Here is a 56777-nt window from a genome sequence, read left to right on the forward strand (position 1 = left end):
CAATGAACCCCACCCTCTGACCTACGTACGTGCCCTCGCCACCGAACTGCGAGCCCAAATCATCATCACCTTCGACCTCGACCAAGTCGACAACCAACCCCACCTGATCTGCGACCTCGGGTACCGCCTGGAAACCGTGTGCCCGCCCACGGTCTGGGCACCCTGCACGCCACTCGACAGAACCGAGGTAACGACCCGATGAGCACCTTGCACGCGCTCTGCACCGTATTGCTCACAGTCGCACTGTCCGGTTTCGCGGTGATCGCGATCGGCTGTATCTGGCCCACCGACCCTCCACTACTGTCCGCCGACACCCGCACCGCACCACACTCGACCCGGCACCCCGTCGAATCCGTTCCCGCCTCCATGTCGTGGACCTGCGCCTTGCCCGGCGTACCACTCGACCTCGACGACGCGTACAACGCCTTGCGACACCACCGCGCACACGACTGTCCTCGCAGGCGAATTGCCTACGCCACGCTCATCGCCCACGGCTGCCTCGTCCCGGATGCCCACCGCCCGAGTCGGCGGACGGTCGTGCCATGAAACAAGTGAGCGTAACCGGCGGCGCCGGTTTCCTCCGCGCTCACCTGTGCCGCGCACCGTTCGGCCGGCAACCCACAGCCCCCAATCCACACCCACAGCTGCACCCTCAGCGACCGATACGACTGGCCGAGCCCACGACCATGAGATAGAGAGACATCGTGAAAACCGATGCGGCGATAGCGCTGCGGCGCGATAGCGAGCCGAGGCCACTGAGTATCCGAAACCTGGAGATCGCGCAGAGGTTGCCTGCTCGCTGTGCCCGGCACGGTCGGCGCGCGATCGAATACATCGAAACCGAACTCCGATTGCACCAGGGCCACCGTGGACAGGTGGAGACCACATGGTGGTCGAGTTTCCGCTGGAGCCTGCTCGACTACCAGCCGACCATGCCGTCCACCTCGCTACAAGTCCGTGGCCGGTGGCCGATGTGCCGATTCTGTGTGGCCCAGCGTCGTTTTCTCGAATCCATCGCCTACGGCATCGGCCTGGCCGGCCCCGCTGCCTTCGTCATACTTTTCTTCGCCGCCCAGGCCGGTGCACTCCAGTCGGTACCGATGCCCTTGATACTGGCCTTCTTTCCCGGCTGGATGCCATGCGGTGTGGGACTCGCACTCAGCCTCCACAACCGAGGCAATCGCCCCGCCCGCGTCCTTCCGATGACCAGCGCATCGTCGATGACTATCCGAGCACATCGGCGATTCGCTGCCGCGGTCGCAACAGAAAAGCCGGAACAGCGGGAAACCCACTGGACCACCACTCCGGCCGGGACCGGTTCGGCTCCTGCGACTTCTCTCGATCCTGGGGAGATTTGATCGGCCGGTCGGCGGCCTCAGCCATCGAACTCGTCGATCTCCAGTCCCCAGTACACTTCCGTCCCCTCGCCGGAGGGAACTCCTCGTTCGCGCTCCACCGGCCTCACCATCGAGTCCGGTGTGGCGTAGCCATCCCGAACACCCGAGGAGGGCACGTTGTCGGCGAACGCATAAACGACGTCGCCTCGATTCATGAAGATCTGCACGTAGCCGTCGGAGCCTCCCGGCAGACCGACCCAATGGACATCTGTTCCGAGAGCATCATTCAACTCGCCACCGTCCTTCGACGCCGGAAAGCGGTACATCCGATCCCATGCGTCGAGTGGCAGATTCGCTCCGGCAATCACGTCACCGAGCCGGGCCGGCTCCGTGGACTCCCGGACCTGACGGAATGCAGCGTCAACTGCGACATCATCATGTATCACTTCCACACGGTCTCCGAGCACGAGACTGCAGCCGGTACCGAACGTCAGGACAGCAGCCGACAACACAGCGAACGGAAACAACTGCACTCGTACCCCACCTATCCACGCCATTTATCCGAGCCTCCCTCGGAGATGCGCGGCAACTCAGCCGGTTTCCTCGATCTCCAGGAACCAAACGGTCGTCGGCTCCCGAGTGAACTGATCGGGTTCAACTTCACTGACGGGCGTCACCGCCGACTCCGGCGTAGCGTATGCGTCCCGCCCCACACTGTGCCGTGGATACGTGTCCACATACGCACCCACCGCTTCCCCATTGTTCATAAACACCTGCACAGCAGAGTCAGAGTCGCCGGGCAGACCCCGCCAATTGACATCGGTGCCGAGCTTTGAATTCACTTCGTCACTGTCGACAGGCGAATGGAACGTATACATGCGGTCCCAGGAATCGAACGGTAGACCGGCAGAGTCAATCACATCACCCAATCGAGCCGGCATACGCGAGTCCAGAACCTGCTGAAATGCCGCGTTCACCGAGGAATCGTCCTCGATCACCTCGATGCGATCGAAACTGAACCCACACCCCGGCAGAGCCAATGCAGTTACGGCGGCCGCCGCGGCCGTACCTATCGCGACCCACCGATTACGACTCCGAACGCGCACTCGATTCACCGGCTCCTCGATTCGATATCTGGGCGAAGAGTCATCGTCGACCACAGGCGAATCCGGCAAGAACTCGGCCCTGTCGTGGAGCCGAGGCGGCCCGCCGGGTAAACGGGCGGCGACAACCGCCGAAGAAACCCTCGAGGCAGCGCCCGGCCGCCGCGGCGGCGGTACCGCACGCGGCGGTGTCCCACTTCGCGCCGACGGCTCGGCGGATGACCCTGGTCGCAATATAGATTGCACACAACTTAGTTGCGTGCATTTGGATTGCGTGGCACTATCGGGAACGTGGAAGAAGACCTGCTGCTGGACTCGCAAGTCTGCTTCGCGCTGTACTCGGCGGCGCGAGTAGCGTCCAACGCCTATCGGGACGGGCTCGGCGAGCTCGGGCTCACCTACACCCAGTACGTCACTTTGCTGGCGTTGTGGGAGGAGGACGAGGTCACCGTCTCGGCGCTCGGCAAACGGTTGCGGCTGGACAGCGGGACATTGTCGCCGCTGCTGCGGCGGCTGCAGACGCTCGGGATCGTCGAGAAACGGCGTGCGGATGCCGACGAGCGGCTGGTCACCATCCACCTCACCGAGGCAGGCCGGCGTTTGCAGCCGCGGGTTGCCGCGGTGCAGCGCCGAGTTCAGCTGAAGTTCCAGATGTCCCCCGAAGAAGCCGTTCTGCTGCGTGATCTCGCTACCCGGTTCTGCGAATCGCAGACCCGGGACGACAAACAGGAATGAGGAATTCGATGCCCGATATCGCCTACACCGCCGAAGCGATCTCCACCGGCGCCGGCCGCAACGGCCGGACCCGCACTCCGGACGGGCGGATCGACCTGCAACTGGCCATGCCCAAAGAAATGGGTGGCAGCGGTGACGGCGCCAACCCGGAGCAGTTGTTCGCCGCCGGTTACGCCGCCTGCTTCCACTCCGCACTGCAACTCGTGGCCCGCACGAAGAAGGTCGAAATCGGCGACTCCAGTGTCGGCGCCCGGGTCGGTATCGGCCCCAACGGCAGCGGCGGGTTCGGCCTGGCCGTCACCCTGGAGGTCGTCATCCCCACCCTCGACCATGCCGCCGCCCAGGAACTCGCCGACGCCGCCCACCAGGTGTGCCCCTACTCGAATGCGGTGCGCGGCAATATCGACGTCGATGTGGTCGTCACCGACGACTGAAGGGTCGCCCGGACCGGCGGAGCCCGATACCGTCGGGATCATGAGTTCCAACCATTGGACCGCGGCCGACCTGCCCGCGCTCGACGGCCGAACCGTCATCGTCACCGGCGCGAACAGCGGCGTGGGGTTCGGTACCGCCACCGCGTTCGCCCGCGCCGGGGCACATACCGTGCTCGCCGTCCGTGACCTCGACCGTGGGGCCGAGGCCGCGCGGCGGATCGGTGGCAGTAACGAGGTGCGCCGGCTCGACCTCGCCGATCTTTCGTCAGTGCGTGCGTTCGCCGACGCCTGGGACGGGGAGGTCGCGATCCTCGTGAACAACGCCGGGGTCGCGATGGTGCCCGAATCGCGGACGGCGGACGGGTTCGAAATGCAGTTCGGCACCAACCATCTCGGACATTTCGCGCTCACCAATCTACTGCTGCCGCATATCACCGACCGCGTGGTGACACTGTCTTCCGGTTTGCACCGCTCGGGCACCATCGACTTCGACGATCTCGATTTCGGGAAACGCGGATACAACCCGGTGAAGGCCTATGCCCGCACCAAACTCGCGAACCTGCTGTTCACCCTCGAGCTCGAACGCCGGCTGCGGCGGGCCGGTTCGGATATCCGGTCGACGGCAGCGCACCCCGGTTACGCGGCCACCGAACTCGGCACCCGGGACCGCAACAAGTACCTGGTCGGGATCGTGCACCTCGCGGGCCGGGTCCTTGCCCAGACACCGGAACAGGCCGCCCGCACCACCTTGTTCGCCGCCACCCAGGACCTTCCCGGAGCGAGCTATATCGGGCCGGACGGCCGCGGCGAACTTCACGGTTATCCCGCATTGGTCGGCCGTTCGGCCGGAGCGAGTGATGTGCGAACCGCGGAACGGCTGTGGGATGTCTCCGAAGAACTCACCGGGGTCTCGTTCGGACTGGGCTGAATCGACCACCGCACCCGGTGACGCGGTCCGACTGCGCCGCGGACCGCGTCATCGGCATACGCACTGCCGTACCCCTGGGAGTTCAGGTGATTCGGTCGAGCCTCACAGGTCGCCGGACATCCGGCCGTACACGATCAGCAGGATCACGTTCGCTACCGCTATTCCGATGGATGCCACCCACTGCCGCGGCCCATCCCTGCGCATTACCAGCACCGAAGCGGTGACTCCCGCGGTGCCCGCCGCGCAATAACCGATCCGCCATCCCATGTGCTCGGACGTCAGTCCCATCACCAGCGTGAACAACGAGAGCACGATGGACGCCACCAGTAGCTCATGGCGTAGCCATCCTTCGGAAAGCCTGGTGCCCAACGCTACAACCGCGGCAACCACCCGGTCGGTACGTCTAGAACGTCTTGTATCAGCCATGCACGCCCCTTCTCATGGGCGGGGCCGTAATTCGTCTGCCCCGCTGCGCAACGAACCCGAACTACCGAAAGCACCGATCGCAAACGCCGATTGTGATCGAACAACGGGCGTGAGCCGGGTCGTCCCACCTGAGACCGAACCGCCTCACAACCTACCGACCACACTCGCTGCCTGGGCCTTCTTCGAGTTCTTTCGTTCCGGGCGGTGACGCGTTACCGATGCGGCACATCAGGACCGGCCCTCGCAACGAACTGGTCCCGGCACTCGGCGCCGGTGCCCTGTTTGCTGCCGTGCACCGGCGTGCACCGGCGCGGCTCAGGGGGTGCAGGCCTGGGCGATGGAAACGCTGTTCTCGTAGAGGTGGTGGCGGGTGATCCGGCCGTTCTCGACGGTCAGCCGCAGGGCGAACGGGCCCTCGAAGGTTTTTCCGGTGGCGCGCACCCGGCCGGCGAGATGACCGAACAGGACCGCGTCCGTTCCGTCGACCAGGAAGGTGTCGATTTCGGCGCGGGCGTCCTCGGCGACCACATGTGCCATCAGTTCATCGAACTGGGCGGCGCATTCGGCGGCGGTGCGGCGCGGTTTGATCCAGGGCACCACGGGATTCGCTGCCAGCTGCCAATCGACCTCGTCGGCGAACAGCGCGGTGAGAGCCGCGGTATCGGCGGTGGAGCGGGCCGCGAGGAACTTCTCGACGGTGGCGCGGGTGGTGTCGGCAACGACGGTTTCGGTCATCGGGTTCTCCTGCTTTCGTTTGCTACACCCGATATTCGCAGCGCGCGGTGCGTGTGGCGATTACCTGAGAGGTAAAGCATTCCATGCAGAGCTGTGACGGTCAGGTCCAGCGCCCCGATCCGACGTAACCGCCCGGAGCTGGGGACCCGAGTCCTGGAGTGGACCGGATCGGTTACGTGGCCGCGTCAGCGCCGGGCGTCGAGGGCTTCGTGCAGGGTGGCGGCCCACTGGTGGATGATTTGTTTCCGGCGGGCGGAATCGTCGGTCAGGACATCGGCCAGGCCGAGGCCGCGGGCGAGGTCGAGGGTGGCCTGGACCAGGTGGTGGGTTACCGGGTCGGAATCGTCGACGCCGAGGGCTTCGACGGCGCGGCGGTGGGCGCCGCGGCCGAAACGGGCTTCCAAGGGGACTATTCGTTCGCGCAGTGCCGGGTCGGCGGCGGCGTGGGTCCACACCTGCAGGGCCGCTTTGAAGAGGGGGCTGGTGTAGGACTCGACCAGACCCGCGACGACCGCTTCGGTACGGGCCGGGCCGGGTTCGGTGACCGCCGCCTTCATCGCCTGATCCGTGCGGGTGTCGAACATGTAGGTGAGGGCGGCGGTGATCAGGTCTTCCCTGGTGGGGAAATGGTGTTGGGCGGCGCCGCGGGAGACCCCGGCGCGTTCGGCGACCACCGAGACCGTTGCGGCCGCCCAGCCCTTCTCGGCCAGACAGTCGATGGTCGCCTCGAGGAGCCGCTGCCGGGTGGCCCGGCTGCGGTCCTGTTTGGGTTCGTTCGGTGTCGCCATAACGGTCTATTCTGCCGAGCGCGATTCCGCTGCCCGGCCCGCGGAGTCGGCGGAGTCCGGTGGGGACGGATTCTGTCGTGCGGTGGCAGGCTCGGTCGGCGGCGCGCTCGGTTCGGCGGCCCACCGGGGTGGCCGGCGCTGGAGAAACGCCGTCATCCCTTCGATCACCTCCGGTGTACCGAAGAAACGGCCCGAGCGCTGCGCCAACTCCTCAGCACTGCGATCGAATTCGGCCAGCACCGCGGCGGTGGTGAGGCGTTTGCTCTCGGCGAGCCCCTGGGGCGAGCCCTGCCGGAGTTCGGCCAGCACACCCGTTACTGCCGCCGATGGATCATCGGCGGCGAGGGTGATGAGGCCGATACGTTCGGCGGTATCGGCATCGAACTTCTCGCCGGTCAGGAAGTAGCGGTCGGCGGCGCGGGCGATCAGCTTGGGCAACAGGGTCAGGGAGATGACGAAAGGTGCCAAACCGAGCCGGGCCTCGGTGAGCGCGAAACTGCTGCCGCGGCCCGCGACGGCGATATCGCAGGCCGCGAGCAACCCCATACCGCCGGCCCGGACATGTCCGTCCACCCGGGCAACCACCGGTTTCGGCAGTTCCAGGACCGTGCGCAGCACCCGGACCATCCACTGGGTGCGGATATCGGCCGCCGCGGCCGGGTCCGCATCCACCGCCTCCTTCAGGTCGGCGCCCGCACAGAAGGTGTTGCCGGTGTGGGTGAGCACCACACCGCGCACGGCCGCATCGCCGGCCGCGCGCTCGAACCCTTCCAGAAGCTGGGTCACCAGCGCGGAGGAGATGGCGTTGCGGTTGTGCGGGGAGTCGAGCGTGAGAGTCGCGAACCCGTCCTCGACGGCGTAGCGGACGACTCGATCGACACGATCGGTTCCAGTCACGGGAGCCTGCCTTTACGTTACGGGGTGGGAGGCCGGTAGCGACCCGGTGGGACGGATATCGCTCAGTAGGACTTCGGCAGTCCCAGCGAATGCTGGGCGACGAAGTTGAGGATCATTTCCCGGCTCACCGGGGCGATACGCGCGATCCGGGCCGCACCGAGCATGGCGGCCAGGCCGTATTCGTTGGTGAGCCCGGAACCGCCGTGGGTCTGGATGGCCTGATCCAGTGCTTTGATACTGGCTTCGGCGGCGGCATATTTCGCCATATTGGCGGCCTCGGCGGCGCCCATTTCGTCGCCCGCGTCGTAGAGGGTGGCGGCCTTGAGCATCATCAACCGGGCCAGTTCGACCTCGATCTTCACCTGGGCCAGCGGATGCGCGATTCCCTGGTGGGCACCTATCGGGGATTTCCATACGGTGCGTTCCTTGGCGTATTCGACGGCCCGGTCGATGGCGTAACGACCGATTCCGACGGCCATCGCCGCGCCCATGATGCGTTCCGGGTTCAGGCCCGCGAACAGCTGCATGAGGGCCGCGTCCTCCTTGCCGACGAGGGCGGTGGCGGGGAGCCGGACATCGTCGAGGAACAGGGTGAACTGGTGGTCCGGTTCGATGATGTCCATTTCCTGCGGGGTCTTTTCGAACCCGGGAGCGTCGGTGGGGACGATGAACAGCGCAGGCTTGAGCTTGCCGGTCTTGTGGTCGGAGGTGCGGGCCACGATCAGCACGGCCTCGGCCTGATCGACTCCGGAGATGAAGATTTTGCGACCGGTGAGCAGCCAATCGTCACCGTCACGGCGGGCAGTGGTGGTGATCTGATGCGAATTGGAGCCGGCGTCGGGTTCGGTGATACCGAAAACCATTTTGGCCGAACCGTCGGCGAGTTTCGGCAGCCATTCCGACTTCTGCGCGTCGGTGCCGTATTTGGTGATGATGGTGCCGCAGATGGCGGGCGAGACCACCATGAGCAACAGGCCGGCACCCTGCGCGGACAGTTCCTCCATCACCAGCGCCAGCTCGTACATACCGGCGCCGCCGCCACCGTATTCCTCCGGCAGGTTCACGCCGAGGAAACCGAGGCCGCCCGCCTCCTGCCAGAGTTCGTCGAGCGGCTCGTTGTTACGTGCCTTGGGCAGTACATAGTCGCGGTAACTGTATTTCGCGGCCAGCGCGGCTACGGCGGACCGCAGCTCTTTGCGTTCGTCGGTTTCGATGAAGCTCATTGCTACTCCTGGTTTCCGGGCTGTTCGTGGTTTTCGGCGGCGGGTTCCACCACGGCGAGTACGGCGCCGACATCGACCTGTTGACCGACCGCGACGTTGACCGCGCTGAGCACGCCGTCCGCCGGGGCGGCGATGGTGTGCTCCATCTTCATGGCCTCCAGCCACAGGATGGGCTGACCGGCGCGGACAGTGCTGCCGACCTCGGCACCGAGCCGGATCACACTGCCCGGCATGGGAGCGAGCAGCGATCCGGTGGCGACCTGGTCGGCCGGGTCGGTGAACCGGGGCAGCCGCCGCACCGTGACCGGGCCGAGAGCCGAATCCACGCAGACCAGATCGTCGTAGCGGGCGACGCTGAACTGCCGGCGCACCGGACCGTGCGCACCCGGTACGGCGAGAACCACCTGATCGGATGTGGCCGAGATCAGTTCGAGGCCGTCGAACCCGGCGACCGTCACACCGGTGCGGGTGAACCGGTAGTCGATCTCGTGGGTGCCGCTGGTCCGGCTCTCGTAGGACTTGCGCTGCGATTGCGAGGGCAGATTTCGCCAGCCGCTGGGCGCGCCCGCGACCACGGTGGCACGCGCCCGATTGGCGGCGGATTCGGCGAGCGCGGCGGCGACGATCGACAGTTTCTCGTCGTCCGGGCTCACCAAAGGCTCCGACAGGACGTCCAGACCGTGGGTGGCGAAGAAGGCGGTATCGGTATCACCGGCCAGGAAGGCGGGATGGCGCAGTACGCGGACCAGCAGGTCACGGTTGGTGACCAGGCCGTGGATCCGGGCCCGCTGCAACGCCCCGGCGAGCAGCCGGGCGGCTTCGTCGCGGGTGCGGCCATAGGAGATGACCTTCGCCAGCATCGGGTCGTAGTGGACGCCGACCACCGAACCGTCGGCGACACCGGAATCCAGACGGATACCGGGACGTTCGAGCAGATCGAACTCGGTTGCCACCGCGGGAATCTCGATGCGCTGTACCGTTCCGCTCTGCGGCTGCCAGTCCTGAGCCGGGTCCTCGGCATAGAGCCGGACCTCGATCGAATGACCTCGCATGCGGGGTGGTTGCGCCGGGAGCTGCCCGCCCTGGGCGATTTCCAGCTGGAGCTGGACCAGATCCATGCCGGTGGTGCATTCGGTGACCGGGTGTTCCACCTGCAACCTGGTGTTCATCTCGAGAAAGAAGAACTCACCGGATTCGTCGGCCAGGAATTCGACTGTTCCGGCACCGGTGTAACCGATGGCGTCGGCCGCTTGGCGAGCCGCTGCATACAGCCTGCCCCGCATACCGCCGACTGCCGGTATGCCCGCTACCGACCGGTTGCCGTCACTTGCGGCCGACGGACTGCCGCCGAAAGCGGCCGAGCCCGATTCGCCCGTGGGCGCGGAGTCCGCTGGACCGTCCTGCGCCGCGTCCGGCGAACGCCGCTCGGACACGTGTCCTCGCACCCCGACCGTCGAATTGCCGGGACGAGATCCGTGCGCATCACCGGCCCGTGCGGCGTCGATGCGCTCCACGAGCGGCGAGGGCGCCTCCTCGACGACCTTCTGGTGTCGGCGCTGGATCGAGCATTCACGCTCGCCGACCGCCCAGATCGTGCCATGCATATCGGCCATCACCTGGACCTCGATATGGCGGCCGGTTTCGAGGTAGCGCTCGCAGAAGACGGTCGGGTCGCCGAATGCGGATTCGGCTTCCCGGCGCGCGCCGGCGAGCTGCTCAGGAAGTTCGGCGAGGGTGCGCACCACGCGCATCCCGCGACCGCCACCACCGGCCGAGGCCTTGATCAGGACCGGCAGTTGGTCCGTGGTGACCTCGTCGGGGTCGAGTTCGGCCAGCACCGGCACTCCGGCGGCGTCCATCATCTTCTTGGCCGCGACCTTGGAACCCATCTCTTCGATGGCGGTGACGGGCGGCCCGATCCACACCAGCCCGGCCGCTTGCACCGCGCGCGCGAATTCCGCGTTCTCGGAGAGGAAACCGTAGCCGGGGTGGACGGCGTCGGCACCCGCGGCCTGCGCGGCGGCGATGATGAGGTCGGCGCGGAGATAGGTCTCGGCGGGAGTGTTTCCGGGCAGGCGGACCGCCGCATCGGCCTCGGCCACGTGCGGGGATTCCGCGTCGGCGTCGGAGTACACGGCGACGGTGCCGAGTCCCATCCGGCGGCAGGTCGCGAAGACCCGGCGGGCGATCTCGCCGCGGTTGGCCACCAGAACACTGGTGATGAGCTGTGGTTGCGTCACGACCGGCCTCACATTCGGAAGACGCCGAAGCCCTCGGCGCCCTGGACAGGTGCTGTGTGGATGGCCGACAGGGCCATACCGAGCACTGTGCGGGTATCACGCGGGTCGATGACCCCGTCGTCGTAGAGCCGCCCGGACATGAACATGGCCAGCGATTCGGCCTCGATCTGCGCTTCCACCATGGCGCGCATCCCGGCATCGGCTTCTTCGTCGAATGCCTGCCCGCGGGCCTCGGCGGAGGCGCGGCCGACAATGGAGATCACGCCGGCCAGTTGCGCTCCGCCCATCACCGCGGATTTCGCGCTGGGCCAGGCGAATACGAAACGGGGGTCGTAAGCACGGCCGCACATACCGTAGTGTCCGGCGCCGTAGGAGGAGCCCATGAGCACCGAGATATGCGGGACCTTCGAATTGGAGACCGCGTTGATCATCTGGGCGCCGTGTTTGATGATGCCCTTCTGCTCGTATTCCTTACCCACCATGTAGCCGGTGGTGTTGTGCAGGAACAGCAGCGGGGTGTTGGTCTTGTTTGCCAGCTGGATGAACTGGGTGGCCTTCTGCGATTCCTCGGAGAAGAGCACCCCGCGGGCATTGGCGAGAATGCCGACCGGATAGCCGTGCAATTCGGCCCAGCCGGTGACCAGGCTCGAACCGTAGAGCGGTTTGAATTCGTCGAAATCGGAGCCGTCGACGATACGGCCGATCACTTCGCGCGGGTCGAACGGGATCTTGAGATCGGGCGGGACGATACCGAGCAGATCCTCGGGATCGAAAAGCGGTTCCGGTGCCGAATCCCGCGGCGCCGGCCCCTGTTTCTGCCAGTTCAGCCGTTTGACGATCCGCCGACCGATCCGGATGGCGTCCTGCTCGTCGAGCGCGTAGTAATCGGCGAGACCGGAAACGCGGGCGTGCATATCGGCACCGCCCAGCGATTCGTCGTCGGATTCCTCGCCGGTGGCCATTTTCACCAGTGGCGGCCCGCCGAGGAACACCTTGGAGCGTTCCTTGATCATCACCACATGGTCGGACATACCGGGAATGTAGGCGCCGCCCGCGGTGGAATTACCGAAAACCAGTGCGATGGTCGGTATCCCGGCGGCGGAGGCCTGGGTGAGGTCGCGGAACATCCGGCCGCCCGGGACGAAAACCTCTTTTTGCGTAGGTAGATCGGCGCCACCGGATTCCACCAGCGAGATCACCGGTAGGCGGTTCTCGCGAATGATGTCGTTGACGCGCAGCGTTTTCCGGAGCGTCCACGGATTGGAGGTACCGCCGCGCACGGTGGGGTCGGGGGCGACGATCATACATTCGACGCCCTCCACGACGCCGATTCCGGCGACCGTACTCGCCCCGACCTGGAACTCACTGCCCCATGCGGCGAGTGGGCACAGTTCGAGGAACGGCGAATCCTCGTCGATGAGCAGTTCGATCCGTTCCCGGGCGGTCAGCTTGCCGCGTTTGCGGTGCCGGGCCAGTTTCTCCGGGCCGCCGCCGGCGACGACCTTCTCGAACTCTGCGGAGACCTCGGCGAGTTTGGCCGTCATGGCCTCGGCCGCCGCCGTGTACTCCGCAGTGGTGGTGTCGAGAGTGCTGCGCAGTGTCGTCATGCCTGATACCCCAATCGTTTCGCGGCCAGGCCGGTAAGGATTTCGGTGGTACCGCCACCGATCCCGAGAATCCGCATATCGCGGTACTGGCGTTCCACCTCGGATTCGCGCATATACCCCAGGCCGCCGAACAACTGCACGGCCTGGTTGGCGACCCATTCACCCGATTCGACGGCGGTGTTCTTGGCGAAACACACCTCGGCGATCAGATCGGTTTCCCCGGCGGCAGCACGAGCGGCCACATCTCGGGTGTAGACGCGGGCGATATCGACGCGGCGCGCCATCTCGGTGACGGTGTTCTGCACGGACTGGCGACTGATGAGCGGGCGGCCGAAGGTCTCCCGGTTACGCACCCAGTCCAGGGTGAGGTCCAGGCAGCGCTGCGCACTCGAGTACGCCTGCACGGCCAGGCCCACCCGCTCACTGACGAAGGCCGCCGCGATCTGCAGGAATCCGGAGTTCTCCGGGCCCACCAGATTCGCCACCGGCACTCGCACATCCTCGTACGACAGCTCGGCGGTATCCGAAGCGCGCCAGCCCATCTTGTCCAGTTTCCGGCCGACGGTGAATCCGGGTGTGCCCTTCTCCACCACCAGCAGCGATACCCCGGACGAGCCCGGGCCGCCGGTGCGCACCGCAGTCACCACGAAATCGGCGCGGCAACCGGAGGTGATATAGGTTTTGGCGCCGTTGACGATGTAGTGGTCGCCGTCGCGGCGCGCGCTGGTGGTGAGGTGACCGACATCGGAACCGCCCCCGGGTTCGGTGATGGCCAGGGAGCCGATCTTCTCGCCGGCCAGGGTCGGTTTCACCCAGCGGTCGATATGCCCGGTGTCACCCGCGGCGATCAGATGCGGAACAGCGATACCGCAGGTGAACAGCGAGGCGAAAAGTCCGCCGGAAACACCCGCGTAGTGCAGTTCCTCGCAGACGATCGCCCCGTCGATCCCGTCTCCGCCGGCGCCACCCACGGCCTCCGGGAACTGGATACCGAGCAGGCCCAGCGCCCCGGCCTTCTTGTGCAGGTCCCGCGGGATCTCGCCGTCATGTTCCCAATCGTCCAGATACGGCAGGATCTCGCGCTCGGCGAACGCGCGGACGGTGGCGCGCAATTCGCGGCGTTCGGGTGTATTCCAGACAGTGCTCACGACAGCAGCTCCAACGGTATATCGATATTGCGGGACCGCAGCCATTCGCCGAGGCCCTTGGCCTGCGGATCGAAACGGGCCTGATAGGCCACGCCTTCGCCGAGCAGACCGGTGATCAGGAAATTGAGCGCCCGTAGATTGGGCAGAACATGCCGGGTCACCTCGAGTCCGGCGGTTTCCGGCAACAGTTCACGCAGGCGGCCGACGGTGAGAGTGTGCACCAGCCAGCGCCATTGTTCGTCGGTGCGGACCCATACGCCGATATTGGCGTCACCGCCCTTGTCGCCGCTGCGGGCCATCGCGATACTGCCGAGCGGAACACGTTTCGTGGGTGTGGCCGGAAGCGGGTCGGGGAGTTCGGGTTCGGGCACCTCGGCGAGTTCCCGGGTTTCCGAGGGGGCACCCACCAGGACCCGGCAGCCGGTGGGCCGCACCGCGGTATGCGCAACCTCGGCGGCGTCGACGAAACCAGGTCGGTAGACACCGTAGGGCGAACCGTTACCGGGCGGGGTGGTGAAACTACAACCCGGATAACTGGCCAGCGCGAGTTCCACGGCGACGCTGGAGAAAGCGCGGCCCACCTTGTTCGGGTCGGGGTCGCGGACCACGCAGCGCAGCAGGGCGCTCGCCTGCTCCTCGGTCTCGGCATCGGGGCGGTCGAGCCGAGCGAGGGTCCAGTCGAGTTCGGCGGGACGCTGCGGTAGCCAGGCTTCCAGTTGCCGCTGCGCCAGTTCGGCTTTCGCCTCGATATCCAACCCGGTGAGGATGAATTCCATCTCGTTGCGGAAACCACCCAGCGTGTTCAGCGAGACCTTGAGCCGAGGCGGCGGTGGCTCGCCCTGCACTGCGCTGATCAGTACCCGGTCCGGTCCGTCCGCCGATAGCTCGACGGTATCGAGCCGGGTGGTGACATCGGGCCCGGCATAGCGCGCACCCTGGATCTCGTACATGAGCTGCGCGGCCACCGTATCCACCGTGACCGCACCGCCGCTGCCCGCATGTTTGGTGATCACGCTGCTGCCGTCCGCCCGGACCTCGGCGAGCGGGAAACCCGGCCGGCCCAGATCGGGCAGCTCGGTGAAGAACGCGAAGTTACCGCCGGTGGCCTGGGTGCCGCATTCGATCACGTGACCGGCCACCACCGCACCGGCGAGCCGATCGTAATCGGTGCGCTGCCAGCCGAAATGGGCGACCGCCGGGCCCACGACCACCGAGGCGTCGGTGACCCGGCCGGTGACCACCACATCCGCGCCGGCGGTGAGACAGTCGGCGATACCGAAAGCACCGAGGTAGGCGTTGGCGGTCAGCGGGGAGCCCAGGCCGAGTTCCGCGGCGCGGTCGAGAAGGTCGTCGCCTTCGACGAAACCGACCTGCACGTCGAGCCCGAGCCGGGCCGCCAGTTCGCTCACCTTTTCCGCCAGCCCGGCCGGGTTCAGGCCGCCGGCGTTCGTGACGATCTGCACCTTGCGTTCCAGCGCCAGGCCGAGGCAATCCTCGAGCTGGCGGAGGAAGGTTTTGGCATACCCCAGCCCGGAATCCTTCATCCGGTCGCGACCCAGGATCAGCATGGTGAGTTCGGCGAGATAGTCGCCGGTGAGCACGTCGAGCTGCCCGCCCTCGAGCATTTCGCGCATGGCTGTCAGCCGGTCGCCGTAGAACCCGGAACAGTTGCCGATCCGGATCACGTCCGGATTGTCGGCCAGAGCACTCATCAGCGGTTGCGCCTCCTACCGCTACGGGCGGAAAGCGCGCCCGGGATGTTCGTGTACGCGTTCAGCATCACAGGCGCCCGGAAAAAAATCAAGCACGCGTGCTTGTTAAATTCGACGGTCCGTGCCCCGCCACAGCAACCCGAGGCGACCAGGCACAATGGGTTGCCGTGTCCACCGATGTCGCCGCAGTACTGCTGTTCACCCTCGCCGGATTCCTGATCGGCGGCGCCTACTCCACCTGGAAGACCACCCGCCCGCTCGCGATCAGCCTCGGGGTGTGCGCCGTGGCCGCGGTGGTGGGGGCGGTGCTCTGGTTGCTGTGACAAGTCTTCTGCCCACGCCCGGCGGCAGGTAGAGCCGGGAAGTGGTCGACGGCACGGCCCATGCGGCAGTGCAATCGCTGCGGTGAGGTTTCCCGCGGGGGCCGACGGGGCAGTCATGGACGGGTGTCCCGGAACCACTCCGCCGCCCTCGGCGGCCAGTTGTTCCCGGCCCTGCCGATACGCCGGTCCTGCCCATCTGCGCCGGGCGGGACCGGCGTACCGACACAGTGGACGATCGAGAAGCTGCCCGGCGGCGGTAGATCGAGAGGGCTGCCCGGCGGTAAGCGAGATAAAGCCGACACCGTCCTACTGCACTCCCCGCGCAGCGTCCGGTCAGTCCACCAGCAGGGCGGACTTCAACTCTCGTGCTGCCGCCTCCGGATCATCGGCAGCCGTGATGGCCCGTACCACCACCACACGCTCCGCGCCCGCGGCCCGGACCTCCGGCAGCGTCGAGCCGTCGATACCGCCGATGGCGAACCACGGTCGCGCCGGCGCGGCGGCGGCGGTGTCCCGCACCAGTTCCGGACCCGCCGGTTCACGACCCGGTTTCGTGGGCGTCGCCCACACCGGGCCCGTGCAGAAGTAGTCGAGGTGTTCGTCGGCGGCGGCCAGACGAGCCTGTTCACGGTCGTGCGTGGAGCGGCCGATCACCACATCCGGGCCCAGGATCCGGCGGGCATACCAGGGCGGGAGATCCTGCTGCCCGAGATGCAGCACGTCGGCCGCTGCGGCCAGGGCGATATCCGCGCGGTCGTTCACCGCCAGCAATGCGCCGTGGCGGCGGGTGGCGGCCCGTAGTTCGGCGAGCGCCGCGAGTTCGCCCATGGCCTCGAGCGGACCGAACCGCCGCTCCCCGGGCGACCCCTTGTCGCGTAGCTGGATGATATCGACACCACCGGCCAGCGCCGCATCCGCGAACGCGGCCAGATCGCCCTTCTCCCGGCGGGCGTCGGTGCACAGGTACAGCCGGGCGGTCGCGAGACGATCACGCGGCGGAAGCTGTCGGCGAGCGGAGGACGGTTGCACAACTGCCACCGTAACCGCGCTAACGTGGAAATGTTGCAGGAGGTGGAACGTAGTGCGAACATCCGCGACCGTCGCCGTGGTCGGTGGCGGTGTGATCGGGCTCGGCGTGGCGTGGCGGGCCGCGGAAGCGGGCTGGTCGGTCACCCTCTTCGACCCAGCCGTCGGCAGCGGCGCCTCATGGGTTGCCGGCGGGATGCTCGCACCCCTGTCCGAAGGCTGGCCGGGTGAGGACGATGTGCTCGCGTTCGGCGCGGCGGCGCTGGCCCACTGGCCGGATTTCGCGGCCCGGCTGGCGGCGGTCACCGGGGTCGATGTCTTCGTGGCCCGGGAAACGCTGACCATCGCCCAGGACGGCGCGGACGCCGCCGATCTGCACACCATCGCCGACTGGGTGAACGGGCACGGGCACGATCTGCGGCTCCTGGACCGCGCCGGGGTGCGGGCGCTGGAACCCGCGCTGGCCCGCACCGTGCGGGCCGGGTTGCTGGCCGGCGCCGAACCCGCCATCGACAACCGGAGGCTGGTCACCGCGCTGCGCAAAGCCGCAGATGAAGCCGGTGTCACCGTCCGCCCGGAACGGGTGCACGACCTCGCCGAACTCGACCACGACCGGGTCGTGCTCGCCGCCGGCGCCGCATCGCCGGCGCTGTGGCCGGGGCTGCCGGTGCGGCCGGTGAAGGGCGAGATCCTGCGTCTGCGGCAGCGTCCGGGGACGCAACCACCACCCACCCGCGTGGTGCGGGCCCGGGTCCACGGGCGGCCTGTGTATTTCGTGCCGCGCGACGACGGCGTGGTAGTCGGTGCGACCCAGTACGAGGCCGGTTTCGATACCGCCGTCACCGTCGCCGGGGTTCGCGATCTCATCGCCGACGCCGAAACCGTGCTCCCCGGGATAGGTGAATACGAACTGACCGAGGCGAGCGCCGGCTCCCGGCCGGGCACACCGGACAATCTCCCACTGATCGGCCGGCTGTCCGACCGCGTGATCGCCGCCACCGGGCACGGCCGCAATGGCATGCTGACCAGTGCGCTCACGGCCGATGCTGTTCTCGCCGAACTCGGCGGACAACCGCTGACCGAAGTCGCGACGGCCGATCCGCACCGTTTCGGTGCGTCCACATCTTCAGGAGGTAATCGATGACAGTGTCATCAGCATCGGGGCCACCCGCGTCCGGGTCGCCGGTCCCGATCGGTGTCACGGTGAACGGGACCGATCACGAATTCGCCGCCCCGCTCACCGTCCGGGAACTACTGGAACGGCTGGAACTGCCGTGCCAGGGTGTGGCGCTCGCGGTGGACGGCGCAGTGTTCCCGAAATCACGCTGGGACGAACCGGTCGGGCGCGGCTGGGAGATCGATGTGCTGACGGCGGTCCAGGGTGGCTGACGAACCGTTACGGATCGCCGACCGCACCTTCGGCTCCCGGCTGATCATGGGCACCGGCGGGGCGGAGAACCTGGCGGTGCTGGAGGAGGCGCTGCTCGCCTCCGGAACCGAACTGACCACGGTCGCCATGCGCCGCGTCGATTCCGCCGGCGGTACCGGGGTGCTCGATCTGCTGAAACGCCTCGATATCGCCCCGCTGCCCAATACCGCGGGCTGCCGCACAGCAGCCGAAGCGGTACTCACCGCTCGGCTGGCGGCCGAGGCGCTGGATACGAACTGGGTCAAACTCGAGGTGATCGCCGACGAGCGCACCCTGCTACCCGACCCCATCGAACTCCTCGACGCGGCCGAACAGCTGGTCGATGCCGGGTTCACGGTACTGCCGTACACCAACGACGACCCCGCCCTGGCGCGGCGGCTCGAGGATGCGGGCTGTGCGGCGGTGATGCCGCTGGGCGCGCCGATCGGCACCGGCCTGGGAATCGGGAATCCGCACAATATCGAGATGATCGTGAGCCGCGCACAGGTGCCGGTGATCCTGGACGCCGGTATCGGCACTGCCAGCGATGCCGCGCTCGCCATGGAACTCGGCTGCTCCGCCGTCCTGCTCGCGACCGCCGTGACCCGGGCCAGGAAGCCCGCTCTGATGGCCGCCGCCATGGCGGATGCGGTGCGGGCCGGGTATCGAGCACGCGAGGCGGGCCGCATACCGAAACGGTTCTGGGCGCAGGCCTCGTCGCCCGGACTGTAGGACGGACACGGTCACCCGGGCCGGCCCCTCGGTTCACACCGATCCGGTGACGGTGAGCGGCCCACGTTCCGGCTGCACCGACTCCGGACCATCCCTGGTCGCTACGCATCACAGCGGGGGTACGGCTCGGGGCCGACTCATCCTCGAGGATGACCGCGAGTCACGACCATCGGGCGACGCGCGTGCTCCCGGTATAGGGCATGCTGGTCGGCATGATCGAAGTCCGGGGCTTGACCAAGCATTACGGGCAGACCGTCGCGGTCCAGGACCTGACCTTCACCGTGCAACCGGGGCAGGTCACCGGTTTCCTCGGACCGAACGGCGCCGGTAAATCCACCACCATGCGGATGATCCTGGGCCTGGACCGGCCCACCTCGGGTACCGCGTTGATCCACGGCAAACCGTATGCCGAACTGAAGCATCCGTTACGTGAGGTCGGCGCGCTGCTCGACGCGAAATGGGTCCATCCCAACCGCTCCGCCCGCGCCCATCTGGAATGGATGGCCGCCTCCAACGATCTGCCGAAATCACGGGTCGAGGAGGTACTGCGGCTGGTCGGCCTCTCGGAGGTGGCCGGTAAATCCGCGGGCGGGTTCTCGCTCGGGATGTCGCAGCGGCTGGGTCTGGCGGGGGCGCTGCTCGGCGACCCGAAGGTGCTGCTGTTCGACGAGCCGGTCAACGGTCTCGACCCGGAGGGGATCCTGTGGATCCGCCGGTTCATGCAGCGGCTCGCGGCCGAGGGGCGCACGGTTCTGGTGTCCAGCCATCTGCTGTCGGAGATGGCACAGACCGCCGATCATCTGGTGGTGATCGGGCGCGGCCGGCTCATCTCCGATTCCACGACCTCCGATTTCATCGAACGGGCGTCGGAGGCTTCGGTGCGGGTGCGCAGCCCGCAACTGGACGAACTGCGCAGCCTGCTCACCTCGCACGGGATGACGGTGAAGGAGAACGACGGCAATGCCGACGGCGCGGCGCTCATCGTGAACGGCGTGACCAGCGATGCCGTCGGGACACTGGCCGCCGAACACCAGATCACCCTCTTCGAACTCGCCCCGCAGCGCGGCTCCCTGGAGGAGGCGTTCATGCGGATGACCGGCGGGGACGTCCAGTATCACGGCGAGATCGGATCACCGGAGGATGCCACCGTGGTCATGGACAAACCGGCGGATTCGGAACCGCTGTTCACGGGAGGTACCAAGTAATGGGCGTGATCGCTGCGGAACGCATCAAACTCACCTCCACCCGTTCGCCGTGGTGGTGTTCGGTGATCGTGGTGGCGCTGGCCGTCGGGTTCGCCGCCCTGTTCGGTCTGATCGGGCGGATCGCCGCCGACGACCCGCAGGCCGCCGGTCCTCCCGTCATCACGGTCGATACCGCATTTCTCGGTGTCACCGGTTTCGGCATTCTGGTCTTGTCCATCATGGCGACCCTGACCGTGACCAGCGAATACCGGTTCGGCATCATCCGGACAACGTTCCAGGCCATCCCGAACCGCATATCCGTGATCGGCGCGAAAGCGATCCTGGTGGGCCTGTATGCGGCGGTGCTGACCACGGTGCTGGCTTTCGCCGCCTACGCCGTCGCCAAGGCGGTTGCGGGCGACGCGGGATCGACGCTGGTACTCGAGGACAACTGGCGGGCCCTGTACGCGGTGCCGATCCTGGCCTTCCTCAATGTGGTGGTGGCCATCGCGGTCGGTGTCCTGGTCCGGCAATCCGCCGCGGCGATCTCCTTGATCGTCCTGTGGCAATTGATCATCGAACCCCTGGTCGGCGCACTGGGTAAAGTAGGACGTGAGATCAGCGCGTTCCTGCCGTTCCAGAACGCGAGCCGCTTCGCGACGATGGACGACTCGCTGTCCTCGGCGAACTGGCATTGGGGTGTGTGGGGCAGCCTCGCCTACTTCACCGCCTTCGTCGTAGTCGTCGCGGGCATCGCGTTGCTGGTGGTCAACCGGCGCGACGCCTGACCCCGAATCGCCCGAGCTGCTTCCCTCGCCGCTCGGGTATCGGATGCGCGACCTTGTCGGGAGAATTCGCGCATCCCGCGCCTCGGTGGCCACTGCCCGGCCGCCGGGGTGCTCTACCACCGGTCCGGTGCGCCCGCGCACCGGACCGGTGGTCGTTATACGCACCGGAACGGTGGTCGTTATCACAGCCTGGACGTCCGACCTGATCATCGATCCGCGGCCGCCGGGAACGCCCACTATCGGTAACCGGGAGTTCACCTCCCGACCCCCGGTCCTGGCTACCATCGACGTCAGGACCACGAGGTCAGGCACCACACGTTTTCCATCGGCGGACCCAACGGCGTGCCGCACTCCTCCGATAGAGAGGTGACAGGTGACGATTCTCAGCACTCCCACCACGGCAGACCCCCTGAGATACCCTCGGGACGTGAACGAGAAACCCTCCGGCAGCACCGCACCGGAGCCGGAGGTCGACAACGACGCCGCGGCTCGCGCCGGCGACGAGGGCCCGACCATCGCCCCGAACCCCGTCCGGAAAAACGGTGCTACGGCGACCACGCGGGCACGCCGGGCGCAGCGCCGGCGATACGGTGAAACGACCGGATCGTCCACGCCGACCGAGTACGCGGGCAGCACCACAGCGGAGGACACAGCCGGCACCCCGGACAGCTCCGGCCCCGGTGACGCAGACGAACCCGCCCGCCCCCGGATCGGGCCGCTCTCCGCATTCATGTACGCCGCGAACAACCGCCCGGATGTGATCGACGTCCTGCGTAAAGCCCGCAAACAGCTCCCCGGCGATCCCGCCTTCGGCGATCCGCTCTCGGTCAGCGGCCCCGGCGGCGCCCGGGCCGTAGCCCGCGCCGCGGACCGGCTGGTCGGGGACAGCCCCAGCGCAGCCCGCGAGATCGGTTTCGGCGCCCTGCAGGTCTGGCAGGCCGCGCTCGAACGCCTCGGCCGCGGTAAGGGCACCGAGGAAATGACGGTGATGTTCACCGACCTGGTTTCGTTCTCGTCGTGGTCGCTGACCGCCGGCGACGAGGCCACCCTGGATCTGCTGCGCAAGGTCGCGCGCGCCATCGAACCCCCCATCGCCGAACGCGGCGGGCAGGTCGTGAAACGGATGGGCGACGGTGTGATGGCGGTATTCCCCTCCGCCGACCGCGCGGTCCAAGCCGCGATCGCGGCCCGGCGCAACCTCGCCGATATCACCGTGGATACCTACCGGCCGCGGATGCGGACCGGCCTGCACACCGGCTCTCCGCGCGAGATCGGCGGCGACTGGCTGGGCGTGGACGTGACCATCGCGGCCCGCGTGATGGAAGCGGCGGGTAACGGGCGGATGATGATCTCCGAATCCACCCTCGCCGCGCTGGAACCCGAGACGCTGGCCGAGCTCGGGCATACCGCCCGGCCCTACCGGCGTAGTTTCTTCGCCGCGCCGCTCAGTGGGGTCCCGGAGGATCTGCGTATCTACCGGGTCAGCTCGGTCTAGCGGCCCCGAGTTATCCGGCCGTGGTCCGGTAGGCCAGGCTCTGCGGCGCCGGGCTCACCGGGCGGGACCGAAGGCCAATTGATTTGTCTTCGCATCGGCAGACGCGGTAGCGCTACCGCCGGCACAGCACCGCGGGGAAGGGCGGGGCGAGATTCCGCTATTGCACGGGTGCCGGATCAGGAGCCTTGCTTTCGGGTGGTTTGACGACACCTACCAGGTCGTTATTGCCCATCTGATACTCGTTGCGCCGCAGCTGGTCACTGGAATTCCCCTCGATCGTGTGGATGGTGTTCCCTACGACCTTTTCCACGATGCCGATGTGATCCGGAGTACCGTCGCCCTGCCAATCGAAAATGATCAAATCACCTTCCACCGCGTCATGGGCAGTGCCGGTATCGAGTTGGGCTTTGGCGTCGTTCCAGATGGCCGGTACATAGTTCGGATTCGTCCAGTCGACCTGGTAGCCCGCCTTTTCCCAGACGTGGCTGGTGAATGCGGCACACCACGCGGCGTCGATATCGTACGGAACTTTCGCACCGGGTTTATTGGCGTAGTACAGGTCATTGGAGCTTCCGCGCTCGGCGGCCCCGAGTGCCAACTCCGCTCGGGCAGCCTCGAGGATGCTGTCGCGAGTGGCGTCACCGGTCACGGTGAAGGTCATATTGCTTTCCGGCGAACGGTTACCCCAGACAGCGGCGGGGTTACCGTTGTTGCCAGGGTTGGCGCGTTCGACCTCCTCCGCGTAACGCTCCATATCCCGCTGCGCACTGTTGACGAGTTCGACGACATCCCAGAGCGTGTTCAGCGCATCGTTGACCACCGCATATTCCGCCTCGATCGGCATGTAGGGCTTGCCTTCTTCCGCAGGCGGTGCCTGCGCAAGATTCTCCTGGAGCGTGGTGACCTTCGATTTGATGTCCTGGAACGTACCGTCTCCGGTGCTGAAGGCGGCAATAGCGGACTTGCCCACCGAGTCGTTTCGGCTCTGCAAGTCGTCGGTGTGGCTCGCGATGTCCCCGCGACGGCCACCGTATCGATCGACCATGACGGATTCGCCAGATGGTGCGTCGAGACCCTCCGCACTGAGCATGCCCTGATTGGTCAGCCAAGCCACTGGGTCCACGTCGTAGGTCGTATCCTCGTATCCTGTCGCCACCAGCAACACCTGCGCCTGGATACCCTCCTCGACCAGCTCTATGATCGCAGCAGCCGACGGACGTGCCGCGGGCGGCGGTTCCAGGTTGATTTCCAGATCTTCACGAGTCGCCATCCCCGCATCACCCCATGCCCAGGTCGGCACCCGAACACGGCAAGCGTTCGAACCTCATCAGCACCTCACGAACGCACTCGTCTCGGCCGCCGTGTCGCTCATCGGCGGTGCACCACCACAGATTGCTTCGATTATCGGACATTCCCGGCATTGGTGATATTCGACGCCGACGCCCTGCCGGATAAGTGCCGCAACGCATCCGAGCCCCCACCTCGGCAATCGCGCCCGCAGCAGACGTTCACGAGATGAACAGAGCTCGGTCGGCGGCCGGTATCCAGCAACCTGCCGCAACGTCGCGGTTGTAGCCGGCTCGGAAGTGTTCGGCCAGCGCCGGCAGTTCGGGGTGTCGGTCGGTCATATCCCAGAGCAGCACATGCGGGTAGGCAGGTGTGGGATCGACCACGGAAATTCGCCGGATCTCGGGATGCCACGGGGTTTCGAAGCCTTCTCCGGTGAAGGTCGCCAGCGAGTCCGACCTGGCGACGGCCTCGACGAGCTCCTCGATCGGCGCCGGCCCACGGGTGACGTCCGACCCGGCGAAAAGTTCCGGCCGCGGTGACTGATCGATCACCATCCCGCTGGATCTCGCCAGGTCGTCATAGAAATCGGCCCACTCCGACGGTATTGCCGCGCCGGGCACCCAAACCTGATGACCCGCCAATTCGGCGAGCGCTACGGCGGACCGACCGGCCAGCGGATGATCCCGGCCCACGAGCAGATGCAGCGCATCGAGGTACGCCGGTACGGCCGCGATGTGTCCCGGCAGTGGTCGCGGGCCACCGTGGGCGCGCGCAAAGGCCGCGTCGACCCGTCCATTCAGCAGGGCATCCCGGGAGGTCACGTACGGGTTGGACAGCACGAGTTCGATATCGGCTTCCGGGCGGCGCTTCAGATAGAACCGCATTGCCCGCATCTCGGCTTGCCGCTCACCCAGCACCGCGATCCGCAAGGGACGTGGCCGCCCCGCAACAGCCGCGATCGCTTCGTCCGCAACCGCCAGTAGCGACCGTGCATGCGGTAAGAACCGCACGGCCGCGACAGTCGGTTCGGCCCCGCTCGGCACTCGGTCGAACAGCGGCACTCCCAGTAGTGCCTCCAACCGCGCGATACGTTTGGACACTGCCTGCTGGCTGATCTGTAGAGCGCCCGCGGCGAGGCCGAATTGGCGGTGCTCCATCACAGCCGCGAAAGCCCGTACAGCCCGTAGATCGAGTTCACCCACCCCGGCCTCCTGTCACATCCATCGGTTGTGCTGGTTCACGTGTCGATTGTTCGACCTACCAGGTTTCACCTGGTCATATGTAGCCGAATCAACCTTATCGGCCGCTCCGGGTGAACAACCGGACGGCCCGGACACGGCTCACGGCACGGGGTTCACCGATGACGAACGCTTCTTTCGTGCACCTGCACAACCACACCGAGTACTCGATGCTCGACGGGATGGCCAAGGTCGATCCGCTGTTCGCCGAAGCCGAGCGGCTCGGTATGCCGGCTGTCGGGATGACCGACCACGGGAACATGTACGGGGCGGCGGAATTCTTCCGGCGGTCGCGGCAGTCGGCGGTGAAACCGATTATCGGGATCGAGGCATATATCGCTCCGGAGTCGCGGTTTTCCGGCGAACGCGTGCGGTGGGGTGACCCGTCGCAGAAATCCGACGATATTTCCGGCTCCGGCGCCTACCTGCATATGACGATCTTCGCCCGTAATGCCGTCGGCCTGCGCAACCTGTTCCGGCTGTCGTCGCGGGCATCGTTCGAGGGGCAACTGGGAAAATGGCCGCGGATGGACGCCGAGCTGATCGCGGAGTATGCCGAGGGGTTGATCGCCACCACCGGCTGCCCGTCAGGGGAGGTCCAGACCCGTTTGCGGCTGGGGCAATTCGATGCCGCCTATGCGGCCGCCGGCCGGTGGCGCGATATCTTCGGCCCGGAGAATTTCCTGCTCGAGGTGATGGATCACGGGCTCACGATCGAGCACCGGGTCCGCGCGGATCTGCTCGCAGTCGGAAAGAAGGCCGGGCTGACCCCGTTGGCCACCAACGACTGCCACTATGTGCTGCGGCAGCAGTCCGCCGCCCACGAGGCCATGCTGTGCGTCCAGACCGGGAAAACACTCTCCGATCCCACGCGGTTCCGGTTCGGCGGCGACGGCTACTACCTGAGTTCTCCGGCCGAGATGCGGGCGCTGTGGGACGACGAGGTACCGGGCGCATGCGATACCACCCTCGCCGTTGCCGAACGTATCGAGCCCTACGACGAGGTGTGGGATTTCCGCGACCGGATGCCGGTGTTCCCGGTACCCGAGGGGCATACCGAGGACAGCTGGCTGCGCCAGGAGGTGGCGGCCGGATTGCGCTGGCGCTTCCCGGTCGGCGTACCGGACAGTTACCGTCATCGCGCCGATTTCGAGCTGGACATCATCCGCGACAAGGGCTTTCCCGCCTACTTCCTGGTGGTGGGCGACCTCATCGCCTATGCGCGACGTGCCGGGATCCGGGTGGGGCCGGGACGCGGTTCGGCGGCCGGTTCGCTGGTGGCGTACGCCCTGGCCATCACCAATATCGACCCGATCGAGCACGGACTGCTGTTCGAACGTTTCCTCAACCCGGAACGGCCGTCCGCACCGGATATCGATATCGACTTCGACGACCGGCGCCGCGGCGAGATGATCCGGTACGCCACCGAGCGGTGGGGTGCGGACAAGGTCGCACAGGTGATCACCTTCGGCACCATCAAGACCAAGGCCGCGATCAAGGATGCGGCGCGGGTGCAGTTCGGGCAGCCCGGGTTCGCCGTGGCCGATCGGATCACCAAAGCGCTGCCGCCGGCGGTGGCGGCGAAGGATATCTCCGTCGCCGGTATCACCGATCCGGGCCACGAACGCTACGGCGAAGCCGCGGAGGTGCGGGCGCTCATCGATGCCGATCCCGATATCCGCCGGATCTACGACACCGCGGTGGGTCTGGAAGGCATGGTCCGCGGCGCGGGAGTTCATGCCTGCGCGGTGATCCTGTCCAGTGAACCGCTGCTCGATGTGGTGCCGCTGTGGAAACGCCCGCAGGACGGGGCGGTGATCACCGGATGGGACTATCCGTCGTGCGAGGCCATCGGCCTGCTCAAAATGGATTTCCTGGGGTTGCGGACGCTCACGGTGATCGGCGACTGTCTCGACAATATCCGCGCCAACCGGGGTATCGAGATCGACCTCGACACCCTGCAACTCGATGACGAGGCCACCTACGCGATGCTCGCCCGCGGCGACAACCTCGGCGTTTTCCAGATGGATTCGGCCGGGATGCGGGAACTGCTACTGCGGATGACACCGACAGAATTCAACGATCTGGTGGCCTCCAACGCCCTGTACCGGCCCGGGCCGATGGGAGTGGGTGCGCACTGGGCCTATGCCGACCGTAAGAACGGCCGCGAAGCGGTGACACCGATCCATCACGAACTCGACGAGCCGTTACGCGACGTCCTCGCCGAAACGTATGCGCTGATCGTCTACCAGGAACAGATCATGCAGATCGCCCAGCAGGTCGCGGGATATTCCCTGGGACAGGCCGATCTGCTGCGCCGCGCCATGGGCAAGAAGAAGCCCGAGGTACTGGCCATGGAGTTCGAGAACTTCCGTAACGGTATGCGCGGCAACGGGTACAGCGATGACGCGGTGACCGCCCTGTGGGAGGCCGTACTGCCGTTCGCCGGATACGCCTACAACAAATCCCACGCCGCCGGATACAGCCTGGTGATGTATTGGACCGCCTATCTGAAGGCGAACTATCCGGCGGAATTCATGGCCGCGCTGCTCACCTCGGTAGGCGACGACAAGGATAAATCCGCGACCTACCTCGCCGACTGCCGTAAACGCGGTATCCGGGTTCTCCCGCCGGACGTGAACCAGTCCGCCGCCACCTTCACCAGTGTCGGCACCGATATCCGCTTCGGCCTGGGCGCTGTGCGCAATGTGGGCGAACCGGTGGTGCAGGCGGTGATCCGGGCGCGGGAACCGGGCGAATTCACCAGCTTCTCCGACTACCTCACCAAGGTGGACACCACCGGCTGCACCAAGAAGGTGGTCGAATCACTGGTCAAGGCAGGCGCGTTCGATTCGCTGGGACATCCCCGCAAAGGGCTGTGGACCGTCCACGGTGAGGCCGTCGACGCCGTGATGCACACCAAGAAAGCCGCAGCACGCGGGCAATTCGACCTGTTCGCCGGCGATGGCGCCGATCCGGACCACGGCGCCGGCATTTTCGATATCCCGGTGCCCGATCAGGAATGGGAGACCCGGGAGCGGCTCGGTTACGAACGCGAAATGCTCGGGCTCTATGTTTCCGGACATCCCCTGGACGAGATCGCGACCGCACTCGCCACGGTCGGCGACACCCCGATCGGCGCGCTGACCGAAGGCCGGGTTCCGCACGGACGGAAGGTCACGGTGGCCGGCATCATCGCCGCCGTCGACCGCCGCGTCACCAAGAAAGGGGAAACCTGGGCGATCGTACGACTCGAGGACCTGGAGGCCGGGATCGAGATCCTGTTCTTTCCGGTCGCCTACGCCGATGCCGCCACACTCCTGGTCGAGGATGCGGTTGTGGCCGTCGGCGCACAGGTCAGCATCCGCGACGGCCGGCAGTCGTTGCTCGGCGATCAGGTGCGTGATCCGGAACTGACCGCCGACGGGTCCGGCCGGGCCCTGACCCTCACCCTGACCGCTACCGCGTGTACACCGCGATCGGTGCGAGCCCTGCGCGAAACGCTGCAGCACCACCCCGGCGCCACCGAGCTCCGGATCAACCTGATCGGCGCCCGAGGTCCCCGGCTGCTCGCGCTGGACCCGAGGTTCCGGATCACCACCTCACCCGCCCTGATGGGCGAACTGAAAGCACTGTTCGGACCCGCCTGCCTGCGCTGAACGGCGACCGGGCACGAAAACGCCGCCGGGTGGTGGTCCCGGCGGCGTTGTTCGAGGTCGGCGTCCAACAAGCGCCTCTCGGCGAGTGGTCGCTCGTAGCGACTGATGGGGTGGGGCCCGGGGCTGTCCGAACGCCGACATGGGGATTCAACCCGGGCACCCGGCGAGCTATTTCCCGCCACGTTGTGATGCGCGCTACCCGGCGTAGTTCACAGCTCGAGGTGCCGGTTCATCGACATCGCGGCCTCGGCCAGCTCCGGCAGTTCCAGCACCTGCACCCCGTGCTGCCGCAGTTTCTCCACACCCACACAGTTGACGACGAAGGTCGCCGGTTCCCGCCACGCGATCACGACGGCCGGGATACCGGCCGCCAGCACCCGGTCGGTACACGGCAGCCTGGTCTTGGTGGCCCGCTCCGAACACGGTTCCAGAGTGCTGTACAGGGTGGCATGGCGTAGCCGCGGATCCGCCGGATCGAGTTTAGCCAGCGCGGCCTCCTCGGCATGATTCTTGGGATCGGCCTCGCGGGAGAAGCCGGTGGCGAGCTCGACCCCGTCGGCGACGATCACCGCACCCACCGAGAACGCGCCCGGAACCGGTGGGCTGCGCTGCGCCAGTTCGATCGCCCGGTTCATCCAATGGTGGTGGTCGGGTTCGGGCATCGGGCCTCCTGGGGTCGATAACGCAACACTGCCACATCCCCGAGCTGCGCTACCCCGAGCAACGACATGCGGTGGGCGGAACCACCCGGGAACTCCGCGGGATACAGGAAACGCGGCGCCTGCGAGTCGCCGACCAGGGTGGGGCCGATGGCGAGATGGAGTTCGTCGGCCAGACCGCCGGCCAGGAACGCGGTATGGATCCGGCCACCGCCCTCGACCATCAGCCGCGCTATTCCGCGGGCGGCGAGGTCGTCGAGCAAGGCCCCGAAGTCCAGCTCGGGGCCCAGCGCGACGATCTCGGCATGCGCGGTCGGCCGCTCTCCCCCCGGCACGGTCAGTCGTTCAGCCACCCGCCGGGCGCCGGATTCGGTGGTGTAGACGAGCGGTGGGTGTTCGGCCGTACCGTGATGCCAGAAGCGTGCGCCCGGATCCAGGTCTCCGGCCGCGGTCACTGTGACCTTGCGGGGGTATTCGGGTTTCCCGGCGGCTACGCGGGCCCGCCGGCGGCCCTCGTCCTTCACGATCAACCGCGGATTATCGCGGCGCACGGTTTCGGCGCCCACCAGAATCGCGTCCGACCAGGCCCGCAGCTCGTCCACCCGGTCGAAATCGGCCTCGTTCGACAGCAGCAGCCGCTCGTCGGCGGTGTCGTCGATATATCCGTCGACACTCACCGCCACCGAGAGCAACACATAGGGCCGGGATCCGCCGGAAGTATCTGCCGGCCCGCCCGACCCCGCGGTACCGCCCGGCCCGTTCTCGCCCGCCGCAACCATCAGGCCTCCGGGCCGAGCACCCGGCTGCGCGGGATACCCAGCACCCTGGCCTCCGCCGATACGGCCGCACCGGGTTCCGCGGATGGGTCCCCGGCCGCCGATACCGCTGCCGCCGCCTCGCTGTCGTCGGCCGCCTCGGCCGGGTACGGCGGGTTCAGCAGGACGGCGCGCTCCCCGGGGCCTTCGGGGTCGGCGTGCAACCAGACGAACTCCACTCCCAGATCGACAGTGCGGGGCAGGGTCGCGGCCAGGCCGGCGATATCGGCCTGCGGGCATTCACCGATATCCATGCGCGCCGGTGTCACGCGCAGATCCGGCCAGGCCGCGGCGAACGCCGCATGCAGCGGCCGCCGGTCCACCTCGTGCTCCGGCACCCAGGCCAGTTCGACACTTTCCATATTGGGTTCGACGGGCAACGGCTTTCCGGCGTCGGCGATCACGGTGGTGTAGGTCCAGCCGCTGGGTGCGACCGCCGTGACCCGTTCGGCACGCACCTGGATATCGGCGGCCTTGATCCCGGCTTCCTCGTCGGCCTCACGCACCGCGGCGTGCACCGCGGTTTCGTCGCTGTCGCGGGCCCCGCCGGGCAGTGCCCAGGTACCGCCCTGATGACTCCAGGGCGCCCGGTGCTGTAGCAATACCGCTACGCCACCTGCCCCGATCGGGGCGCGCAGCAGCAGCCCGGCCGCACCGAATTTCCCCCAGTGCCGTACCCCACCGGGGCTCACAGCCCACCCGTCTCCATCACCGCGCATCTCGCACCGTCCTCGTCGACCGTCCCCTTCCATCCTGCCGTACCCGGCTGCGGGGATGGTCGTTGTGGCCGTCGAGGCGCGAGCGGGCACAATACCGAATACGCTCAGAACAGCGGTGTGAGCGGGATCGCCCACATACCGAAGAGCGATACAGCGCACACGGCGCCCAGAGTTGGAGGGTGGACATGACGCGGTCGGCGGTGGATCGGGCGGTCTCCGAACCGGACCTGCCCGAACCGGGCCGGCCGGAACCCGCGCCCACGACCGGGTGGTCCGGACTTGTCCGGCCGCGGGTCGAAACGGCGTGGAAATGGCTGGATCCCGCGCGACTGCGCCAATTCGCGCAATCCTCGCCGGGGCGGCTCATCGGGGTCGGGCTGCTACTGGTGGTGCTGTGCCTGGGATCCGGGGCGCTCACCGCGGCCACCGTGCACGACCGCCAAAGCGATCTCGACATCCTGCTCGCCGGAACCGAACCCGACACCAATGCCGCCCACCGGCTCTACACCTCACTCTCGGTCGCCGACGCCGCCGCGGCCACCGCCTTCATCTCCGCCGGCCTGGAACCACAGCAGGTGCGCGACCGCTACAGCCAGGCACTGGGCGAGGCGGGCGCCGAACTGGTGACCCTGTCCGGTGAGGGCACCGAAGACGACCGGCAGCGGATCGGCATAGGTTCCGGGTTGCCGGTCTATTCGGGTCTGGTGGAGACCGCGCGGGCGAACAACCGCGAAGGTCACCCGGTCGGTGCCGCGTATCTCAGCGAGGCATCACACCAGATGCAGAGCGAATTGCTGCCGATGGCCGAACAACTCTACGTCCGCCGGGCGGACGCCGTGGACGAGGCGCAGGACCGGCACGTGCGGCCGCCGCTGGTCGCGATCGTCGTGCTGCTGGCGGCGCTCACCGCGCTGGTCTGGGCGCAGCGGCTGATGGCCCGGCGCTGGCACCGGACGTTCAACCCGGGCCTGCTGCTGGCCTCGGGTGCGGTGCTGATCCTGCTGCTGTGGACGGTGATCGCCGGATCCGTATCGGCGTCGGCGATGTCGGGCGGCCGCTCCGACGGCACGGTGCCGGCCGCGCGACTCACCGAGAGCCGGATCCTGGCGCAGCAGGCCCGCTCCGCGGAAACCCTGAAACTGGTGCGGCGCGATACCACCGGCGATTACGACCACACCTTCGACGCCAACATCACCCGGCTCAACGAGCTACTCGCCGGGCACACCGACCGCGCCACCACCGACGCCCGCGCCGCTCTGCTGCACTGGCTGGCGGCGCATCAGCGGATGAACGACACACTGAACCGTGGCGAATTCGCCCGTGCCGCTACGATCGCCACCGCACCCGGCGCCGAAAACGCCACCTTGCACGTCGAAGCTTTGGACAAGGCCCTGGCCACGGGCATCGCCGAAACCCGGGATACCCTGCGCAGCAATATTTTCCACAGCGCCCGGGTACTCGACTACCTGGCGCCCGGTGCGGTGATTCTCGGAATCGCCGCCGCGGCGTATATCGCCTTCGGAATATGGCCGAGACTGCGGGAGTATCGATGAGATCTGCGCCCAACCCGCCCCACCCGGCGGCGCGGCCCCGGCCGCGCCGAACCGGTCGCGCACTGCCCCGCTCCGGTGTACGGTCCTGGGCGCTGCGCAGTGCCATCGCCTGCACCGCACTGCTTCTGGCAGGCTGCGCCACCGGGCCCGGCCCGCACAGCGAAACACCGCACGGCGATTACGCCGAACCACCGCTACCCGCCCAGGCGACCGCAATACCCAGCGACGCCCCGGTCCAGCTACCCGACGATCCCGACTGCGGCGACCCCACCGCGAGCCTGCGTCCCGCCGGCCCCGCCGCCACCGGGCCCGCCCTGAACCGGATCCGTGCCCGCGGCCGCCTCCTGGTAGGGCTCGATACCGGCAGCAATCTGTTCAGCTTCCGCGACCCCAACAGCGGTGTCATCGTCGGATTCGATGCCGATATCGCCCGCGAGGTGGCCCGCGACCTGTTCGGCGACCCCGACCGGATCGAATACCGCAGCCTGGGTTCGGAAGAACGAGAAGACGCACTCATCGACCGCCGCGTCGATATGGTGGTCAAAACGATGACCATCACCTGCGCGCGGCTACAGCGGGTAGCGTTCTCCACGGTGTACCTGCAGGCACATCAGCGCGTGCTCGCAGTACAGGGTTCCGGGATCGAGAGCCTGAAAGACCTTGCGGGTAAACGGGTCTGCACGATCCGCAGCACCACCTCCCTGGAACATATCCGGCGAATTCAGCCCAAAGCGTCCATCCTCACCGTCCCCACCTGGGCCGACTGCCTGGTGGTACTGCAACAGCGGCAGGTGGATGCGGTGAGCACCGACGATTCGATCCTGGCCGGCCTCGCGGCACAGGATCCACATACCGAACTCGTGGGCCCGAGCATCAGCCAGGAACCGTACGGAATCGGAATCCCGAAGGGCGACGAGGATCTGGTGCGCCTCGTCAACGGAACCCTCGACCGCATCCGTGCCGACGGCACCTGGAGCCGGCTCTACAGCCAGTGGCTCTCGGCCCTCGGCCCCACCCCGGCGCCCCCACCGGCGACCTATCGGGACTGATCGGAGGTGGCGACGGACGAGTCCGGCAACCGCCCCGGCTCCGGGGACACCCCGGAGCCGCCGGAAACCCGCGCCGTCGAACCCACCCGTTTTCGCAAGCGACCCCCTGGAAACGCGGCAGCGCCGAGTGCGGAACCGGGCAGCGAGACAGGCCCTCCCCCAGACACCGACACCGCAGCAGTTCCCGGCACAGCGGCCGTGGGGTCCGGCGAACTGCGCGCCGGGACCAGTCTCGGGTCGGGCCGCGGCAGTGGCGGCCAGGTGCGGACGGGGCGCAGTACCCGGACCGTGCGTTCCCGGCCCACCGTGCGCACACTGGTGGCGGGGCTGGTCGAGGTTCCGCGCGTCGAGCCCGCCGATCCGGCCGCGGCGGTCCTGACCGATCCGGTGGTCGCGGAAGGGAAACGGTTCTGCTGGCGCTGCGGGAAACCGGTGGGCCGGGCGAGCGCGAACGGACCGGCGACTACCCGCGGTACCTGCGCGAATTGCGGTGCCAACTTCGATTTCCGGCCGAGTTTGCGCCCCGGCGATATGGTCGCCGGCCAGTACGAAATCCAAGGTTGCCTCGCGCACGGCGGGCTGGGCTGGATCTATCTGGCGATCGACCGCAATGTCAGCGACCGTTGGGTGGTGCTCAAGGGCCTGCTGCACGCCGACGATATCGAGGCGCAGGCCGTGGCGGTGGCCGAACGTGAGTTCCTCGCCGAGGTCGCCCATCCGGGCATCGTGAAAATCCACAACTTCGTCGAACATCGCACCTCGGACGGTGGGCCGATCGGGTTCATCGTCATGGAGTACGTGGGTGGTCGTTCGTTGCGCAGTATGCTCGACGACCACCGCCGCCCCGAACGGATTCCGGTGGCGCAGGCGATCGCCTATGTGCTCGAGGTGCTGCCCGCCCTCGACTATCTGCATGCCACCGGGCTCACCTACAACGATCTGAAACCCGACAACATCATGGTCACCGAGGATCAGGTCAAACTGCTCGACCTCGGTGCGGTGGCACCGATCGAGGCGTACGGGAACCTGTACGGAACCAGAGGTTTCCAGGCCCCGGAGATCGCCCGGACCGGTCCGACCGTGGCCTCCGATATCTATACGGTCGGGCGGACGCTGGCCGTGCTGACCCTGAATATCCCCACCGAACACGGCGCCTACCGCGACGGCCTGCCCGCCCCCGATGACGAACCGGTGCTGGCCGAATACGAATCGTTCCATCGCCTGCTACTGTGCGCCACCGCCCCCGAACCCGACCGCAGGTTCGGAACGGCCGGTGCGATGGCCGACCAGCTGGCCGGGGTGCTGCGCGAAATCCTCGCCCTCGACACCGGGACCGAACATCCGCATCGGTCGGTGGTTTTCGGAAAGCAGCGCACCGCTTTCGGCACCGAGCAGCTGATCGGCCTGACCGACGCGTACGCCGACGGCGCCGACCACGACACGGCCCTGGCCGCCACGGATATCGCTGCCGCGCTACCGGTCCCGTTGCCGTCACCGACCGATCCGGCCGCCCGCCGGCTGGTGGATATCCTGCAGGCCGAACCCGATCAGGCGCTGGCCGCCCTGCACGAAGCGCGTGAAGACCTGGCACGCGACCCAGCAGCCGCCCCGGAAAACCTGGAACTGGAATTGCGGCTGGCCGAAGCACGCATCCTGCTCGATTCGGACCGGGTCGGCGATGCGGGCGAACTGCTGGACGCGATTCCGGGTGCGAGCCGCCGCGATTGGCGGATCGACTGGTACACGGGGCTGGCCGGGTTGCGCGAGAACGACTACGAGAAGGCCTACTCGGCCTTCGATGCCGTACTGCGGGTGCTGCCGGGCGAGCCGGCACCGAAGCTGGCACTCGCCGGGACCGCCGAACTCGTACTCCAGCATTGGCACCCGGATGAAACCAGGGCCTGGCGCGCCTACGCCGAGAACTTCTATGCCACCGCATGGCGCACCGATCACGGCTTGGTGAGCGCCGCGTTCGGCCTGGCCCGCCTCCTGTCGGCCACGGGCCGCTATGCCGAGGCGGTTACCGCCCTGGACGAAGTGCCCGGCTCGTCACGCTATTTCACCACCGCCCGGATGACCGCAGTACTGCTGCTGCTCACCAGCGCTCCCGTGGCCGATCTCTCGGAACACACCATCCGGCTTGCCGCGGAGCGAGTGGAGGCACTCCCGCCCGACGAACGCCGCGCGCTGCAGCTCCGGGTCATCGTCCTGGGCAGCGCACTCGCCTGGTTGCAGGCCGGCAACACCCCGACCGCCCCGAACCCGCCGCTCATCGGTATCGCCTTCACCGAGAACGCCCTACGCGACGCCACCGAAAGAGGCCTCCGCACCCTGGCCCGGCGGGCCCCCGGCCGCCGCCACCGCTACGCCCTGGTGGACCTGGCCAACTACATCCGCCCCACCACCTGGTTCTGAACACCCGTTCGCCGCCGCCCGGTGCGGGCATCGGGTCAAAGGGCAAGGCCGGCCGGTTCGATCGGCATACTCGAACCGGCCTGCCTGCGGATCAGTCCGCCCAGACGGAATCGATCGGCGTGGACTCGGTGGGCGGCGGGGACGGGACCGCGCTGGGGGTGCGGGAGAAGCGCGGCGCGGGGGCGTGCTGGGTGACATTCTCCAGTTCCAGCAACGAGCCGCGGGCGGCGATGTGCTCGTTCTCGGTGGCCTCTTCGAAGGTAAGGACCGGGGTGACGCACGCATCGGTGCCGGCGAAGATCTCGGACCATTCGTCGCGGGTCTTGCTGCGGAACTTGTCGGTGAAGAGTTTCTTCAGCTCGTCCTGGCCGGCCGGGTCCATCTGGAACGGCAGACCCTCGGGATCGATGTCCAGGCCGGCCAGCAGCTGCGCGTAGAACTGCGGTTCGATCGCGCCGACCGCCATGTACTTGCCGTCGGAGGTTTCGTAGGTGTCGTAGAACGACATACCGGTGTCGAGCAGGTTGGTACCGCGTTCCGAACTCCACGCGCCCATCCCCCGGAAAGCCCAGATCATCTGCGACAACGCCAGTGTGCCGTCGATCATGGCGGCATCGATGACCTGCCCCTTACCGGAATTCTGGCGTTCCACCAGGGCGGCGAGAACACCGAACACCAGGAACATCGAACCGCCACCGAAATCGCCGACCATGTTCAGGGGCGGCACCGGGCGTTCACCCTTACGGCCGATGGCGTGCAGGACGCCGGTGAGGCTGATGTAGTTGATGTCGTGACCGGCGCGGTCGGACAGCGGACCGAACTGGCCCCAGCCCGTCATCCGCCCGTAGACCAGGCGCGGGTTGCGTTCCAGGGCGGCATCGGGCCCCAGTCCCATCCGTTCGGTGACGCCCGGGCGGAACCCCTCGAGCAGCACATCGGCCTTTTCCACCAGGCCGAGCACCCTCTCGATATCCGCCGGGTCCTTCAGGTTCGCCTCCACGACGGTGCGGCCGCGCAGCGTCGGGCGATCAGCGCCGCCCGGGAGCTGGCCGGCCCGCTGGATCCGCACCACATCGGCGCCGAGGTCGGCGAGCAGCAATGCGGCATGCGGCCCCGGCCCGATCCCGGCGAGTTCGATCACGCGAATGCCCGCGAGCGGGCCCTGCTTGGTGGCGGTGGATGGTGTGCTCACGCCTTACCTCGGTTCGTCGTCGATCCAGTGTCTGCCCGCGGCCGCCCGCGGACATATTGACAGTATGACAACAGGTGCGTCACGTCACGGTGTCGCCCGCGATCGATCCGGTTTCCGCACCTGTCGGTGGGCGCGGGCAGACTATGGGCATGCCCGGCACCGCTCCCTTCGACGCGACGGATTTCGATACCGCAATCGGCCGCTGCGCTGTCAGCTGGCACGGTGAGGCGGTGGTCCGGTTCCGGCTGCCCGGCCACGATCCGCTGACCACCCGGCTCCCGGACGACACCCGCCAGGTCGCCACCCCCGAAACCGGGCCCCGCGCCGCGATGCTCACCCGGATCCGCGCCCACCTCGACGGCGACCTCGACGACCTCCGCTGGATCCCGCTCGACCTCACCGGCCTGCCGGAATTCCACCGCGCCGTCTACACCGTCACCCGCGCCATCGACCCGGGCCGCACCCTCAGCTACGGCGAGGTCGCCGACCGTATCGGCGCGCCCGGCGCCGCCCAGGCCGTCGGCCAGGCACTCGGCCGCAACCCCATCCCCCTGATAGTTCCGTGCCACCGAGTACTGGCCGCCGACCACGCCCTGCACGGGTTCTCCGCACCGGGTGGTATCGACACCAAACAGCGCCTACTCGCCATAGAACGCACGTCGGGCTTCGGCGAACCGACCCTCTTCTGAACACGCCGACAGACACCCCGGCGCAAACAGCCCGCCCGCACTCCGGGGCGGCTATTGCGGGGGCAAGGGGAGCCGGACGCATCGTCGGGCAGGCCCCAGGCGCCGAGCAGCGCGGAAAGGAACCCGATCGATCGAGTGTTCCGCCTCGAGGTCGGGGTGTCGTGGTCGCGGGGGCGGTGGGAATCGGCAGACGGAGTCGATACCCGTCGAGCGCCGTGCTCGTCCGCCGATCCGGCGCGAGCCAGGCCCGGCTACGCGCCTCCTCGGTGACCGATGCGGCTCACCGCGTGCAGCCGAAGGTATGGCCCGGGGTAATCGAGACGCTAATGCGCTGGAGGGGTGGGGACGACTTTTGCGAGAGTATGCGCATGCCGTTGTTCACCGACCTGCCGCCCGCGAGCTTCCGATCATTCGACGGGACCATGATCCGCTACCACCGTGCCGGTGACGGGTCGCCGGTGATCATGATCCACGGTTCCGGCGGCGGGCTGCATTCGTGGCAGCCGGTGGCCGAGCACCTGCCGGACCGGTTCGATCTGTGGTTGCCGGCCCGGCGCGGCTATGCGCCGAGCGGTCCGGGGCATGCGCCGAAACACTTCGCGGACGAGGTGCGCGATCTGGGGGCGGTCATCGATATGATCGGCCGGCCGGCCCACCTCGTGGGCATGTCCTACGGTGCGACCGTGGCCCTGCACGCGGCGGCATCCGGGCTGGCCGTCCGCTCGCTGGCCCTGTGGGAGCCCCCGCTGTACGCGGCGGGCGCCGAGCTCGCACCCGTCCTGTCGCGGTTCGAGCTGCTCACGGCGAACGGGGACCACACCCGAGCTCAGCGGTTACTGGCCGAGAAGGTAGCCCGGGTTCCGGCCGCGATGCTCGACCTGTCGGAGCCGATGGAGGCCGCCGCGGACGCCCCTGACGACTCCGACGGTTGGAGCCGCGACCTGGAATCGATGGTCGGTGACACCAGCTACCTGGACCGCTGGGCTTCGGTGACCACGCCGACGCTGCTCATGCGCGGCTCGGACACCTGGCAGCCGATGCCGGAAACCGTCGAACGACTCGCGGCGGTGATGCCGGACGCCCACCTCGAAACATTGCCGGGCCAGACGCATTTCGCGCCCTCCACAGCGCCCGCTGACGTTGCCCGTATCCTCGCGGACTTTCTCTACTGACACCCCGGCCCGGTGCCGGTGAATGGTGCGACAGTTCATGATGTTCCGGTCGCGGCTCATTCCCCGTAAACCACCTCGGCGAGCCGGTCGTCGACCGATTCCAGTACCGGATCGGCGGCCGGCGGCGATACCGTGCGCTGACGGCAGCCCAGGAACACACGGTTATAGGCGCTCCACTCAGACTGCCACCCGGTCGTATGCAGGCTGCGCGCGCCGAGCCATCTCGGCACCGATCTCGTACCCCCGGGCGATCAATTGCTCGTGGACGGCCGGGTCCTTGGACTCGGTGTCGTAGAGGAATTCGATCGATGCCTCACCGATCTGGGAGTAGTCGGCAATACCGTGCATCGTCTGGGTGATCAAAGCCGCCTTGTAGCCGTGCCGGTCGAACGTACCTTCGCCCAGACCGGCCAGTGCGACGAGATGAAGATTCCGCACCGCGCTCGGGCTGCCGTGCGAAACATCGTCATAGGCCCCGAAAACCCGGTCGAACCAGCCTTTGGCGAGTGCGGGCATGGACCACCAGTAGACGGGAAAGAGAACGACGGTCACCTCCGCCGATTCGAGTAGTTCCTGCTCACGGCTGACGTCGGCGGGCAGTCCCGAAAGCCCTCGGTGGTGCGCCAGATCGGCCTTTCGGTAGACCGGATCGAACCCGGACGCCACCAGGTCGTGGGTTGTGGCGGTGACATTTCCCGCGGACCGGATGCCCTCTTCGATGGCTCGCGCGACGGCCCAGGTAGCCGAGTCGTGGTCCGGATGAGCGACTACGACCACGACCTTGTTCCCACTGTCTTCGTTCGTCATATCGGCGAAACTAAGCTATGACACTAACGTCAATGTCAAGGAAGGGTAGCCGGATGCGGATACGCGATTTGAGCCTTGCCACCGGGGCGAGCCCGCGGATGCTCCGGCACTACGAGGGTGCTGGGATCCTTTCGCCCGAACGCGATACCAACGGGTACCGGAACTACCACCCCGAGGACGTCCAGACCGTGGACCACATACGCTGCCTGCTCGCGTCCGGCCTGTCGCTGTCCGAGGCCTCCGCGATACTGCAGGTCGCCTGCCTCGACCCCGCCGGCGCCTCCGATGCCGACCGCGCAGCCGCACTGGCGCAACTCGACGAACGGACAGCGCAATTGGACGCCGGAATCGCCCGCCTCCAGGCTCAGAAGGCGGAAATTCTCGGACTTCGCTCGAGCATCGAGGCACCGGCGAGTCCCACATCGGACTGATCGACAGTAGACGCGGCGGACGGGGCTCGGTGCAGCCGCCCGGCCGGGGCAGCAGCTCAGGCGATTTCGCTGCCCGAACCGAGCCGCGGGAACGGTTCGGTGGAGAACACGACCTCCACCGCTACCTCGAAATACGCCGCGATCCGCAACGCCAGGTGCAGGCTGGGACTGTATTCGCCGCGTTCCAGGTAGCCCACGGTCTGATAGTGGACGCCCAGCGCCTCGGCCAGCTGCCGCCGCGAGATACCGCGCTCGGCGCGCAGCATCGCGATACGGTTGTAGATGATCTCAGAAGGCACGCTGCATCGCCTTCTCGCGGCGAGCGGCCATACTCGACCCTGATTCGTGACGCGCCATGCGTCGCAACACTACCGGCGCGATGAGCAGGCCCACGACGGCCCATGCCCCCAGTACCGCGGCCGTTTCGAGATGCCGCCAGGACCGGTCGATCTCGATGGTCACCGTTTCGGGCGGCAGCAGCGCCGACCGCATACCGAGACCCGTCCAATACATCGGGAAGGCCTGGGCGACGGCCTGCAACCAACCGGGCAGCGCGGTGATCGGGTAGAAGATGCCGGAGATCGCGATGAGCCCCATCAGCGGCATGGTCAGCAGGAAGGTCGCGCGTGGCCCTTCGAGGACGCCGCCGAGTATCGCGCCGGCCGGCAGGGTGGCGAGCAGGCCGAGCAGGACGACCCAGCCGAATGTGAGCCACGCTCCGGGACCGTCCAGTGACGACCCGCCGATGATCACCATGCCGGCCACGAGCACCACGAGCACTTGCACGAGAACCGATCCCGCCGCGGTGGTGATCTTGCCGACGAAATATCCGACCATGCCGTTCGGGATGGCCTTGGCCCGTAGGAGCGTGCCGTCCTCGCGGTCGAGCACCAGCACGTTGGTGATCGCGAACAGGCCGTTGAAGGCGATGATGCTGCCGATCAGGCCGGGTAATGCGAGTTCGGCGATCGACAGTCCGCTGTCCGCGTACTCCCGGTCGCGCAGCAGGTAGAGCGCACACAGGGACAGCGCCGGTGTCAGGAACTGCCCGAGCAGTTCGGGTGCGTTGAGGTACATCTGCCGCAGTTCGATCCAGGCGCGGGCGAAACCGCCACGTACGGCGGTGGCGGTGGGATTCATCGGGTGACCTCCGCGAGAGTATGCACCGCTGCCCCCGGCTCGCCGGATTCGTGGCGGCGGACCAGCGTCATATAGGTGTCTTCCAGCGACGCCCGGCGGACCTCGAGCTCGCCGATCCGGTCGCCGTGCTGTTTGAACAGTTCGTGCACGTATTTCGTGGATTCGGTGGTGGTGTGCACGAAGCGCTGATCGCCCACGGTCCAGCGCACTTCGGCTTCCCCGGCGATACTGCCCGACAGTTCCTCTGCCGAGCCGTCGGCGATGATCCGCCCACCGGCCAGGATCAGGATCCGGTCGGCAAGTTTTTCCGCTTCGTCGAGATCATGGGTGGTGAGCAGCACCGTGGTGTCCTCGAGATCGGCGAGGCGGTGCACGAGATCGTGGAAATCGCGCCGGGCCGCGGGGTCGAAACCGGCGGTGGGTTCGTCCATGAACAGCAATTCCGGCCGGCCGACGATCCCGATCGCCACATCCAGCCGCCGGCGCTGCCCGCCGGAGAGTGCAGAGATCTTGGCACCCGCTTGTTCGGTGAGTCCGACCAATTCGATGAGTTCGCCGGTGTCCCAGGGCTTCCGGGTTCGCCCATCGGAGTAGGGCCGGTAATAGGCACCGAGATGCGCGAGCAGTTCCCGCACCCGCCATTTGGCGTGGTCGCGCCAGGACTGCAACACCACACCGACCCGTGCCCGCCAGGCTTCGTCGCCGAGCGCCGGGTCGACACCGAGGACATGCACTTCACCTGCCGAACGTGTACGAAACCCCTCGAGTATCTCGAGTGTGGTGGTCTTACCCGCCCCGTTGGGTCCGAGCATCACCAGGACCTCCCCGCGCCGCGCCTGGAATGTCACATCACTCAGCACCTCGGTGGTGCCGTAGCGCATTCGCAGCGCGTCGACATCGAGTACTACGCCGTCACTCGAAGCCATGAGACCTCCCAATTGCCCAACTTCGACAATTTGTAGCATACGTACTACATATCGGCGCGGCAATACTCCACCGCTCGTTCAATACGAATCAAGCGTTTCGCAGCCCGTCAGCGTTCATCCATGCCTGGATCGACACCGGGAAGCCAACTGCGACCGGGTTCTGTCCACTGCCGCTGCTTGATCATGCGACGGGCCTCGCGACGGTTGCGGCCGAGCAGGCGGTCCAGGTAGAGCCGTCCGGCCAGGTGGTCGGTTTCGTGTTGCAGGCAGCGGGCCAGATAGCCGGTACCTTCGACGGATACCGGGTCGCCGTGCATATCGACACCGCCGACCTGGGCGTTGTGTGCCCGGCCGGTCGGAAACCACTCCCCCGGCACCGAGAGGCACCCCTCGAGATCGTCCGGATCGGGCATGGTTTCCGGAATCGCCGAAGTTTCCAGTACGGGGTTCACCACATGGCCGCGGTGGTGGCCGTCGGCGTCGACGAGGTCGTAGACGAAAACCGCGCGTGGGTCGCCGACCTGATTCGCGGCCAGACCGGCGCCGTTGGCGGCGGTGAGGGTTTCGAACAGGTCCGCGACGAAGGCGGCCAATTCGTCATCGAACACGGTTACCGGAGTCGCCGGTGTGACCAAGCGCGGGTCACCGGCGATCAGGATCGGTCGGACAGTCATGCCATACGAGAGTACTCAAATACGAGTAGTCGTGACAGACTGAAGCGGTGAACGAAACCCGGTTGTTCGTCCTCGCCGCGCTCTCCCGGCGAGGGCCCATGCACGGCCACCAGATCCGGCGCGACGCCCGCCTCGACCGCGCCGACCTGTGGTCGCAGGTGAAACCCGGATCGCTGTACGGCGCACTGCACCGCATGGCCGACGAGGGCCTCATCCGACCTCTGCGCACCGAACAGCCGGGCGCACTGCCCGCACGCACCGTCTACGAGATCACCGACGAAGGCCATCGCGAACTGCGCGCACTCCGCGACGAAGCCTTCACCGAAGTCGATCTGCGCCCGGACCCGGTCGACCTGGCTCTCGCCGTCAGCACCGACCTCGACCGCGAACTGCTGCGCGGCTACCTCGAAGACCGGATCGCCGCCCTGCGCGCCCGCGGCTCCCGGATCGAACACCAACTCGACCGCCGCTGGCCGGACCAGAACATCGCCGACGACCTGATCGTCGAACACGCCCGCACGCGGATCCGGAGCGAAATCGACTGGCACGAACGCGTACTCGCCGACATAGACAAGCTCGCCGCACCCCGCTGAAGCTCGAATACCCGCCACCGGCCCGGCAGACTCCGTACATCGGCTTCCACTCCTACGTGTGTCTCGCCGGTATACCGCCCGACCGGCTCGAGGTATCCGCTCGATGTCACACTGCTCACCCCCGCCTCGTCGACCTACCGACACACAAAACGCGACGCCGAGTCGCACAGGCGCAGGGAGTTCACCATGGCAACAACCACTCAGCAGTCCGCGGCGCCGGTCCTCGTCCGGTCCGGGAACGCGGCGACGCTGCAGGACGGCGCACTGAGCCTCATCACGCTGCTGGCCGACGCCGGCGATACCGGTGGTGCGCTCACCGCCAACAAGGCGACCTTCTCGAAGGGATCGCCCGGCGCGCCCGCGCATTTCCACACCGCGGCCACCGAAATGTTCCTCGTACTCGACGGGTCCATGCGTTTCTTGCTCGGCGACAAGATCGTCCGGCTCGAACGCGGCGATTTCCTCACCGTTCCACCCACCGTCCCCCACGCATTCGCCCCGGCACCCGATTCGGAAGCCGAACTGCTCGTAGTCTTCACACCCGGCCTGCACCGGTTCGACTACTACCGGCTGCTGGAACGGGTGTACCGCGGCGAAGCGACAGTTCAGGAGATCCGGGACAGCTCCGAACAGTACGACAACCACTATGTCGACAGTCCGGTCTGGCACGAGGAGATCGCCCGGGCCTGATCGGGCAGAAGTCGGATGCCCGCCGTACCCGCGAAAACCGTCCGTGCGCACTGACCGATGGGTAGGCCTCGGCAATTTTCCGTGCCGGGGTCGCCGCGTGGCAGGCCGATCGTCGAATGTCGGGGCCCGAGTGAACCGAGCTAGCCGATCACCAGCTGATCTCCGGTGCTGATGGTGCCGCCCTGCAGCACTGTCAGATACACGCCGGCGCAGGGCAGAGCACCGCGACCCGGGATGGCGACCTCGACCCGGTTCTCGGCCATCGGACCGCGGACCGCCTGGGGTGAACGAGGAAGGTCCCCGTGCTCCAAGGTCGGCACCGCGCAACGGGGGGTGGCCGTGATCGCCGACAACCGCACGTCACCGATGGACAATTCCTTTCCGACCCATTCGTTTTCACCGAAGGCGGGGAACCCCGGGGGTGTGGTCACGATCAGGTTCGGCCGGTATCGCACGGCCTCGACATCGAGCCGGTCGAGGGTGGCGGTGGTGATCAAGTGCAGTGGAGCGTAATCGACGAAAGAAGTTCCCGGAGTGGCGCGGGCCACGGGCCCGGTCACGTAGTTCGACGCCGCATCGATCCCCTTGGCCAGCACCTCTTCGGGGTCGGCTCTTTCCATTTCGGCGCCGTCGGGACGCTGGTCGGCGAGGCGGACTTCACGCTCCAGCAGTTCACTCAACGGCCGGGCGGCGTCGTCCGAATCGATCTCGATGGTGCGCCCGTCCGGCAATGTGATGTGCACCCGGCCCGGATCTCCGGCGGCGGAGCATTGCAGCAGCCGCCGCCACAACTTCGGTTGTTTGGCAGTGGCGACCCGGCCGGTGGCCGTATCGATCACGGCCAGCGCCCGGTCGCCGAGTGCACCGCCTTCGTCGACCACGAGCTCCGGCACATCCTCACCGAGCATGGATTTCACCGGGTACCTGCACAGAGTTGTGACCTGCACCAGCTGTCGACCTCCTCTATTCGGTTACCCGTTGTCCGGGCTCCTCGTCTACCCGCGGTCCGGGCTCGATCGGCGCGCAGCCGTGATTGTATCGACCCGGCTCCACGCCGGTCCCGCCGTCGGCGGGCGCGCTTTCTGCGGGTCCGGCACGCTGTCCGGACTAGGGCTACGTTGGTGATGTGAGCGTATGGGGCGAAATCATCGTCGGCCTGGTGATTCTGATCGGCCTTGTCGGTATCGTGGTGCCGATTCTGCCGGGGGTGATCCTGATCTTCGCGGCGGTCGCGGTGTGGGCGTTCCTCACCGGCGGGACCGTGGCGTGGGTGGTGCTGGGTATCAGCACACTACTGCTGGTGATCTCGGGGGTGGTGAAATACACCTGGCCCGGCCGGAATCTGAAGGAGGCGGGGATTCCGAACCGGACCCTGCTGCTGGGTGGGCTCGCCGGGATCGTCGGTTTCTTCGTGATTCCGGTGGTCGGGCTGTTCGTGGGTTTCGTTGTGGGGGTTTATCTCTCGGAGATGGCCCGGATGCCCGACAACCGGCAGGCGTGGGCGTCGAGTAAGCATGCGATCAAGGGTGTGGGTCTGTCGATCCTGGTGGAGCTGCTGGGCGCTCTACTCGCGACCGGGGTCTGGGTGATCGGGGCGATCGCCGCCTGACCTCGTCAGCTCGTTCCGTACTTGCGGCCCGACCGCGGGCCGAGGATCGGGAGGGGGCGGGTGGTGCCGTCGGAGGCGGGCCGGCGGGCCGCTTCCCGCAGGGACGGAGCGAACAGGGGCAGCGTGGGGGTGGGGTCCTCGAGGGTGCGGTCGATGGGCGGCAGGCCGTAGAACGCGCGGGCGTTGTCCTCGAGAACCGCGTGCATATCGGTGCCGACCACATCGGCGATCAGCTCCACATCGGCTTCCCGGAAGGGGCGGCCGGCGCGGGTGCCGGGCAGATCGCTGCCGAACATGAGCGCTTCGGGGTTCACCGCGTGGATCCGGCGCAGGGCCGTCGCGACGTCCATATCGACCCGCCCGAAACCGGTCGCCTTCACCCGGGCACCCCGATCGACCAGGTTGAGCAGGTAGGACAGTCCCTCCTCGGACATTCCGAGGTGATCGACGGATACCTTCGGCAGTTTCAGGATCACCGGCTGCAGGGAGGCCAGCATCTGGCCGTCGACGTAGATTTCCACATGCCAGCCCACGAGTTCGTGCGCGCGCAGGGCTTGGCGGGTCATTCCGGCGATATCGGTGGCGGCGCGTTTGAGGTTGAACCGCACCGCCCGCACCCCGGCCTCGTGCAGATCGAGGATTTCCGAATCGGAGGCGTCCAGGTCGAGCCGGGTGACCCCGACCCAGCCCGGCCCGAGTTCGGCCAGCGCCGCCCGCAGGTAGCTCTGGTCGTTGGCCTGGAAGGAGGCGCTGACCACCGCGCCACCGGCGACCTCGAACCGCGACATCCGGCGCCGGTAGTCGGCGATGGTGTACGGCTCCGGTAGGTAGCCCTCGTTCTCGATCAGCGGAAAACGCGGATCGATGATGTGCACATGGGCATCGAACACGGATACAGAATGCCTGATATGTCGTGGTGGTGCCCGCTCCGGGAAGTTCTGGCCGGAGCGGGCTCGGGGTTACACCTTGTGGGGTTCGCTGGCGCGCAGCATATCTTCGCGTTCGACGACCTTGACCCGTTCCCGGCCCTCGGGCTCGCCCAGCGAACGCTCGTGCGCGTCCAGGCGGTACCAGCCCGCCCAGGTGGTGAACGGGATACCGCGGCTCTCCAGGAAATCGGTCACCGCATCGAGCTCCGGGCTCTCGGCGGCACCGAAGTTCTTGCTGTCGTCCAGCAGGCAGGCCACCGTCTCGTTCGCGTCACCCTTGGTGTGGCCGATCAGCCCGACCGGGCCGCGCTTGATCCAGCCGGTCACATACGTGCCCGGCATATAGCGCGCGGAACCGTCGGCGTTCTCGTCGACCAGGACGCGCCCGGCCTCGTTCGGGATGACCCCGGCCTGATCGTCGAACGGCAGTTCCGAGATGTTCTGCGACAGGTATCCGACAGCCCGGTAGACCGCCTGGACATCCCAGTCGCGGAAGTTCCCGGTGCCCTTCACATTGCCGGTGCCGTCGAGCTGGGTGCGTTCGGTGCGCAACCCCACGACCTTGCCGTCGGAACCCACGATCTCCGAGGGCGATTCGAAGAAGTGCAGGAAAAGCTTGTGCGGGCGGTTGCCCTGGTCCCGGATCGCCCACTGCTCGAGGGTGTTGGCGACCATATCGACCTGCTTGGAATGCCGGCGGGCGGCTTCCGACCCCTCGTCGTAGTCGATGTCCTCGGGATCGACGATGACCTCGATAGTCGGCGAATGATCCAGTTCCCGCAGCTCCAGCGGGGTGAACTTGGCCTGAGCGGGACCGCGGCGCCCGAAGACGTGCACCTCGACGGCCTTGTTCTCCTTCAGCCCGGCGTAGACGTTCGGCGGGATCTCGGTCGGCAGCAGTTCCTCACTGGTCTTGGCCAGCACCCGCGCCACATCCAGTGCCACATTGCCCACGCCGAGCACCGCGACCTTCTCCGCGTCCAACGGCCACGCGCGCGGCACATCCGGGTGCCCGTCGTACCAGGACACGAAATCGGCCGCACCGTAGGAGCCGTCCAGGTCGATACCCGGGATCGGCAACGCCCGGTCGGCGTTGGCGCCGGTGGAGAAGATCACCGCATCGTAGAAGCGTCGCAGATCGGAGAGCGTGATATCGGTGCCGTAGTCGATATTGCCGAGCAGGCGTACCTGCTCCTTGTCCAGCACCTTGTGCAGCGCGGTGACGATGCCCTTGATCCGCGGATGGTCGGGCGCGACACCGTAGCGGATCAACCCGAACGGGGCGGGCATCCGCTCGAACAGGTCGATCGAGACCTCGGCATCCGACTTCATCAACGCATCAGCGGCGTAGATACCCGCCGGACCAGCCCCCACGATCGCGATCCGAAGCGGGCGATTCGCTTCCTTCTGCTCGGTCATCTGTTTCGCGCACCCTTATCGGTCGAAAGAATCACTGGCGTTGCACTTAGCTTAGGCTAAGTTGACGCGTGGCTTGTATGCGCCGTCATCGCGCCGTACCGGTCGGCCGGCACTACGTCTTCCCACGTCCCCGCGGCGACTGCTGTGCCGTCCACCCGCGGTCACTCGCGATTCTATCGGGGTGGGGCCACACCACCGATCCCGGGACCAGGGATGATCATCGGTATGAGCGATTCCGGACCCACAGACGAACCGGCGCCCACCGACCCGGAGGACACCCCACCACAGCGCGCGATCACGCCGTTCGTGGTGGCCGCGGCGATCGCGGCCGTGATTCTGGGCGGCATCGTGCTCACCGGCTGGCTGGCACCGGTTGAGAAAAATGTCACAGATTCCGACCGGATCGCGGGGGCGGTCCGCGAGTTCGCCGATGTGAGCAGCCGCTTCGGACCGGAACCACCCCGTGAAGCGGTATGTCCGGGTTTCGTCCCGGCGCGGTCCCCGATGGCCGGGCGGCTGCAACCCGGTGAGACCGGAAAAGATATCGAGATCACGAAATTCGGGCCGGTCGAGATCAACGGCGAGACCGCGACCATCGAAGTGACCAGCCGGGTCGAGGACGACGAGGCCACCTCCACCTGGTGGCTGTTCCGGACCGACGGCGACTGGAAGGTGTGCAACCAGCCCGTCGAATGAGCTGGGATCGGACGTCAACCGGGGTTTGACACGGCCGGGGCGGTCCGGGCAATCTCATTGATTAGGTCATGAGTACCAGCGCCAAGCCCCGGCTCGCTGGTCGGCAACCCTCCTCCGCGGTGGGGTGCTCCGGGTGACGACCTGGCGCGCATCGAACGGATGCGGCAAGTGCGGATTCGCAGGAGGTACCACGTTGAGTTACGCAGGTGATATCGGTCCACAGCAGGCCTGGGAACTGCTGGCCGAGAACCCGGACGCCGTCCTGGTGGACGTGCGCACCGAAGCCGAATGGAAATTCGTCGGTGTTCCCGACACCAGCTCCGTCGCCAAACCGACGCTGCTGGTGGAGTGGGTCGATTCCACCGGCGCCCGCAACACCGGGTTCCTGGACCAGTTGCGCACCGCCCTGGGCGACCGCCCCGCCGACGCCCCGGTGCTGTTCCTGTGCCGCTCCGGTCAGCGCTCGGCGCATGCCGCCGACGTCGCGACCGCGGCCGGTATCGCACCCTCCTACAACATCTCCGACGGCTTCGAAGGCCCACTGGACGAATTCGGGCATCGCGGTGGCACCGGCTGGCGAGCCCTCGGCCTGCCCTGGCGGCAGTCGTGATCAGCGGCGGCGCGTTCGAACGCGCCCTGCCCGACGGTGTCGGACCGGCCACGCTGGGCGTACGCGGCGGCCTGAACCGATCCGGTTTCGAGGAGACCTCCGAGGCCCTGTACCTGAATTCGGGGTTCGTCTACGCCAGCGCCGAGGCCGCCGAGGCCGCGTTCACCGGTGATTCCCCGCATTACGTGTACTCCCGGTACGGCAACCCGACCGTGGCCACCTTCCAGGAACGGATGCGCCTGCTGGACGGCGCCGAAGCGTGTTTCGCCACCGCCAGCGGTATGGCGGCGGTATTCGTCGCGCTCGGTGCGCTACTGCGCGCCGGCGACCGGCTGGTGGCCGCGCGCAGCCTGTTCGGGTCGTGTTTCGTGGTGTGCAACGAGATCCTGCCGCGCTGGGGTATCGAAACGGTTTTCGTCGACGGTGAGGATCTCGACCAGTGGGAGGCGGCCCTGTCCGAACCCACTGCCGCCGTGTTCTTCGAAACCCCGGCCAACCCGATGCAGACCCTGGTCGACGTGCGCAAAGTCTGCGAGATCGCCCATGCGGCGGGCGCGAAGGTGGTGCTGGACAACGTTTTCGCCACCCCGCTGCTGCAACGCGGATTCGAACTCGGCGCCGACGTGATCGTGTATTCGGGCACCAAACACATCGACGGCCAGGGCCGGGTGCTCGGCGGTGCGATCCTCGGATCGCAGGAGTACATCGAAGGCCCGGTCAAAACGCTGATGCGGCACACCGGTCCGGCATTGAGCCCGTTCAACGCGTGGACGCTGCTCAAAGGCCTGGAAACCATGCCGCTGCGGGTCCGGCAATCGACCGAGTCGGCGCTGCGGATCGCGCGCTACCTCGACGAGCATCCCGCCGTGAGCTGGGTGCGCTACCCGTTCCTGGAATCGCATCCGCAGTACAAGCTGGCCGCCGATCAGATGAGCGGCGGTGGCACCGTGGTGACCTTCGAACTGAAATCCGCCGCGGACGCGGCCAAGAAACGCGCCTTCGAGGTACTCAACGGGTTGCGGATCATCGATATCTCCAACAATCTCGGTGACGCGAAATCGCTGATCACCCATCCGGCGACCACCACCCATCGGGCCATGGGCCCCGAAGGGCGGGCGAGTATCGGACTGTCGGACGGAGTTGTGCGGGTTTCGGTGGGGCTCGAGGATATCGAGGACCTACTGGGCGACCTGGACCACGCGCTGCGCTGAGCACTCCGAACGACGCGGTTTCGCTTCTTCCCGTCTACAGGTAGCGACAGACGCGCCGGCTTCCTCCCGCAGGGAGGAAGCAACCAGCATGGGGGCAAGACTACGTTTCGATACATGGTCCCCCCTGACGAGCAGAGTAATAGTCGATCCTTCGACTGTGTTGTCATCGGCGCAGGTGTTGTCGGTGCCGGCGTTGCGCAGAGTGTGGCGCGCAGGGGCGGCCGTGTAGCCGTCATCGATCGGGCACCCGCGATCGGCGGGGGCTGTTCCTATGCCAACGCCGCCATCGTGGGTCCGGGCCACGTGACCCCACTGGCGACGCCGGCGCTGCTCCGCGAGGCGCCGGTGCAAATGCTTCGTCGCCCTCCCGCTGTACGCTTGCAGCCCGATCCAACACTGGTTCCGTGGATGAGCAGACTGATCGCGTCGGCGGCCCCGCACCGCGCAAGCGTCGCTCGAGCCCGAATGCAGGATCTGGCGATCCGGAGCACGGACCTTCACTGCGCGTTGGCCGGCCTCGGCCTGAACCCCACGTTCAGGAAGACGGGGGCGATCGACGTGTATCTCCGCTCGCGCCGGAAGGAGAAGAAGAAGCTCCTCTCCTATGCGGAGCTTCAAGGCTTCGAGCCGACTTTGGCGCCGGTCACAGGTGGCACTCACGAAGCAGAGGAGTGGACGCTGGAAAGCCGCAGCTTCGTACGCGCAATGCTCGACGACGCAGCCGGTCACGGGGCCGAAATAGTGTTCGGGACACCAGTTCGGGAACTGCTTTCCCAGGGTGGCCGCGTCGTTGGGGTCAGAACACCGAGCGGCACGATTCGGTCCGAGAAAGTCGTGCTGGCCGCAGGACTACATTCGGCGGCTTTGGCCGCACAGGTGGGTATACGCCTTCCCTTGCGCGGTGGCCGTGGATATGTCGTAGACCTGGCGGCTCGGCCCGGCTTCGACCCCACGATTCCGGTCCGGATAAAGGAGCACCGTATCGTCGTAACGCCCCTCGAAGACCGCGTTCGCGTTTGTGGGTCGATCGAGTTCGGTAACGAAAACCGCCCCGTTGCCCATGAGCGCGGCGCCGCGATGGTCGATATCGCAAGTACCGTGTTACCCGGTTTGCGTGGTCGACGCGTCATCGACCAGTGGGCCGGCGAGCGCCCCTGCAGCCCTGACGGTCTGCCCCTTATCGGCGCAGCCGAGGGAGTCGAAAACCTTGTCGTTGCCACCGGCCATGGGATGTGGGGCCTGATACTCGCTCCCGTTACTGCCGAGCTGATTACCGAGCACGTCATCGATCCCGGACCCACACGTAACGAGTCCGACTGGTTGCGCCCCGACAGATTCACCCGTTAGCCGACCGGGAGGCGAGCCATGGGGCTCAGCGAAGGTGCCACCAACGGTTTGCGGCCCTGTACCGGAACTTACCGACCACAATCCGGCGGCGATCGGAGATCAGGCGAACGGGGTGCGCACCCGGCCCACCAGGTCGGCCACCGAATCCAGGACCATGGTCGGACGGTACGGATAGTGCTCGATCGAGTGCCGGGTGGATATACCGGTGGTGACCAGGATGGTGCGCATACCGGCCTCCATCCCGGAGATGACATCGGTATCCATCCGGTCGCCGATCATCACGCTGCTGCGCGAATGCGCATCGATCCGGCGCAGCGCGGACCGCATCATCAGCGGGTTCGGTTTGCCGATGTAGTACGGGTCGCGGCCGGTGGCGCGGGTGATCAACGCCGCCACCGAGCCTGTGGCGGGCAGTACGCCGTCACGCGAGGGCCCGGTGGCGTCGGGGTTGGTGGCGATGAAACGGGCACCGCGTTCGACCAGCCGGATGGCGGTGGTGATGGCCTCGAACGAGTAGGTGCGCGTCTCGCCGAGCACCACATAGTCCGGATCGACGTCGGTGAGCACGTAGCCGATCTCGTGCAACGCGGTGGTCAGGCCCGACTCACCCACCACGTAGGCGGTGCCACCGGGGCGTTGCTCGTTCAGGAAACTGGCGGTGGCCAGCGCGGAGGTCCAGATCGACTGCTCCGGGATATCGAGGCCGTTCTGGCGTAGCCGGGCCTGCAGATCGCGCGGGGTGCGGATCGAATTGTTGGTCAGCACCAGGAACGGGATCTGCTCGGCGCGCAGCTCGGCGAGGAATTCGTCGGCGCCGGGCACCAGGTGCTCCTCACGCACCAGTACCCCGTCCATATCGGTGAGGTAGGACAGAATCGGTTCATCGGTACTCACCCGTCGATTCTGCGCTTCGCGGCGCCGACGATGGGTATGCCGCGCCCGGAACCCCCGGCGCGGGCCCGGTGATCCGGACCACCGGACGCAGCCGTCCGCCGCGCTGACTATGGTCGATTCCGGGCCGGAAACGGTGCGAACACAACGCGACAGGAGTGGCGCATATGGGTGAGCTGAAGCTCGGGTACAAGGCGTCGGCGGAACAATTCGGACCGCGGGAACTGGTGGAACTGGCGGTGCTGGCCGAGGAACACGGCCTCGACAGCGCCACGGTGAGCGACCATTTCCAGCCGTGGCGGCACAAGGGCGGGCACGCACCGTTCTCACTGGCCTGGATGGCGGCCGCGGGTGAGCGCACCGAGCGGATCATGCTCGGCACCTCGGTGCTCACCCCGACCTTCCGGTACAACCCCGCGGTGATCGCGCAGGCCTTCGCAACGATGGGCTGCCTGTATCCCGGCCGGGTGATGCTGGGCGTGGGTACCGGCGAGGCGCTGAACGAGATCGCCACCGGGTACGCCGGGGAATGGCCGGAGTTCAAGGAGCGGTTCGCCCGCCTGCGCGAATCGGTGGATCTGATGCGGGCACTGTGGACGGGTGCGCGCACCGATTTCGACGGCACCTACTACCGGACGGTCGGCGCCTCGATCTACGACGTGCCCGAAGGCGGGATCCCGGTCTATATCGCCGCCGGCGGCCCGGTGGTGGCCCGGTACGCGGGCCGGGCCGGTGACGGATTCATCTGCACCTCCGGCAAGGGTATGGACCTCTACACCGAAAAACTGATGCCGGCGGTGGCCGAAGGCGCGGCGAAGGTGGACCGGGAGGTCAGCACGATCGACCGGATGATCGAAATCAAGATCTCCTACGACACCGACCCCGATCTCGCGCTGGAGAACACCCGTTTCTGGGCGCCGCTGTCGCTGACCGCGGAACAGAAACACAGCATCACCGACCCGATCGAAATGGAGGAGGCGGCCGACGCGCTGCCGATCGAACAGATCGCCAAACGCTGGATCGTCGCCAGCGACCCGGACCAGGCGGTCGAACTGATCAAGCCGTACCTGGACGCGGGCCTGAACCACCTGGTCTTCCACGCCCCCGGGCACGACCAGCGGCGGTTCCTGGACCTGTTCCAGCGTGATCTGGCACCGCGCCTGCGCGACCTGGCGTAAGCGGCTACTCGGCAGGCGAACCCGCGGGCGCAGGTAGCGAAGTGTCACCTGCACCGCCGGGCGCGGCCGAAGCACTGCACCGGATACCGATGCGGCGACGGTGCTATCGGTCACCGGCGCCGGGCACGGTAGGACGGCCCGCCCGCTCGTCAGCCACTGTTGCCTGCTCGCTGACCGGCGGTGCGTACCTCGTGCGGCGTGCATCCGTACCGCGCCTTGAAGGCGGCACTGAAAGCGCTCAGCGACCGGAAGCCGCTGGTATAGGCGATATCGACGACGGTGCGGTCCGCGGGGCCGCGACGCAGGAGCCGGTGTGCCACAGCCAGGCGCTCGGTACGGATCAGTCGACTCGGCGTGGTACCGGTCTGGTGCAGCGCCAGTTGTATCTGCCGTAACGACCAGCCCAGGCCGTACGCGATCGCCGCGGGCGTGAGCTCGGGTTCCGTAGCATGCAGGCGGACGTAGTCACGGACCGCCAGATCGACCGCCCCGAGGGTGGTGGAAGCATTACCCGTGGGCCGCAGACACAACCCGAGTAGTTCGACGATCATGTCGCATGCGGCCGCGAACCCGTACCCGTCCAGTGCCGCGCGCTGTTCGACGAGTCCGCCGACCATACCCGTGACAACAGGCCCCAAGCCCCGTTCGAGATCGATGACCGCCGGACCGGCGCCGGGTGCGAGAGGCAGCGCACCGGCCGGGATACTCAGCACACGTACTCGCGTGCCCCGCGGCTGCCGGAAATCCGCCGGACGCGTTTTCGTCACGACTGCGGCCTGCCCGGGGCGAACTCGCACGGCATGGTCGTCCTGCCGGAGACCGAGCACACCTGCGGTCGGTACGGCCAGCCGTAGGCCGGCGTCGTCGTCGTAACGGATATCTTTTCGCGTCCGCGTGTACACGATGTCGTCGGAGCAGACATCGATCAGCAGATAGTCCGCATCCCCCTGAATCGACATACCGCCACGGAACGTCGGCGCGTCGGCGAAACGGAACTGCAGAGTGCCCTGGTTGCGACACACGTGTTCGGCCCAGAAGTCGGCCGATGCGGCCGCCGGGACCGCGGAAGTATCGGCCTCGCCCACGAAATACGATTCGACCGGTGCCATGAGCAACCTCCACCCGCTGTGTGCCCCGGTGTCCGCTGCACGGACCGGATCCGGCGTGGACGAGCATGGACAGTCGGAAGTGAACCTACCAGCGCGATCACAGCGGAACCGGAAAATGGTGGGCCTGCCCGTTGGCGGGCCCGGCTCGGATCATGAACAGCCCGGACATCACCGGCGTTCGACGACCCGCTCACCCGGCGGTGTGGGTAAGCCGATCCAGGAAGATACGGATCGCATCGTTGACGCGATCCGGAACCTCCGCCGCTACCAGGTGGGCGGCATCGTCGATGACGACCAGTTCCGCCCCCGGAATGCCCTCGGCCATGGCCTCGACCTCGGGCAGCGGAAATGTCCGGTCTTCTCTGCCGGCGACAATCAAAGTGGGGCAGGTGATCGATGCGAGCGCGGTGCGCTGATCCGGCCGCTCGATCACCACGGACCGGACGGCCCGGATCAGGGAATCCGGATCGTTTTTCTGCGCTATGGTCAGCACCCGGCGGACGACGTCCGGGCGGGTTCGTTGCGATGTCGGCCCGAGAAAAGCCCGGACGACCGACCGGGTCAGCGGTGGCCTGATGCCGCCGAGCATGCGCACCAGGACGAGCAGGGCCCGGTATTCCAGCCGCTGACGCCGAGAGGCCTGCGATGCCGTGCCGTTCATGAGGACGGCCGCGCGGACTCGCTCCGGAAATCCGGCACTGAATACCGCGCCGACCATCGCCCCCCAGGAATTTCCGACGAAGTAAGTCCACGGGATTTCGAAATGGTCGAGTACGTCGACTACGCACTGAGCGCATTCGCCGAATGTGAACTGCCGTTCGAGCGGGCTGGACCTGCCGTGGCCAGGAGGATCGACCCCGATAACGGTATGACTTCGTGCGAAGTAGTCGATCTGGGCGTCCCAGAGGCTTGTGTCCATGAGGAGACTGGGCCACAGGAGAATCGGGTCGCCCTGGCCGGTGACGACCACGTGCAACTGCCCCAGCCGGGTGGGGACGAATACATCTCTGGTTTCCATAGGCTGCTCATTCTCGTGACCGCGTCGGCGGGCGTTCGACCGTATTCACGCAAAGGACAACCGGAAACGCGCATGATGGTTACCGTTACCGCCTGTCGCGCGGTAACCGGCCCGCGCCAGGCCACGGGCACCCATGCGCTGGTGCACACCGTTAGGCTCTAGCTCATGGCCGAGGTTGCTGCGTCCAGTGTGTACATCGCATCGCCCGAGGGTGATACCGGGAAATCGACCGTGGCGCTCGGGGTGCTGCAGATGTTGTGCGCGACCACTGCGCGCGTGGGGGTGTTCCGGCCCATCACCCGTTCGGTGACCGAACCGGACTACATTCTCGAACTGCTGCTCGAGCACAGCACCGTCGATATCGACTATCACCAGGCGGTCGGGGTGAGCTACGAGCAGGTGCACGCCGACCCGGATGCCGCCATCTCCGAAATCGTCATGCGCTACCACGCGGTGGCGGCGGTCTGTGATGCCGTAGTGATCGTCGGCAGCGATTACACGGATGTGGCCAGCCCCAGTGAGCTGCGATTCAATGCGCGGATCGCGGTGAACCTCGGGGCGCCGGTACTGCTGGTGGTGCGAGGGGCACAGCGGTCGCCGGACGAGGTCGAACAGTTGGCGGAGCTGTGCGCGGCGGAATTGGCGAGCGAGCATGCGCAACTGCTGGCGATCATCGCGAACCGGTGCGCGCCGGGGGATCTCGAACCGGTGCGGGAGCGGCTCGCCGGATTCGAGGTCCCGCGCTGGAGTCTGCCGGAAGTACCGCTGCTGATCGCGCCC

At 67.1% G+C, this 56777-nt stretch carries 58 protein-coding genes and 1 riboswitch (2 of these 59 running past the window's edge); of the genes, 29 read left to right on the forward strand and 29 right to left on the reverse strand.

Features of this window, described 5'->3' with window-relative positions; all coding sequences use genetic code 11:
* The 3 genes from ON22_RS24570 to ON22_RS24580 form a co-directional block, all read left to right on the forward strand.
* On the forward strand, positions 1-202 hold the 3' portion of the coding sequence (locus ON22_RS24570; protein ID WP_033246403.1) for a hypothetical protein. The gene continues 128 nt to the left of window position 1, outside the view; the window shows 202 of its 330 coding nt (coding positions 129-330); its start codon lies off the left edge, out of view; it ends in the stop codon at positions 200-202.
* A complete protein-coding gene (locus tag ON22_RS24575; protein ID WP_033246404.1) occupies positions 199-546 on the forward strand; it encodes a hypothetical protein in 348 nt (115 codons plus the stop codon). The genes ON22_RS24570 and ON22_RS24575 overlap by 4 nt, the downstream gene beginning before the upstream one ends.
* Positions 547-704: 158 nt before the next feature.
* A complete protein-coding gene (locus tag ON22_RS24580; protein WP_033246405.1) occupies positions 705-1358 on the forward strand; it encodes a hypothetical protein in 654 nt (217 codons plus the stop codon).
* Between the two features lie 17 nt (positions 1359-1375).
* Here the strand turns inward: ON22_RS24580 and ON22_RS24585 are convergent, their stop codons facing one another.
* Positions 1376-1870 carry a hypothetical protein gene (locus ON22_RS24585; RefSeq protein WP_051158030.1) on the reverse strand — a complete coding sequence of 165 codons (495 nt, stop codon included), beginning with the start codon at positions 1868-1870 and terminating at the stop codon, positions 1376-1378.
* A 57-nt stretch (positions 1871-1927) separates the two neighbouring features.
* A complete protein-coding gene (locus ON22_RS24590; protein WP_156052388.1) occupies positions 1928-2497 on the reverse strand; it encodes a hypothetical protein in 570 nt (189 codons plus the stop codon).
* A gap of 234 nt (positions 2498-2731) precedes the next feature.
* Between ON22_RS24590 and ON22_RS24595 the strand changes: the two genes are divergently transcribed.
* Genes ON22_RS24595 through ON22_RS24605 form a run of 3 tightly spaced genes read left to right on the forward strand, consistent with a single transcriptional unit; the run spans position 2732 to position 4537 of the window.
* Positions 2732-3175, forward strand: coding sequence for a MarR family winged helix-turn-helix transcriptional regulator (locus ON22_RS24595; RefSeq protein WP_033246406.1), 444 nt, complete (start codon positions 2732-2734; stop codon positions 3173-3175).
* 8 nt (positions 3176-3183) lie between these two features.
* The gene (locus tag ON22_RS24600; protein ID WP_033246407.1) at positions 3184-3609 is read left to right on the forward strand and encodes an organic hydroperoxide resistance protein; all 426 of its coding nucleotides are present in this window, start codon (positions 3184-3186) and stop codon (positions 3607-3609) included.
* Positions 3610-3649: 40 nt separating this feature from the next.
* Positions 3650-4537: an oxidoreductase gene (locus tag ON22_RS24605; protein WP_033246408.1), complete on the forward strand. Its 888-nt coding sequence runs from the start codon at positions 3650-3652 to the stop codon at positions 4535-4537.
* 102 nt (positions 4538-4639) lie between these two features.
* Here ON22_RS24605 and ON22_RS24610 read toward each other — a convergent pair whose 3' ends face one another.
* The 9 genes from ON22_RS24610 to ON22_RS24650 form a co-directional block, all read right to left on the reverse strand.
* Positions 4640-4963 (reverse strand): hypothetical protein, encoded by a 324-nt coding sequence (locus tag ON22_RS24610; protein WP_156052389.1) that lies wholly within the window; start codon positions 4961-4963, stop codon positions 4640-4642.
* 315 nt (positions 4964-5278) lie between these two features.
* Entirely contained in the window at positions 5279-5698 is a 420-nt protein-coding gene (locus ON22_RS24615) for a nuclear transport factor 2 family protein (RefSeq protein WP_033246410.1), read from the reverse strand.
* 185 nt (positions 5699-5883) lie between these two features.
* Complete coding sequence (locus ON22_RS24620; protein ID WP_033246411.1) at positions 5884-6486, reverse strand: TetR/AcrR family transcriptional regulator; 603 nt, start codon at positions 6484-6486, stop codon at positions 5884-5886.
* A 6-nt stretch (positions 6487-6492) separates the two neighbouring features.
* Positions 6493-7383, reverse strand: a complete 891-nt coding sequence (locus tag ON22_RS24625; protein ID WP_081595803.1) for an enoyl-CoA hydratase family protein — start codon at positions 7381-7383, stop codon at positions 6493-6495.
* A gap of 62 nt (positions 7384-7445) precedes the next feature.
* The gene (locus ON22_RS24630) at positions 7446-8606 is read right to left on the reverse strand and encodes an acyl-CoA dehydrogenase family protein (protein ID WP_033246412.1); all 1161 of its coding nucleotides are present in this window, start codon (positions 8604-8606) and stop codon (positions 7446-7448) included.
* 2 nt (positions 8607-8608) lie between these two features.
* On the reverse strand, positions 8609-10846 hold the full coding sequence (locus ON22_RS24635) for an acetyl/propionyl/methylcrotonyl-CoA carboxylase subunit alpha (RefSeq protein WP_033246413.1): 2238 nt from the start codon (positions 10844-10846) through the stop codon (positions 8609-8611).
* Between the two features lie 8 nt (positions 10847-10854).
* Positions 10855-12453 (reverse strand): acyl-CoA carboxylase subunit beta, encoded by a 1599-nt coding sequence (locus ON22_RS24640; RefSeq protein ID WP_033246414.1) that lies wholly within the window; start codon positions 12451-12453, stop codon positions 10855-10857.
* Entirely contained in the window at positions 12450-13601 is a 1152-nt protein-coding gene (locus tag ON22_RS24645) for an acyl-CoA dehydrogenase family protein (protein ID WP_033246415.1), read from the reverse strand. The genes ON22_RS24640 and ON22_RS24645 overlap by 4 nt, the downstream gene beginning before the upstream one ends.
* Entirely contained in the window at positions 13598-15313 is a 1716-nt protein-coding gene (locus ON22_RS24650; protein WP_033246416.1) for an acyclic terpene utilization AtuA family protein, read from the reverse strand. The genes ON22_RS24645 and ON22_RS24650 overlap by 4 nt, the downstream gene beginning before the upstream one ends.
* 167 nt (positions 15314-15480) lie before the next feature.
* Here ON22_RS24650 and ON22_RS37290 point away from each other — a divergent pair, with 167 nt between their 5' ends.
* A complete protein-coding gene (locus ON22_RS37290) occupies positions 15481-15636 on the forward strand; it encodes a CG2302 family histidine operon protein (protein WP_169332479.1) in 156 nt (51 codons plus the stop codon).
* Positions 15637-15969: 333 nt separating this feature from the next.
* Here the strand turns inward: ON22_RS37290 and thiE are convergent, their stop codons facing one another.
* Positions 15970-16665: a thiamine phosphate synthase gene (thiE, locus tag ON22_RS24655; RefSeq protein ID WP_033246417.1), complete on the reverse strand. Its 696-nt coding sequence runs from the start codon at positions 16663-16665 to the stop codon at positions 15970-15972.
* Positions 16666-16717: 52 nt separating this feature from the next.
* Between thiE and thiO the strand changes: the two genes are divergently transcribed.
* The 6 genes from thiO (at position 16718) to ON22_RS24685 (ending at position 22269) form a co-directional block, all read left to right on the forward strand.
* Positions 16718-17806 (forward strand): glycine oxidase ThiO, encoded by a 1089-nt coding sequence (gene thiO / locus ON22_RS24660; protein WP_033246418.1) that lies wholly within the window; start codon positions 16718-16720, stop codon positions 17804-17806.
* On the forward strand, positions 17803-18051 hold the full coding sequence (thiS, locus tag ON22_RS24665; RefSeq protein ID WP_051158033.1) for a sulfur carrier protein ThiS: 249 nt from the start codon (positions 17803-17805) through the stop codon (positions 18049-18051). The genes thiO and thiS overlap by 4 nt, the downstream gene beginning before the upstream one ends.
* Positions 18044-18802 carry a thiazole synthase gene (locus ON22_RS24670; protein WP_033246419.1) on the forward strand — a complete coding sequence of 253 codons (759 nt, stop codon included), beginning with the start codon at positions 18044-18046 and terminating at the stop codon, positions 18800-18802. Before thiS ends, ON22_RS24670 begins: the two co-directional genes overlap by 8 nt.
* Before the next feature lie 212 nt (positions 18803-19014).
* Entirely contained in the window at positions 19015-20007 is a 993-nt protein-coding gene (locus ON22_RS24675) for an ABC transporter ATP-binding protein (protein WP_081595816.1), read from the forward strand.
* Positions 20007-20774, forward strand: a complete 768-nt coding sequence (locus tag ON22_RS24680) for an ABC transporter permease (RefSeq protein WP_033246420.1) — start codon at positions 20007-20009, stop codon at positions 20772-20774. The genes ON22_RS24675 and ON22_RS24680 overlap by 1 nt, the downstream gene beginning before the upstream one ends.
* A 730-nt stretch (positions 20775-21504) precedes the next feature.
* On the forward strand, positions 21505-22269 hold the full coding sequence (locus ON22_RS24685) for an adenylate/guanylate cyclase domain-containing protein (protein ID WP_033246663.1): 765 nt from the start codon (positions 21505-21507) through the stop codon (positions 22267-22269).
* Positions 22270-22426: 157 nt separating this feature from the next.
* Here the strand turns inward: ON22_RS24685 and ON22_RS34900 are convergent, their stop codons facing one another.
* Together ON22_RS34900 and ON22_RS24695 are read right to left on the reverse strand one after the other, a co-directional pair.
* The gene (locus ON22_RS34900) at positions 22427-23539 is read right to left on the reverse strand and encodes a CHAP domain-containing protein (RefSeq protein ID WP_086007805.1); all 1113 of its coding nucleotides are present in this window, start codon (positions 23537-23539) and stop codon (positions 22427-22429) included.
* 238 nt (positions 23540-23777) lie between these two features.
* Positions 23778-24761: a LysR family transcriptional regulator gene (locus ON22_RS24695; RefSeq protein WP_033246421.1), complete on the reverse strand. Its 984-nt coding sequence runs from the start codon at positions 24759-24761 to the stop codon at positions 23778-23780.
* 158 nt (positions 24762-24919) lie between these two features.
* On the opposite strand from ON22_RS24695, the gene dnaE reads away from it, so the two are divergent.
* Entirely contained in the window at positions 24920-28456 is a 3537-nt protein-coding gene (gene dnaE / locus ON22_RS24700) for a DNA polymerase III subunit alpha (RefSeq protein ID WP_033246665.1), read from the forward strand.
* 209 nt (positions 28457-28665) lie between these two features.
* Here dnaE and ON22_RS24705 read toward each other — a convergent pair whose 3' ends face one another.
* From ON22_RS24705 to ON22_RS24715, 3 genes are read right to left on the reverse strand one after another with little or no spacing between them, the layout of a single operon-like run.
* The gene (locus ON22_RS24705) at positions 28666-29118 is read right to left on the reverse strand and encodes a deaminase (RefSeq protein WP_033246422.1); all 453 of its coding nucleotides are present in this window, start codon (positions 29116-29118) and stop codon (positions 28666-28668) included.
* Positions 29088-29894, reverse strand: a complete 807-nt coding sequence (locus tag ON22_RS24710) for a RibD family protein (protein WP_081595804.1) — start codon at positions 29892-29894, stop codon at positions 29088-29090. The genes ON22_RS24705 and ON22_RS24710 overlap by 31 nt, the downstream gene beginning before the upstream one ends.
* The gene (locus tag ON22_RS24715; protein ID WP_033246423.1) at positions 29894-30649 is read right to left on the reverse strand and encodes an NUDIX hydrolase; all 756 of its coding nucleotides are present in this window, start codon (positions 30647-30649) and stop codon (positions 29894-29896) included. The genes ON22_RS24710 and ON22_RS24715 overlap by 1 nt, the downstream gene beginning before the upstream one ends.
* A 185-nt stretch (positions 30650-30834) precedes the next feature.
* On the opposite strand from ON22_RS24715, the gene ON22_RS24720 reads away from it, so the two are divergent.
* Genes ON22_RS24720 through ON22_RS24730 form a run of 3 tightly spaced genes read left to right on the forward strand, consistent with a single transcriptional unit; the run spans position 30835 to position 35666 of the window.
* Positions 30835-32202 (forward strand): GlnX family signal transduction membrane protein, encoded by a 1368-nt coding sequence (locus ON22_RS24720; RefSeq protein ID WP_051158035.1) that lies wholly within the window; start codon positions 30835-30837, stop codon positions 32200-32202.
* Entirely contained in the window at positions 32199-33251 is a 1053-nt protein-coding gene (locus ON22_RS24725) for a glutamate ABC transporter substrate-binding protein (RefSeq protein ID WP_081595805.1), read from the forward strand. Before ON22_RS24720 ends, ON22_RS24725 begins: the two co-directional genes overlap by 4 nt.
* A 6-nt stretch (positions 33252-33257) precedes the next feature.
* Positions 33258-35666, forward strand: coding sequence for a serine/threonine-protein kinase (locus tag ON22_RS24730; RefSeq protein ID WP_081595806.1), 2409 nt, complete (start codon positions 33258-33260; stop codon positions 35664-35666).
* Positions 35667-35757: 91 nt separating this feature from the next.
* On the opposite strand, the gene ON22_RS24735 is transcribed toward ON22_RS24730, so the two are convergent.
* The gene (locus ON22_RS24735; RefSeq protein ID WP_033246424.1) at positions 35758-36858 is read right to left on the reverse strand and encodes a CaiB/BaiF CoA transferase family protein; all 1101 of its coding nucleotides are present in this window, start codon (positions 36856-36858) and stop codon (positions 35758-35760) included.
* Positions 36859-37001: 143 nt separating this feature from the next.
* Here ON22_RS24735 and ON22_RS24740 point away from each other — a divergent pair, with 143 nt between their 5' ends.
* Together ON22_RS24740 and ON22_RS24745 are read left to right on the forward strand one after the other, a co-directional pair.
* Positions 37002-37547: a methylated-DNA--[protein]-cysteine S-methyltransferase gene (locus ON22_RS24740; RefSeq protein WP_051158036.1), complete on the forward strand. Its 546-nt coding sequence runs from the start codon at positions 37002-37004 to the stop codon at positions 37545-37547.
* 368 nt (positions 37548-37915) lie between these two features.
* Positions 37916-38719, forward strand: a complete 804-nt coding sequence (locus tag ON22_RS24745; RefSeq protein ID WP_051158037.1) for an alpha/beta fold hydrolase — start codon at positions 37916-37918, stop codon at positions 38717-38719.
* Positions 38720-38896: 177 nt separating this feature from the next.
* On the opposite strand, the gene ON22_RS24750 is transcribed toward ON22_RS24745, so the two are convergent.
* Positions 38897-39526, reverse strand: coding sequence for an NAD(P)H-dependent oxidoreductase (locus ON22_RS24750; RefSeq protein ID WP_033246425.1), 630 nt, complete (start codon positions 39524-39526; stop codon positions 38897-38899).
* Positions 39527-39579: 53 nt separating this feature from the next.
* On the opposite strand from ON22_RS24750, the gene ON22_RS24755 reads away from it, so the two are divergent.
* Positions 39580-39957 (forward strand): MerR family transcriptional regulator, encoded by a 378-nt coding sequence (locus tag ON22_RS24755; RefSeq protein WP_157170434.1) that lies wholly within the window; start codon positions 39580-39582, stop codon positions 39955-39957.
* A 56-nt stretch (positions 39958-40013) separates the two neighbouring features.
* On the opposite strand, the gene ON22_RS24760 is transcribed toward ON22_RS24755, so the two are convergent.
* The 4 genes from ON22_RS24760 to ON22_RS24775 all read right to left on the reverse strand — a co-directional run bounded on the left by ON22_RS24760 (position 40014) and on the right by ON22_RS24775 (position 42697).
* Complete coding sequence (locus ON22_RS24760) at positions 40014-40256, reverse strand: helix-turn-helix transcriptional regulator (RefSeq protein WP_033246426.1); 243 nt, start codon at positions 40254-40256, stop codon at positions 40014-40016.
* The gene (locus ON22_RS24765) at positions 40246-41097 is read right to left on the reverse strand and encodes an ABC transporter permease (protein ID WP_033246427.1); all 852 of its coding nucleotides are present in this window, start codon (positions 41095-41097) and stop codon (positions 40246-40248) included. The genes ON22_RS24760 and ON22_RS24765 overlap by 11 nt, the downstream gene beginning before the upstream one ends.
* Positions 41094-42023: an ABC transporter ATP-binding protein gene (locus ON22_RS24770; protein ID WP_051158039.1), complete on the reverse strand. Its 930-nt coding sequence runs from the start codon at positions 42021-42023 to the stop codon at positions 41094-41096. Before ON22_RS24770 ends, ON22_RS24765 begins: the two co-directional genes overlap by 4 nt.
* Positions 42024-42130: 107 nt before the next feature.
* A complete protein-coding gene (locus ON22_RS24775) occupies positions 42131-42697 on the reverse strand; it encodes a peptide deformylase (protein WP_033246428.1) in 567 nt (188 codons plus the stop codon).
* A gap of 47 nt (positions 42698-42744) precedes the next feature.
* Here ON22_RS24775 and ON22_RS24780 point away from each other — a divergent pair, with 47 nt between their 5' ends.
* Both ON22_RS24780 and ON22_RS24785 read left to right on the forward strand, forming a co-directional pair.
* A complete protein-coding gene (locus ON22_RS24780; protein ID WP_033246429.1) occupies positions 42745-43290 on the forward strand; it encodes a PadR family transcriptional regulator in 546 nt (181 codons plus the stop codon).
* A gap of 186 nt (positions 43291-43476) precedes the next feature.
* Positions 43477-43980: a cupin domain-containing protein gene (locus ON22_RS24785; protein ID WP_033246430.1), complete on the forward strand. Its 504-nt coding sequence runs from the start codon at positions 43477-43479 to the stop codon at positions 43978-43980.
* 140 nt (positions 43981-44120) lie between these two features.
* Here the strand turns inward: ON22_RS24785 and ON22_RS24790 are convergent, their stop codons facing one another.
* On the reverse strand, positions 44121-44927 hold the full coding sequence (locus ON22_RS24790) for an MOSC domain-containing protein (RefSeq protein ID WP_051158040.1): 807 nt from the start codon (positions 44925-44927) through the stop codon (positions 44121-44123).
* Positions 44928-45106: 179 nt separating this feature from the next.
* On the opposite strand from ON22_RS24790, the gene ON22_RS24795 reads away from it, so the two are divergent.
* Entirely contained in the window at positions 45107-45589 is a 483-nt protein-coding gene (locus ON22_RS24795) for a DUF456 domain-containing protein (protein WP_033246432.1), read from the forward strand.
* A gap of 5 nt (positions 45590-45594) precedes the next feature.
* On the opposite strand, the gene ON22_RS24800 is transcribed toward ON22_RS24795, so the two are convergent.
* A complete protein-coding gene (locus ON22_RS24800) occupies positions 45595-46479 on the reverse strand; it encodes an amidohydrolase family protein (protein ID WP_081595809.1) in 885 nt (294 codons plus the stop codon).
* A 69-nt stretch (positions 46480-46548) separates the two neighbouring features.
* A complete protein-coding gene (locus ON22_RS24805; protein WP_033246433.1) occupies positions 46549-47937 on the reverse strand; it encodes an FAD-dependent oxidoreductase in 1389 nt (462 codons plus the stop codon).
* Positions 47938-48162: 225 nt separating this feature from the next.
* On the opposite strand from ON22_RS24805, the gene ON22_RS24810 reads away from it, so the two are divergent.
* The 4 genes from ON22_RS24810 to ON22_RS24825 all read left to right on the forward strand — a co-directional run bounded on the left by ON22_RS24810 (position 48163) and on the right by ON22_RS24825 (position 51801).
* A complete protein-coding gene (locus ON22_RS24810; protein WP_156052390.1) occupies positions 48163-48633 on the forward strand; it encodes an Rv0361 family membrane protein in 471 nt (156 codons plus the stop codon).
* Positions 48634-48697: 64 nt separating this feature from the next.
* A riboswitch (SAM riboswitch) is annotated at positions 48698-48810 on the forward strand.
* Positions 48811-48826: 16 nt separating this feature from the next.
* Complete coding sequence (locus tag ON22_RS24815; protein WP_033246675.1) at positions 48827-49243, forward strand: rhodanese-like domain-containing protein; 417 nt, start codon at positions 48827-48829, stop codon at positions 49241-49243.
* Positions 49240-50454, forward strand: coding sequence for an O-succinylhomoserine sulfhydrylase (locus ON22_RS24820; RefSeq protein WP_033246435.1), 1215 nt, complete (start codon positions 49240-49242; stop codon positions 50452-50454). The genes ON22_RS24815 and ON22_RS24820 overlap by 4 nt, the downstream gene beginning before the upstream one ends.
* Positions 50455-50568: 114 nt before the next feature.
* Positions 50569-51801 (forward strand): NAD(P)/FAD-dependent oxidoreductase, encoded by a 1233-nt coding sequence (locus ON22_RS24825; RefSeq protein WP_081595810.1) that lies wholly within the window; start codon positions 50569-50571, stop codon positions 51799-51801.
* Positions 51802-51900: 99 nt separating this feature from the next.
* Here ON22_RS24825 and ON22_RS24830 read toward each other — a convergent pair whose 3' ends face one another.
* A complete protein-coding gene (locus ON22_RS24830; protein ID WP_051158047.1) occupies positions 51901-52656 on the reverse strand; it encodes an HAD-IIA family hydrolase in 756 nt (251 codons plus the stop codon).
* Between the two features lie 203 nt (positions 52657-52859).
* Here ON22_RS24830 and fgd point away from each other — a divergent pair, with 203 nt between their 5' ends.
* Positions 52860-53870 (forward strand): glucose-6-phosphate dehydrogenase (coenzyme-F420), encoded by a 1011-nt coding sequence (fgd, locus tag ON22_RS24835; protein WP_174375631.1) that lies wholly within the window; start codon positions 52860-52862, stop codon positions 53868-53870.
* Between the two features lie 149 nt (positions 53871-54019).
* On the opposite strand, the gene ON22_RS24840 is transcribed toward fgd, so the two are convergent.
* Complete coding sequence (locus tag ON22_RS24840) at positions 54020-54979, reverse strand: AraC family transcriptional regulator (RefSeq protein WP_051158041.1); 960 nt, start codon at positions 54977-54979, stop codon at positions 54020-54022.
* A gap of 190 nt (positions 54980-55169) precedes the next feature.
* Positions 55170-55997: an alpha/beta fold hydrolase gene (locus tag ON22_RS24845; protein WP_033246439.1), complete on the reverse strand. Its 828-nt coding sequence runs from the start codon at positions 55995-55997 to the stop codon at positions 55170-55172.
* 165 nt (positions 55998-56162) lie between these two features.
* Between ON22_RS24845 and pta the strand changes: the two genes are divergently transcribed.
* A protein-coding gene (gene pta / locus ON22_RS24850) for a phosphate acetyltransferase (protein WP_033246440.1) crosses the window boundary here: on the forward strand, positions 56163-56777 show its 5' portion. 1458 nt of this gene lie beyond the right edge of the window; 615 of the gene's 2073 nt are visible here — the first part of the coding sequence; it begins with the start codon at positions 56163-56165; its stop codon lies off the right edge, out of view.

This window comes from Nocardia carnea NBRC 14403 (assembly GCF_000308515.1).
Lineage (GTDB): Bacteria > Actinomycetota > Actinomycetes > Mycobacteriales > Mycobacteriaceae > Nocardia > Nocardia carnea.

What these genes read in the sequence shown, in the direction of transcription:
- ON22_RS24575 (WP_033246404.1), top strand. Translation starts at nt 199, where the DNA reads ATGAGCACCTTGCACGCGCTCTGCACCGTATTGCTCACAGTCGCACTG.
- ON22_RS24600 (WP_033246407.1), top strand. Translation starts at nt 3,184, where the DNA reads ATGCCCGATATCGCCTACACCGCCGAAGCGATCTCCACCGGCGCCGGC.
- ON22_RS24605 (WP_033246408.1), top strand. Translation starts at nt 3,650, where the DNA reads ATGAGTTCCAACCATTGGACCGCGGCCGACCTGCCCGCGCTCGACGGC.
- ON22_RS24610 (WP_156052389.1), bottom strand. Translation starts at nt 4,963, where the DNA reads ATGGCTGATACAAGACGTTCTAGACGTACCGACCGGGTGGTTGCCGCG.
- ON22_RS24615 (WP_033246410.1), bottom strand. Translation starts at nt 5,698, where the DNA reads ATGACCGAAACCGTCGTTGCCGACACCACCCGCGCCACCGTCGAGAAG.
- ON22_RS24620 (WP_033246411.1), bottom strand. Translation starts at nt 6,486, where the DNA reads ATGGCGACACCGAACGAACCCAAACAGGACCGCAGCCGGGCCACCCGG.
- ON22_RS24630 (WP_033246412.1), bottom strand. Translation starts at nt 8,606, where the DNA reads ATGAGCTTCATCGAAACCGACGAACGCAAAGAGCTGCGGTCCGCCGTA.
- ON22_RS24640 (WP_033246414.1), bottom strand. Translation starts at nt 12,453, where the DNA reads ATGACGACACTGCGCAGCACTCTCGACACCACCACTGCGGAGTACACG.
- ON22_RS24650 (WP_033246416.1), bottom strand. Translation starts at nt 15,313, where the DNA reads ATGAGTGCTCTGGCCGACAATCCGGACGTGATCCGGATCGGCAACTGT.
- thiS (WP_051158033.1), top strand. Translation starts at nt 17,803, where the DNA reads ATGACAGTGTCATCAGCATCGGGGCCACCCGCGTCCGGGTCGCCGGTC.
- ON22_RS24675 (WP_081595816.1), top strand. Translation starts at nt 19,015, where the DNA reads ATGATCGAAGTCCGGGGCTTGACCAAGCATTACGGGCAGACCGTCGCG.
- ON22_RS24680 (WP_033246420.1), top strand. Translation starts at nt 20,007, where the DNA reads ATGGGCGTGATCGCTGCGGAACGCATCAAACTCACCTCCACCCGTTCG.
- ON22_RS24685 (WP_033246663.1), top strand. Translation starts at nt 21,505, where the DNA reads ATGTACGCCGCGAACAACCGCCCGGATGTGATCGACGTCCTGCGTAAA.
- ON22_RS34900 (WP_086007805.1), bottom strand. Translation starts at nt 23,539, where the DNA reads ATGGCGACTCGTGAAGATCTGGAAATCAACCTGGAACCGCCGCCCGCG.
- dnaE (WP_033246665.1), top strand. Translation starts at nt 24,920, where the DNA reads ATGACGAACGCTTCTTTCGTGCACCTGCACAACCACACCGAGTACTCG.
- ON22_RS24705 (WP_033246422.1), bottom strand. Translation starts at nt 29,118, where the DNA reads ATGCCCGAACCCGACCACCACCATTGGATGAACCGGGCGATCGAACTG.
- ON22_RS24710 (WP_081595804.1), bottom strand. Translation starts at nt 29,894, where the DNA reads ATGGTTGCGGCGGGCGAGAACGGGCCGGGCGGTACCGCGGGGTCGGGC.
- ON22_RS24715 (WP_033246423.1), bottom strand. Translation starts at nt 30,649, where the DNA reads ATGCGCGGTGATGGAGACGGGTGGGCTGTGAGCCCCGGTGGGGTACGG.
- ON22_RS24720 (WP_051158035.1), top strand. Translation starts at nt 30,835, where the DNA reads ATGACGCGGTCGGCGGTGGATCGGGCGGTCTCCGAACCGGACCTGCCC.
- ON22_RS24725 (WP_081595805.1), top strand. Translation starts at nt 32,199, where the DNA reads ATGAGATCTGCGCCCAACCCGCCCCACCCGGCGGCGCGGCCCCGGCCG.
- ON22_RS24740 (WP_051158036.1), top strand. Translation starts at nt 37,002, where the DNA reads ATGGGCATGCCCGGCACCGCTCCCTTCGACGCGACGGATTTCGATACC.
- ON22_RS24745 (WP_051158037.1), top strand. Translation starts at nt 37,916, where the DNA reads ATGCCGTTGTTCACCGACCTGCCGCCCGCGAGCTTCCGATCATTCGAC.
- ON22_RS24750 (WP_033246425.1), bottom strand. Translation starts at nt 39,526, where the DNA reads ATGACGAACGAAGACAGTGGGAACAAGGTCGTGGTCGTAGTCGCTCAT.
- ON22_RS24755 (WP_157170434.1), top strand. Translation starts at nt 39,580, where the DNA reads ATGCGGATACGCGATTTGAGCCTTGCCACCGGGGCGAGCCCGCGGATG.
- ON22_RS24765 (WP_033246427.1), bottom strand. Translation starts at nt 41,097, where the DNA reads ATGAATCCCACCGCCACCGCCGTACGTGGCGGTTTCGCCCGCGCCTGG.
- ON22_RS24770 (WP_051158039.1), bottom strand. Translation starts at nt 42,023, where the DNA reads ATGGCTTCGAGTGACGGCGTAGTACTCGATGTCGACGCGCTGCGAATG.
- ON22_RS24775 (WP_033246428.1), bottom strand. Translation starts at nt 42,697, where the DNA reads ATGACTGTCCGACCGATCCTGATCGCCGGTGACCCGCGCTTGGTCACA.
- ON22_RS24785 (WP_033246430.1), top strand. Translation starts at nt 43,477, where the DNA reads ATGGCAACAACCACTCAGCAGTCCGCGGCGCCGGTCCTCGTCCGGTCC.
- ON22_RS24805 (WP_033246433.1), bottom strand. Translation starts at nt 47,937, where the DNA reads ATGACCGAGCAGAAGGAAGCGAATCGCCCGCTTCGGATCGCGATCGTG.
- ON22_RS24810 (WP_156052390.1), top strand. Translation starts at nt 48,163, where the DNA reads ATGAGCGATTCCGGACCCACAGACGAACCGGCGCCCACCGACCCGGAG.
- ON22_RS24825 (WP_081595810.1), top strand. Translation starts at nt 50,569, where the DNA reads ATGGTCCCCCCTGACGAGCAGAGTAATAGTCGATCCTTCGACTGTGTT.
- ON22_RS24830 (WP_051158047.1), bottom strand. Translation starts at nt 52,656, where the DNA reads ATGGACGGGGTACTGGTGCGTGAGGAGCACCTGGTGCCCGGCGCCGAC.
- fgd (WP_174375631.1), top strand. Translation starts at nt 52,860, where the DNA reads ATGGGTGAGCTGAAGCTCGGGTACAAGGCGTCGGCGGAACAATTCGGA.
- ON22_RS24840 (WP_051158041.1), bottom strand. Translation starts at nt 54,979, where the DNA reads ATGGCACCGGTCGAATCGTATTTCGTGGGCGAGGCCGATACTTCCGCG.
- ON22_RS24845 (WP_033246439.1), bottom strand. Translation starts at nt 55,997, where the DNA reads ATGGAAACCAGAGATGTATTCGTCCCCACCCGGCTGGGGCAGTTGCAC.